Source organism: Nitrospirillum goiasense (assembly GCF_034427435.1).
GTDB lineage: Bacteria > Pseudomonadota > Alphaproteobacteria > Azospirillales > Azospirillaceae > Nitrospirillum.
In genome coordinates, this window is sequence record NZ_JAXQNP010000003.1 from 1142673 (window position 1) to 1199071 (window position 56399).

Annotated in this window: 51 protein-coding genes and 2 pseudogenes (2 of these 53 cut by a window edge); 19 read left to right on the plus strand and 34 right to left on the minus strand. The window is 68.4% G+C overall.

Going from position 1 to position 56399, the window contains the following annotated elements:
- A protein-coding gene (locus ULB03_RS19365; RefSeq protein ID WP_322484734.1) for a phytanoyl-CoA dioxygenase family protein crosses the window boundary here: on the plus strand, positions 1 to 178 show its final stretch. It extends 767 nt beyond the left edge of the window; only the last 178 of its 945 coding nucleotides appear in the window; the start codon falls outside the window, past its left edge; its stop codon occupies positions 176 to 178.
- 67 nt (positions 179 to 245) lie between these two features.
- Entirely contained in the window at positions 246 to 1286 is a 1041-nt protein-coding gene (locus ULB03_RS19370; RefSeq protein ID WP_322485234.1) for a DUF6624 domain-containing protein, read from the plus strand.
- A gap of 171 nt (positions 1287 to 1457) precedes the next feature.
- Here the strand turns inward: ULB03_RS19370 and ULB03_RS19375 are convergent, their stop codons facing one another.
- On the minus strand, positions 1458 to 1937 hold the full coding sequence (locus tag ULB03_RS19375; RefSeq protein WP_322484735.1) for a YchJ family protein: 480 nt from the start codon (positions 1935 to 1937) through the stop codon (positions 1458 to 1460).
- 280 nt (positions 1938 to 2217) lie between these two features.
- Between ULB03_RS19375 and ULB03_RS19380 the strand changes: the two genes are divergently transcribed.
- The 4 genes from ULB03_RS19380 to ULB03_RS19395 all read left to right on the plus strand — a co-directional run bounded on the left by ULB03_RS19380 (position 2218) and on the right by ULB03_RS19395 (position 6292).
- On the plus strand, positions 2218 to 2598 hold the full coding sequence (locus tag ULB03_RS19380; RefSeq protein ID WP_322484736.1) for a hypothetical protein: 381 nt from the start codon (positions 2218 to 2220) through the stop codon (positions 2596 to 2598).
- 242 nt (positions 2599 to 2840) lie between these two features.
- Positions 2841 to 2966 carry a hypothetical protein gene (locus tag ULB03_RS19385; RefSeq protein ID WP_276509109.1) on the plus strand — a complete coding sequence of 42 codons (126 nt, stop codon included), beginning with the start codon at positions 2841 to 2843 and terminating at the stop codon, positions 2964 to 2966.
- Between the two features lie 252 nt (positions 2967 to 3218).
- Positions 3219 to 4484 (plus strand): Bcr/CflA family multidrug efflux MFS transporter, encoded by a 1266-nt coding sequence (locus ULB03_RS19390; protein WP_322484737.1) that lies wholly within the window; start codon positions 3219 to 3221, stop codon positions 4482 to 4484.
- 260 nt (positions 4485 to 4744) lie between these two features.
- A complete protein-coding gene (locus tag ULB03_RS19395; RefSeq protein WP_322484738.1) occupies positions 4745 to 6292 on the plus strand; it encodes an efflux transporter outer membrane subunit in 1548 nt (515 codons plus the stop codon).
- A gap of 66 nt (positions 6293 to 6358) precedes the next feature.
- Here ULB03_RS19395 and ULB03_RS19400 read toward each other — a convergent pair whose 3' ends face one another.
- From ULB03_RS19400 to ULB03_RS19425, 6 genes are all read right to left on the minus strand, one after another.
- Positions 6359 to 7147, minus strand: a complete 789-nt coding sequence (locus ULB03_RS19400; protein ID WP_322484739.1) for a MerR family transcriptional regulator — start codon at positions 7145 to 7147, stop codon at positions 6359 to 6361.
- A 139-nt stretch (positions 7148 to 7286) separates the two neighbouring features.
- Positions 7287 to 8072 carry an exodeoxyribonuclease III gene (locus tag ULB03_RS19405; protein ID WP_322484740.1) on the minus strand — a complete coding sequence of 262 codons (786 nt, stop codon included), beginning with the start codon at positions 8070 to 8072 and terminating at the stop codon, positions 7287 to 7289.
- 69 nt (positions 8073 to 8141) lie between these two features.
- Positions 8142 to 8354, minus strand: a complete 213-nt coding sequence (locus ULB03_RS19410; protein WP_322484741.1) for a YbdD/YjiX family protein — start codon at positions 8352 to 8354, stop codon at positions 8142 to 8144.
- Positions 8354 to 10435, minus strand: a complete 2082-nt coding sequence (locus ULB03_RS19415) for a carbon starvation CstA family protein (protein WP_322484742.1) — start codon at positions 10433 to 10435, stop codon at positions 8354 to 8356. Before ULB03_RS19415 ends, ULB03_RS19410 begins: the two co-directional genes overlap by 1 nt.
- Before the next feature lie 440 nt (positions 10436 to 10875).
- On the minus strand, positions 10876 to 11337 hold the full coding sequence (locus tag ULB03_RS19420; RefSeq protein WP_322484743.1) for a spore coat protein U domain-containing protein: 462 nt from the start codon (positions 11335 to 11337) through the stop codon (positions 10876 to 10878).
- Positions 11338 to 11651: 314 nt separating this feature from the next.
- The gene (locus tag ULB03_RS19425; protein WP_322484744.1) at positions 11652 to 12110 is read right to left on the minus strand and encodes a Csu type fimbrial protein; all 459 of its coding nucleotides are present in this window, start codon (positions 12108 to 12110) and stop codon (positions 11652 to 11654) included.
- A gap of 400 nt (positions 12111 to 12510) precedes the next feature.
- On the opposite strand from ULB03_RS19425, the gene ULB03_RS19430 reads away from it, so the two are divergent.
- Positions 12511 to 12777 (plus strand): hypothetical protein, encoded by a 267-nt coding sequence (locus tag ULB03_RS19430; RefSeq protein WP_322484745.1) that lies wholly within the window; start codon positions 12511 to 12513, stop codon positions 12775 to 12777.
- A 312-nt stretch (positions 12778 to 13089) separates the two neighbouring features.
- Complete coding sequence (locus ULB03_RS19435; protein ID WP_322484746.1) at positions 13090 to 13323, plus strand: hypothetical protein; 234 nt, start codon at positions 13090 to 13092, stop codon at positions 13321 to 13323.
- Between the two features lie 87 nt (positions 13324 to 13410).
- Here ULB03_RS19435 and ULB03_RS19440 read toward each other — a convergent pair whose 3' ends face one another.
- The 6 genes from ULB03_RS19440 to ULB03_RS19465 form a co-directional block, all read right to left on the minus strand.
- Complete coding sequence (locus ULB03_RS19440) at positions 13411 to 13983, minus strand: nucleoside 2-deoxyribosyltransferase (protein WP_322484747.1); 573 nt, start codon at positions 13981 to 13983, stop codon at positions 13411 to 13413.
- Positions 13984 to 14009: 26 nt separating this feature from the next.
- Positions 14010 to 16007, minus strand: a complete 1998-nt coding sequence (locus ULB03_RS19445) for a bifunctional 2',3'-cyclic-nucleotide 2'-phosphodiesterase/3'-nucleotidase (RefSeq protein WP_322484748.1) — start codon at positions 16005 to 16007, stop codon at positions 14010 to 14012.
- 134 nt (positions 16008 to 16141) lie between these two features.
- Positions 16142 to 17116, minus strand: a complete 975-nt coding sequence (locus tag ULB03_RS19450; protein ID WP_322484749.1) for an ABC transporter permease — start codon at positions 17114 to 17116, stop codon at positions 16142 to 16144.
- Between the two features lie 18 nt (positions 17117 to 17134).
- Positions 17135 to 18259 (minus strand): ABC transporter permease, encoded by a 1125-nt coding sequence (locus ULB03_RS19455; RefSeq protein WP_322484750.1) that lies wholly within the window; start codon positions 18257 to 18259, stop codon positions 17135 to 17137.
- Positions 18256 to 19869 carry an ABC transporter ATP-binding protein gene (locus tag ULB03_RS19460; protein ID WP_322484751.1) on the minus strand — a complete coding sequence of 538 codons (1614 nt, stop codon included), beginning with the start codon at positions 19867 to 19869 and terminating at the stop codon, positions 18256 to 18258. Before ULB03_RS19460 ends, ULB03_RS19455 begins: the two co-directional genes overlap by 4 nt.
- A gap of 73 nt (positions 19870 to 19942) precedes the next feature.
- Entirely contained in the window at positions 19943 to 20950 is a 1008-nt protein-coding gene (locus ULB03_RS19465; RefSeq protein WP_322484752.1) for a BMP family lipoprotein, read from the minus strand.
- A 374-nt stretch (positions 20951 to 21324) separates the two neighbouring features.
- Between ULB03_RS19465 and ULB03_RS19470 the strand changes: the two genes are divergently transcribed.
- On the plus strand, positions 21325 to 22926 hold the full coding sequence (locus ULB03_RS19470; protein WP_322484753.1) for an alkaline phosphatase D family protein: 1602 nt from the start codon (positions 21325 to 21327) through the stop codon (positions 22924 to 22926).
- A 16-nt stretch (positions 22927 to 22942) separates the two neighbouring features.
- On the opposite strand, the gene ULB03_RS19475 is transcribed toward ULB03_RS19470, so the two are convergent.
- The 12 genes and pseudogenes from ULB03_RS19475 to ULB03_RS19525 form a co-directional block, all read right to left on the minus strand.
- Entirely contained in the window at positions 22943 to 23401 is a 459-nt protein-coding gene (locus ULB03_RS19475; RefSeq protein ID WP_322484754.1) for an NfeD family protein, read from the minus strand.
- Positions 23402 to 23411: 10 nt separating this feature from the next.
- The gene (locus ULB03_RS19480; protein ID WP_322484755.1) at positions 23412 to 24434 is read right to left on the minus strand and encodes an SPFH domain-containing protein; all 1023 of its coding nucleotides are present in this window, start codon (positions 24432 to 24434) and stop codon (positions 23412 to 23414) included.
- 127 nt (positions 24435 to 24561) lie between these two features.
- The gene (locus ULB03_RS19485) at positions 24562 to 25797 is read right to left on the minus strand and encodes a patatin-like phospholipase family protein (protein WP_322484756.1); all 1236 of its coding nucleotides are present in this window, start codon (positions 25795 to 25797) and stop codon (positions 24562 to 24564) included.
- A 56-nt stretch (positions 25798 to 25853) separates the two neighbouring features.
- Entirely contained in the window at positions 25854 to 26504 is a 651-nt protein-coding gene (gene rpe, locus ULB03_RS19490) for a ribulose-phosphate 3-epimerase (protein ID WP_322484757.1), read from the minus strand.
- Entirely contained in the window at positions 26501 to 27397 is an 897-nt protein-coding gene (gene cbbX / locus ULB03_RS19495) for a CbbX protein (protein WP_322484758.1), read from the minus strand. Before cbbX ends, rpe begins: the two co-directional genes overlap by 4 nt.
- Before the next feature lie 64 nt (positions 27398 to 27461).
- Complete coding sequence (locus ULB03_RS19500) at positions 27462 to 27881, minus strand: ribulose bisphosphate carboxylase small subunit (protein ID WP_322484759.1); 420 nt, start codon at positions 27879 to 27881, stop codon at positions 27462 to 27464.
- A gap of 129 nt (positions 27882 to 28010) precedes the next feature.
- Positions 28011 to 29468 carry a form I ribulose bisphosphate carboxylase large subunit gene (locus tag ULB03_RS19505; RefSeq protein WP_322484760.1) on the minus strand — a complete coding sequence of 486 codons (1458 nt, stop codon included), beginning with the start codon at positions 29466 to 29468 and terminating at the stop codon, positions 28011 to 28013.
- Between the two features lie 148 nt (positions 29469 to 29616).
- Positions 29617 to 30702: a class II fructose-bisphosphate aldolase gene (gene fba / locus ULB03_RS19510; RefSeq protein WP_322484761.1), complete on the minus strand. Its 1086-nt coding sequence runs from the start codon at positions 30700 to 30702 to the stop codon at positions 29617 to 29619.
- Positions 30703 to 30797: 95 nt separating this feature from the next.
- The gene (locus ULB03_RS27500) at positions 30798 to 31277 is read right to left on the minus strand and encodes a transketolase-like TK C-terminal-containing protein (protein ID WP_416211173.1); all 480 of its coding nucleotides are present in this window, start codon (positions 31275 to 31277) and stop codon (positions 30798 to 30800) included.
- Positions 31278 to 32818: pseudogene (locus tag ULB03_RS19515) on the minus strand (transketolase family protein); the annotation flags it as partial.
- A 12-nt stretch (positions 32819 to 32830) separates the two neighbouring features.
- Complete coding sequence (locus ULB03_RS19520; RefSeq protein ID WP_322484762.1) at positions 32831 to 33706, minus strand: phosphoribulokinase; 876 nt, start codon at positions 33704 to 33706, stop codon at positions 32831 to 32833.
- A gap of 42 nt (positions 33707 to 33748) precedes the next feature.
- Complete coding sequence (locus ULB03_RS19525) at positions 33749 to 34882, minus strand: class 1 fructose-bisphosphatase (protein WP_322484763.1); 1134 nt, start codon at positions 34880 to 34882, stop codon at positions 33749 to 33751.
- Positions 34883 to 35050: 168 nt separating this feature from the next.
- On the opposite strand from ULB03_RS19525, the gene ULB03_RS19530 reads away from it, so the two are divergent.
- The 5 genes from ULB03_RS19530 to ULB03_RS19550 all read left to right on the plus strand — a co-directional run bounded on the left by ULB03_RS19530 (position 35051) and on the right by ULB03_RS19550 (position 38327).
- Positions 35051 to 35971: a LysR family transcriptional regulator gene (locus ULB03_RS19530; RefSeq protein ID WP_322484764.1), complete on the plus strand. Its 921-nt coding sequence runs from the start codon at positions 35051 to 35053 to the stop codon at positions 35969 to 35971.
- Between the two features lie 86 nt (positions 35972 to 36057).
- Positions 36058 to 36474, plus strand: coding sequence for a hypothetical protein (locus ULB03_RS19535; protein WP_322484765.1), 417 nt, complete (start codon positions 36058 to 36060; stop codon positions 36472 to 36474).
- 549 nt (positions 36475 to 37023) lie between these two features.
- Positions 37024 to 37497: a hypothetical protein gene (locus tag ULB03_RS19540; protein WP_322484766.1), complete on the plus strand. Its 474-nt coding sequence runs from the start codon at positions 37024 to 37026 to the stop codon at positions 37495 to 37497.
- Positions 37498 to 37595: 98 nt separating this feature from the next.
- Positions 37596 to 37823: a hypothetical protein gene (locus ULB03_RS19545; protein ID WP_322484767.1), complete on the plus strand. Its 228-nt coding sequence runs from the start codon at positions 37596 to 37598 to the stop codon at positions 37821 to 37823.
- 36 nt (positions 37824 to 37859) lie between these two features.
- Entirely contained in the window at positions 37860 to 38327 is a 468-nt protein-coding gene (locus ULB03_RS19550) for a hypothetical protein (RefSeq protein ID WP_322484768.1), read from the plus strand.
- Between the two features lie 315 nt (positions 38328 to 38642).
- On the opposite strand, the gene ULB03_RS19555 is transcribed toward ULB03_RS19550, so the two are convergent.
- Positions 38643 to 42395 (minus strand): vitamin B12-dependent ribonucleotide reductase, encoded by a 3753-nt coding sequence (locus ULB03_RS19555; protein ID WP_322484769.1) that lies wholly within the window; start codon positions 42393 to 42395, stop codon positions 38643 to 38645.
- Positions 42396 to 42908: 513 nt separating this feature from the next.
- Between ULB03_RS19555 and ULB03_RS19560 the strand changes: the two genes are divergently transcribed.
- The gene (locus ULB03_RS19560; RefSeq protein WP_322484770.1) at positions 42909 to 44096 is read left to right on the plus strand and encodes a lysylphosphatidylglycerol synthase domain-containing protein; all 1188 of its coding nucleotides are present in this window, start codon (positions 42909 to 42911) and stop codon (positions 44094 to 44096) included.
- Between the two features lie 20 nt (positions 44097 to 44116).
- Here ULB03_RS19560 and ULB03_RS19565 read toward each other — a convergent pair whose 3' ends face one another.
- A complete protein-coding gene (locus ULB03_RS19565) occupies positions 44117 to 46249 on the minus strand; it encodes a putative bifunctional diguanylate cyclase/phosphodiesterase (RefSeq protein WP_322484771.1) in 2133 nt (710 codons plus the stop codon).
- A gap of 379 nt (positions 46250 to 46628) precedes the next feature.
- Here ULB03_RS19565 and ULB03_RS19570 point away from each other — a divergent pair, with 379 nt between their 5' ends.
- The 3 genes from ULB03_RS19570 (at position 46629) to ULB03_RS19580 (ending at position 48472) form a co-directional block, all read left to right on the plus strand.
- On the plus strand, positions 46629 to 47018 hold the full coding sequence (locus tag ULB03_RS19570) for an NADH:ubiquinone oxidoreductase subunit NDUFA12 (RefSeq protein WP_322484772.1): 390 nt from the start codon (positions 46629 to 46631) through the stop codon (positions 47016 to 47018).
- A gap of 228 nt (positions 47019 to 47246) precedes the next feature.
- Complete coding sequence (gene mlaD, locus ULB03_RS19575) at positions 47247 to 47816, plus strand: outer membrane lipid asymmetry maintenance protein MlaD (protein ID WP_322484773.1); 570 nt, start codon at positions 47247 to 47249, stop codon at positions 47814 to 47816.
- Complete coding sequence (locus tag ULB03_RS19580; RefSeq protein WP_322484774.1) at positions 47813 to 48472, plus strand: DUF2155 domain-containing protein; 660 nt, start codon at positions 47813 to 47815, stop codon at positions 48470 to 48472. The genes mlaD and ULB03_RS19580 overlap by 4 nt, the downstream gene beginning before the upstream one ends.
- Here the strand turns inward: ULB03_RS19580 and aat are convergent.
- The 7 genes and pseudogenes from aat to ULB03_RS19610 all read right to left on the minus strand — a co-directional run bounded on the left by aat (position 48397) and on the right by ULB03_RS19610 (position 55244).
- Positions 48397 to 49062 (minus strand): leucyl/phenylalanyl-tRNA--protein transferase, encoded by a 666-nt coding sequence (aat, locus tag ULB03_RS19585; protein WP_322484775.1) that lies wholly within the window; start codon positions 49060 to 49062, stop codon positions 48397 to 48399. The genes ULB03_RS19580 and aat overlap by 76 nt on opposite strands.
- Positions 49062 to 50534: a DUF2339 domain-containing protein gene (locus ULB03_RS19590; protein ID WP_416211174.1), complete on the minus strand. Its 1473-nt coding sequence runs from the start codon at positions 50532 to 50534 to the stop codon at positions 49062 to 49064. The genes aat and ULB03_RS19590 overlap by 1 nt, the downstream gene beginning before the upstream one ends.
- Positions 50508 to 51735, minus strand: a pseudogene (locus ULB03_RS27505) (DUF2339 domain-containing protein); the annotation flags it as partial. The pseudogene ULB03_RS27505 and the gene ULB03_RS19590, both read right to left, overlap by 27 nt.
- 162 nt (positions 51736 to 51897) lie before the next feature.
- Positions 51898 to 53256: an acetyl-CoA carboxylase biotin carboxylase subunit gene (accC, locus tag ULB03_RS19595; RefSeq protein ID WP_322484777.1), complete on the minus strand. Its 1359-nt coding sequence runs from the start codon at positions 53254 to 53256 to the stop codon at positions 51898 to 51900.
- A 10-nt stretch (positions 53257 to 53266) separates the two neighbouring features.
- Positions 53267 to 53719 carry an acetyl-CoA carboxylase biotin carboxyl carrier protein gene (gene accB / locus ULB03_RS19600; RefSeq protein ID WP_322484778.1) on the minus strand — a complete coding sequence of 151 codons (453 nt, stop codon included), beginning with the start codon at positions 53717 to 53719 and terminating at the stop codon, positions 53267 to 53269.
- Positions 53720 to 53819: 100 nt separating this feature from the next.
- Complete coding sequence (gene aroQ, locus ULB03_RS19605; RefSeq protein WP_322484779.1) at positions 53820 to 54278, minus strand: type II 3-dehydroquinate dehydratase; 459 nt, start codon at positions 54276 to 54278, stop codon at positions 53820 to 53822.
- A 198-nt stretch (positions 54279 to 54476) separates the two neighbouring features.
- Positions 54477 to 55244, minus strand: coding sequence for a DsbA family protein (locus tag ULB03_RS19610; RefSeq protein ID WP_322484780.1), 768 nt, complete (start codon positions 55242 to 55244; stop codon positions 54477 to 54479).
- 340 nt (positions 55245 to 55584) lie between these two features.
- Between ULB03_RS19610 and ULB03_RS19615 the strand changes: the two genes are divergently transcribed.
- Positions 55585 to 56399, plus strand: partial view of a DUF3369 domain-containing protein gene (locus ULB03_RS19615; RefSeq protein ID WP_322484781.1) — the 5' portion only. Its footprint extends 187 nt past the window's final position; the window shows 815 of its 1002 coding nt (coding positions 1-815); the start codon lies at positions 55585 to 55587; its stop codon lies beyond the right edge, outside the window.

Genomic DNA, 56399 nt, shown 5'->3' on the forward strand with positions numbered 1-56399 from the left:
CTTCCTGGCCGACACCTTCGGCGTCCATAAGGGCCAGTTGCCCCGCACCGGCCGCCGCCTGATCCTGACGGCCCAGTACAACGTCCACTCCTCCCCCCATACCCCGCGCCAACCCTGGCTGAACCGCGACAGCCATTTCGACCCGGACGTCAACCGGCGGGTGATGAAGCGGCGTTAGGACGCGCCGGGTTCCACAGGCTGCGATGGTATAAGCCCAGGCGGAAACCATGGATGGGGTGGTGGCGATGCGGCGTGCCTGGGGTGGTGTTGTCCTGGCCTTGGCGATGATGGCGGCGACCAGTCCGGCCGGGGCCATTTACATTCAATCCCCGACCACCGGGCCCCTGGCCGAGGCGGCGCCCCAGGCCGCGGCCTATATGGCGCGGGCCCAATCGACCCTGGACGAGCACGCGTGCGACCCGGCCGACCCCGTCTGCGCCCTGGGCATCGCCGCTTTTGCCAACACCGCCGCCTTCACGGTGGGCCACGCGGCGTGCGATGACCAGGCGTGCGAGGCGCAACGAGCGACCCTTGAGGCCGACTACCGCGCCAAGGCGGACGCCATCCGCGCCCGGGTCGCCCGCGACGACACGTTCGTCAGCCAGGAGGTCGTGGGCATGGTCGAGGGTCTGCGGGCCCGGGGCGATGCGCCCAGCAAGGCGCAGGTGGACGCCTTGCTGAATCGGGCGCAGACCGCCCTGAACATGGACGCCTGCCCCATTACCACGCCGGCCTGTGTGGAAGGGGAATTGACGCTGATCTGGGACATGGACCAGATGGTTCGCGCCTTCCCCAACTGCAACGCCCTGGCCGGGGCTGAGGTGCAGGCCTGCTGGCAGGCCTTGGGCCCGCGCATGCGCGCGACCGATGCGTATGATCGGCGGCGGCTGCGGCGGCTGATGGAGGCCATCGGCTGGCCGAGTGAGCGTGACTGGGGCCGCCGGGCGGCCACGGGAGCATGGCTGGTGGCGCAGCATTCGGGGCGCGCCGATCCCGACCTTCAGGCCGCGGTGCTGGTGGCGGTCAAGGCGGCGGTGGATGCCGGCAAAAGTCCGGCGGCCCAGTATGCCTATCTTTTCGATCGCCAAGCCGTGAGCACCGGCAAGGAGCAGATGTACGGCACCCAGGGGGGTTGCGATCCCGCCCGCAAGGCCTGGGTCATGAGCCCGGTCGCCGACCCCGATGGCTTGGCCGAGCGGCGGGCCGCCCTGGGCCTGGAACCGATGGCGCTGTACCAGCAGCAATCGGACCGTTTCTGCCGGGGCGGCAAAGGCAACGAGGACTGACGCCGCCAAAAGCAAAGCCCCGCCAGGACGGACCCGGCGGGGCTTTCGGATTTCAAACGCCCATGCGCCTTAGAGCGAGATGCGATCATGTCTGATCGCATCTCGCTCTTAACCTGTTCATGATAGAGCGGATTTACACGATCAGGTGACTACACCTGATCGCGTTCCGCTCTAGGCGCCGTGGCACTTCTTGTACTTCTTGCCGCTGCCGCAGGGGCAGGGATCGTTACGGCCAACCTTGTCCGCCGTGCGGGGGCGCGGGCCCATGGCGCCGTCGACATAGTACCAGCGGCCGTCGCGCTTCTCGAACCGGCTGGTCTCGTGGTGCAGGTAGTCCTTGCCCTCGAAGTTGAAGCGGGCGACGAACTCCACCTTGCCGGTGTCATCCTCAGGGCCGCCGGCTTCGGTCCAGCGCACCTCCAGGCCCTGCCACTTGCTGTCGCGGGCCCACTGCTCGGTCTCTTCGCGGTTGAAGTCCTCCGCCGTCTCCGGCAGCAGCGTGCTTTGCAGATAGTCGATGTTGTGGACGATGAAGGCGGAGTAGCGCGAGCGCATCAGCGCTTCGGCCGTGGGCGGCAGGGCGGTCCCCGCATGATAGGGGCCGCAGCAATCTTCATAGGCGCGGTCGCTGCCGCAATGGCACTGGCTCATCGTCGTGACGTCTCAAGGGCTGATAGAAGGAAGGATTGCGCAAGGCAGATACCGCAAACCGCCGCCGGGCGCCAGTGCGCAGGCGCCGGGGCTTGCCCGCGATGATGCGGCCGGGCGCCAAAACCCTGCGCGCAACGGTGACGCTCCAGCTCTGCGCCGCCGGGGACTTGCGCGGGGCGGTCTCTGGGCTCATGTCCTAGTCATAGCAGGATGCGTGCCCAGGGCGCATGCCGACCCCATCCTTGCCCGTGGCGCCATCCCTTCAGGGAGTGCACGAACCATGTCCTTGCCTGGCAACATCGCTTCGATGGCGGGCGCGGCCACCGCGACCCAGCCGAAACATGCCTGGTCCGCACCAGCCAAGCGCGTTCTCAGGGGCCTGGTGGCCGGCGCCGCGCTGCTCGGCCTGTCCGGCTGCGTGGCCGACGGCTACTACAGCGCGCCGGTCTATTCAGGCTCCTACGTTTATTCCAGCTACCCCTACTACGATTATTATGGGGGCTATCCCTATTACGTCGGCGTCGGTGGCTATTACCCCTATTACGGTTGGGGCCGTGGCTATTGGCATGGCGGGGGCTATTGGCGCGGCCATTATTGGGGGGGCGGCCACTGGGGCGGCGGTCATTACTGGGGCGGTCACGGCGGATTCGTCCACCATTAAGGCCATCCGGCCGCGCGGGGTTGCCACGGCGCCCGGTCCAGCGATGGGCCGGGCGTTTTTCCGTCCGGGGCCCCGTCGCGCCTTCCTCCCCATCCGCTGCGTCAGCCTGCCGCGCCTTCGGGCCCGATCATGCCCCGCCGCCGCCGTGTTGTCGTCGCAATTGGCCGCCACAGTCATCCCATGCCGCCACCCTGTTTCAGAAATCCGTTCCAGGTTGCGGCCCGATAGTCCGGAGAAAAATCATGTCTGATCGAACCCGTTCCATCGTGACCCGGCTGGTGCTGGCTGGGATGGTGCTGGCCGGACTGTCCGGCTGCGTCATCGAAGAGCGCCCCTATTACCACCATCACTACTGGTATCATTACTAAGCCCACCGCCTGCTGGGCCCCTGGGTGACACCCAGGGGCCCGGTGCCGGGTGACAGAGGCCGGAGGCGCCGGGAAACCGTGCCTCCGGCTTTGTTTTTATGGGCGTCGGCGTGTCCATCGCCGCACGCGGGGCTGATCCGCACAAAGGCCGGATTGGTTGGCGGGCGGGCTGTCGCCATCATTACCCCTCGCTGGGCCGCGATTTCCGGGGCGGCGTGTTTCGGGGCGGTGGGTCCGCCTCAGGGGGTTTACGTGGCGGTGGAACAGGTGGTCCAGGGCGCGGCGCTGGCCGGCGGGACGTCTGCGGTTTCTGATGCGGATACGGCCAAGCGCCGGGGCACCGGGTTGTTGACCCAGCGCGGCGTGGGTTTCGTCGCCATGCTGGCCTTGCTGATGTCCTTCGGGCCCATGTCGGTCGACATGTACCTGCCGGCCATGCCGCAGATCGCCCAAGATCTGGGCATCAGTCAGGCCAGTGTGGAATCCTCGCTCACCGCCTTCTTCCTGGCCTTTGGCCTGTGCCAGCTGTTCTGGGGGCCCCTGGGCGATCGTTTCGGCCGCCGTGGTCCCATCCTGGTGGGTATCCTGCTGTATCTGGCGGGCAGCGCCGGCTGCGCCGCGGCCCAGAACATCACGACCCTCAGCCTGTGTCGCGCGATGCAGGCGGCGGGCGCCTGCGCCGCTCCCGTCCTGGCACGCGCCATGGTGCGCGATGTCTTCGACCGAGACCGTGCCGCCAGCGTGTTCTCCATGATGATGCTGGTCATGGGCATTGCGCCCATGGCGGCGCCACTGCTGGGCGGGCAGGTCCTGGTTTATCTGGATTGGCGGGCCATCTTCTGGGTGCAGGCCGGCTTCGGCTTGGTCGCCATGGTGGGCCTGGTGTCGCAGCCGGAGACCCTGAATCCGGCGACGCGGGGGCATCTGCACTGGCTGACGCAGTTGCGCAACTACGGCCAGTTGATGGTCAGCGGCCGCTTCCTGGGCTACGCGCTGACCTCCAGCATGATCTACGGCGGCATGTTCGCCTACATCGCCGGCACGCCCTTCGTGTACATCGATTATTTCAAGGTCCCGGCCGGCCTGTACGGCCTGTTGTTCGGCCTTAACATCGTCGGCATGATCATCGTCAACATGATCAACAGCCGCCTGGTGCTGCGCCTGGGCACGGATCGGCTGCTGGCCCTCGGCTCCGCCTGCATCGCCCTGTTCGGCATCGGGCTCGCCATCGCGGGCTGGACCGGTGCCGGGGGGCTCTGGGGCATCGTGGCCGGCCTGTTCCTGTTCATGGCCTTCACCGGCCTGATCGGCGCCAACGCCACGGCCGGCGCCCTGGCCTCCTACCCCCACATGGCGGGCACGGCGTCGGCGCTGATGGGGTCCAGCCAGTTCGTCACTGGCGCGGTGGTGGGCACCCTGGTCGGTTGGCTGGCCGATGGCACGCCCTGGCCCATGGCCGCCATCATCGGCGGGCTGGGCGTCCTGGGCCTGGTCTTCAACCGCCTTCTGATCCGCTGAGCGTGGCGGCCATTCCCGTGGCGGCCGTCCCATGACATGTGCGCCGCGTCACTGAGACGCGGGTGGCCTTTGCCTTAAACCACTGCACGATTGCACTGGACCGGACGCGCCGGGCCGTGGCGGGGGCCAACCGGCCGAACCTGTCCGCGCGGCTGGTCTTTCTTGACATGCGTTTCCTATCGCCAGCCCCTGCACCCAGCCTTCGCGCTGTCGTCCGTGCGGGGGAACGAAACCGTTTTGCCGGATCGAAGGTTTCCACGATGTCCACGCCGCGCACCCCCGTCATCCCGTCCTCGCCCGCCCCCTTCCGGCTCCGCCGGCTGGCTGTCGCCTTCCTGCCGCTGATGCTGGCCGCTTGCGCGCTGGATGGGGAAACCCCCGACCCGGCAAAGACCCTGGTGATGCCGTCCAGGTGGGATGCCACGTCCACCCAGGGCGGCGTCGCCGATGGCACCACCAAGACGGCGGCCGTGACCACCACGGCCGCCGCCTGGCCCAGCACCGACTGGTGGTCGGGTTTCAACTCCCCGGAACTGACCCAGTTGCTGGCCCAGGCGCGGGCCGACAACCCCGACCTGGGGGCCGCCGCCGCCCGCATCGCCCAGGCCGAGGCCCAGGCGGAAATCGCTGGCGCCCCCTTGTGGCCCAGCGTCCAACTGGGGCTGGACAGCACCCGGTCCGGCAGCCGCAACATGAAGGGATCGGCCGCGCGGGCCTTGAGCACCGTGCCGGCCAGCGACTACGCTGGCAATGTGCACCAGGCGTCGCTTTCCGCCAGCTATGAGATCGACTTCTGGGGTAAGAACCGCGCCAGCCGTGACTCCGCGCAATTTAGCCTGGACGCCAGCCGTTTCGATAATGAAACGGTTGCCCTGTCGCTCAGCAGCAATGTGGCGTCGACCTATTTCCAGATCCTGGCCCTGCGGGACCGCCTGGCGGTGGCACGCGGCAACCTGGAAAATGCCGAGCATGTGCTGTCCCTGATCGAGGCCCGCGTCGCCGCCGGCGCCGACAGCCAGCTGGATCTGGTACAGCAGAAGTCCATCGTGGCCACCCAGCGCGCCGCCGTCCCGGCCCTGGAACAGCAGGAGCGCACGCAGGTGAACGCCCTGGCCATCCTGCTGGGCCGGGCGCCGGAAGGCTTCACCGTTCAGGCCACGGGCCTGGCCGACGTGCAGCCGCCGGCCCTGGGCACCGGCGTCCCGGCCGAACTGCTGACCCGCCGCCCCGACATCCGCTATGCTGAGGCGCAATTGGCCGCCGCCGGCGCCGACATCACGGTGGCGCGGACCCAGATGCTGCCGTCCGTCACCCTGAACGCCAGCACCGGCGTCGAGGCGGCGACCCTGGCCCATCTGGTGAACGCCCCCACCCTGTTGTTCAGCCTGGGCGGCAACCTGGCGCAGAGCCTGTTCTCCGGCGGCCGGCTGGAGGGCCAGGTGCGCCAGGCGGAAGGCCGGCACCGCGAATTGGCGGAGGATTACCGCAAGGCCGCCCTGTCCGCCCTATCCGACGTGGAAAGCGCCGTCTACTCCATCGACCGCTACCAGGACCAGTACAGCCTGCAAAAGGACGCCGTGGCCCAAAGCCAGCGCGCCTTCGAACTGGCGGAGGACCGGTACAAGGGCGGCCTGACCGATCTGCAAACCTTGCTGGATACCCAGCGCACGCTGCTGTCCACCCAGGACACCCTGGCCCAGGTGAAGCTGTCGCGGGTGCAGGCTAGCGTCAGCCTGTTCAAGGCGCTGGGCGGCGGCTGGCAGGACGACGGCAGCAGCTTCCTGTCCCAGGCCAAGGCCGCGCGCTGATCTCAGCCGCGTCGATCTCAAGCAAAACCCGCCCTGGCGCTGGCCCGGGCGGGTTTTCTTATGCGTTTACGCCTGGGCCGCCTTCATGGCCGCGGCGACATAGTCCCACAGGCCCTGGTCGAAGGGCAGGCCCTGGCCCTGCGGATCGCGGTCCAGGGCCTTCTGCCATAGGCCGGTGGTGCGGTGCGCCACCGCCCCGTCGCCCTGGGTGAAGGCCGCGACCAGGCTTTGCCAGCGCCGGGCGGCCTCTTGCGCGCGGACGTCGCTGGCGGGCACGTCGGCCTGGCGCAAGGCCTGGATGTCGGCGATCAGCCGGGTCCAGGCGCGGGCACCCTCCGCCGCGTCCTCCTCACTGCCCCGGGGTGTCATCAGGGTGGCGCGTTCCTCGGCCGTGTAGTCCTCGGCCAGGACGGTGCGCAGGGTTTCAGGCATCGTGTTCATGTCCAATCTCCGGATCAAAGTGCACAGGTCATCGACGGAGATCGGGGTGGTGCCGGGGCGGGATGGGTCCGTGCGGGCCAGGGCCTGTTCCACCAGATCCAGGCCCGCCTGGGCCGCCGCCAGCCGCCCGCGCCAGAGGGCGGCCTGCACCTCCAGCACGCGCCGCAGCGACGGGGTGTCGCCGGCCAGGACCCGGGCGATCTCGGCCAGCGACAGGCCCAGGGATTTCAGCGCCTGGATGATGCCCAGGCGCTGGAACTCCCGGGGCCCATACAGCCGCCAGCCTTTGTCAGTGCGCGGCGGATCCAACAGGCCCCTGGCCTCATAGACCCGCAGCGCCCGGACGGTCAGCCCGGTGCGCGCGGCGGCGTCCGCCGCCGTCAGCACCGGTTCCGCCGTCCGTTTCCTGGCCATGCCGTTCGCCCTTGTCTGCACCGTTCGTCCCCGATCATCGTCGATAAGGGACGGTGCGGGTATGACCCAGGGTCCGGCTCAAGCGCTTTTTTCGCTCAAAAGATTTAAGGCCGGCGACTGCCGGCGTTTGAGGAAATGCTTACGCGTAATCGACCGTCAGCGGCGCGTGGTCGCTGAAGCGCTGGTCCTTGTAGATGGCGGCCCGCTGGGCGGTGGCGGCGACGCCGGGGGTGGCGATCTGGTAATCGATGCGCCAGCCCACGTTCTTGGCCCAGGCCTGGCCTCGGTTGGACCACCACGTGTAGCCCTCCTCCCCCGCCTCGGGGTATAGGCGGCGATAGACGTCGACCCAGCCCTGTTCATCGAACAGGCGGGACAGCCAGGCGCGTTCCTCCGGCAGGAAGCCGGAGTTCTTCAGGTTGCCCTTCCAGTTCTTCAGATCGATTTCCTTATGGGCGATGTTCCAGTCGCCGCAGATGATGACCTGGCGACCCGCCTGGGCCAGGGCCGCCATATGGGGCAGGAAGCGGTCCATGAAGGCGAACTTGGCGGCCTGGCGATGCTCCCCGCTGGAGCCGGAGGGCAGGTAGACCGAGACGACGGACAGGTCGCCGAACACCGCCTCGACATAGCGGCCCTCGGCGTCGATGTCCTCATGCCCCAGGCCGATGATGACCTGGTCCGGCGCCTTGCGGCTGTAGACGCCGACGCCGCTGTAGCCCTTCTTCTCCGCGTATTGGAAATAGCCGTTGTAGGCGACGCCGGCGGCGTCGCTGGGCGCTAGCATCAGGGGCGTCATGTCCTCGGCCTGGGCCTTCAACTCCTGCACGCAGACGACGTCGGCGTCCTGGGCCGCCATCCACTCGAAAAAGCCCTTGGTGGTGGCGGAGCGGATGCCATTCAGGTTGGCGGAGATGATGCGCATGCTGCGGCTTTCGTCAGAAAGAAGAGGGGGGCCGACGGGCCCCCCTCTCGGTAAACAAATCCGGCCGTTTCAGCAACAGCGGCCGACCTTGCCGCTGTAGCGCGCCTCCTGCCGTTCGCGGAAGAATTCCTCCCGCGACATGACGGGCTGGTCCGGATGGTTGAGGCGCCGGTGCTCAACATAGCTGTCGTAGTCCGGCAACCCCACCATCAGGTTGGCCATGCGGGCCACCAGCTTGGCGAAGGGCAGTGGCGTACCGCCGTTTTGCGCCTGTGCCGCCATCAGTCGTCCCCGGCCGCGACGGCGGCCCCGCCCCCCAAGGACACGGCGCCGACCTCGTGCGTCGTGGCGCGCGGGTTGGCCAGGGCCTTGCGGATGTTCAACAGGCCGAACACCAGCATGGACACGACCACGGCCATGAACACGCCGCACAGGGTGGCGTCGACATAGTCGTTGGTGATGACCCGGGCCATGGCCTCCGTCGTCTTGGCCGGGGCCAGGACCTTGCCGTCGGCCAGGGCGGCCGAGAACTTCTTGGCGTGCGCCAGGAAGCCCACGGCCGGGTTGTCATCGAACAGCTTCTGCCAGCCGGCGGTCAGCGTGCAGATGGACAGCCAGGTGGTGGGCAGGATGGTGATCCAGGCGAACTTCTCCCGCTTCATCTTGAACAGGATGACGGTGCCCAGCATCAGGGCGATGGCCGCCAGCATCTGGTTGGAGATGCCGAACAAGGGCCACAGCGTGTTGATGCCGCCCAGCGGGTCGACCACGCCCTGGTACAGGAAATAGCCCCAGCCGGCGACGGCGATGGCCGTGGCCAGCAGGTTGGCGCCCCAGCTTTGGGTGACGCGCAGGGCCGGCACCGCTGTGCCCAGCAGATCCTGGATCATGAAGCGGGCGACGCGGGTGCCGGCGTCGACCGTGGTCAGGATGAACAGGGCCTCGAACAGGATGGCGAAGTGGTACCAGAAGGCGGTCATGGACTGGCCGCCGACCAGGCTGGACAGGATGGTCGACATGCCCACGGCCAGGGTGGGGGCGCCACCCGCGCGGCTGAGGATGGTCGACTCGCCCACGTTCTTGGCCACCTGGGCCAGCTCCTCGGGCGTGATGGCGAAGCCCCAGTTGCCCACCACCTGCGCCGCCTGGTCCACCGTGGTGCCGATGACGCCGGCGGGGGTGTTCATGGCGAAATAGACGCCGGGGTGCAGCACGCAGGCCGAGATCAGGGCCATGATGGCCACGAAGCTTTCGGCCAGCATGGCGCCGTAGCCGATCATGCGGGCCTGGGTTTCCGTCTCCAGCATCTTGGGCGTGGTGCCGGAGGAGATCAGGGCGTGGAAGCCCGAGACCGAGCCGCAGGCGATGGTGATGAACAGGAAGGGGAACAGCTGGCCGGAGAAGACCGGGCCGCTGCCGTCGACGAAGCGGCTGACCGCCGGCATGTGCAGCTCGGGCATGACGATCAGGATGCCCACGGCCAGCGCGATGATGGTGCCGATCTTCAGGAAGGTCGACAGATAGTCGCGCGGCGCCAGCAGCAGCCACACCGGCAGGACCGAGGCGATGAAGCCATAGCCGATCAGCAGCAGGGCCAGCGTCTCACCCTTGAAGGTGAAGGCCGCGGCCCAGGCGGGATCCTCCGCCACCCACTGGCCGCCCATGATGCCCAGCAGCAGCAGGACCAGGCCGATGGCCGACATCTCGCCCACGCGGCCGGGGCGGATGAAGCGGCCGTAGACGCCCATCAGCACGGCGATGGGCATGGTGGCGAAGACGGTGAAGGTGCCCCAGGGGCTGCCGGCCAGGGCCTTGACCACGATCAGCGCCAGCACGGCCAGCAGGATGATCATGATCAGCAGCACGCCGAACAGGGCGATGACGCCCGGCACCGTGCCCATCTCGGACTTGATCATGTCGCCCAGGGACCGGCCGTCGCGGCGGGTGGAGGCGAACAGGACGATGAAGTCCTGAACGGCGCCGGCGAAGACCACGCCGACCAGGATCCACAGCGTGCCGGGCAGGTAGCCCATCTGTGCTGCCAGGACCGGGCCCACCAGGGGGCCGGCGCCGGCGATGGCGGCGAAGTGATGGCCGAACAGCACCCATTTGTCCGTGGGCACGTAGTCCAGGCCATCGTTATGGCGGATGGCCGGGGTGGCGCGCCCGCCGTCCAGCTTCAGGGCGGCGTTGGCGATGTACAGGCTGTAGAAGCGATAGGCGATGGTGTAGGTGCACAGGGCGGCCACAACCACCCACAGCGCGTTGATGCTTTCGCCGCGCGACAGCGCGACCACGCCCAGCGATCCGGCGCCGACAAGCGCCACGATCAGCCAGACGAGCCGTCCGGCGGTTCCATTCATTCCGTTTCCTCCCAAGTATCCCACACCCCAGCCCAGGCGAAGGGGGTACCCCGAATTCTCTTAAACCGTGAACCCCTGTCCGGGCAGGCCGCGACGGGGGCCAGGCAGGACCTTACAGTGTCACGCCAGAGCTAACAGCCTTGATATTACAGGATCGTTTGCCGCTTGGACAGGGGCGGCCCTCAGGGTTTCGCCGCCGTTGGGCGGTCCGTTTTTGTGCGCTGCGGTAAAGGATTTGTTCATAGTTAGGAGCGATAACAGCAGGGCAACTTGGTTGCGTTTTCCTCCCTTTTAAACTCGACCCCGGCGCCTTTGAGGCTGCCGGGGTTTTTTGTTGCGCCGTGCGCTGGCGCCCTTTGCTGCGGTGGCGAGAAAACAAAACGGCCCCGCCTGGATGACCAGGCGGGGCCGTTTTGCTTTGGGCCGATATGGTTGGCGGCTCACTTGCCCTGGATGGTGATGGTCAGGGTGTCGGTGTAGCTGCCGGCGATGGCCTGGGCGTTGGCGGGGACGGTGACGGCGACGGTGGCGGTCTTGTTGAACTGGGCGGAGGAGCGGACGACGTTGACGCTGCTGCCGCTGGACTGGCCGTCGTAGATGGGGGTGTAGCTGACGGGCTGGGCGCCGGTGGCGTTGGACTTCAGGGTGCCGCCGTTGGCGGAGGTGACGCTGATCTGGTAGCCGGCGCCGTCGTTGCAGGTTTCGACCACGCTGCCGACGGTGACGGCGTTGGAGCCGGTCAGGATGTTCAGCTGGGCGCCGGCGTCGGTGACGGCCACGGTGCAGGTCTGGGCGACGGTGCTGTTCAACTGGATGGTGCCCGAGGCGCCGGCGGCGGCGAAGGCGGGGGCGGCGGCCAGGGAAGCGGCGGCGATCAGGGCGGCGGCGGCGAAGCGGATCATGACGGTGGTTCCTATCGGTTCGGCTGGGCTTGTTGCCCGTTTGCTTAATGGGAGGGGTATCAGCAAACGGGGTGCCAGAACCGGGGCCGCGCCGGGCTAATCTGTTAATACATTGATAAGGTTAATATATCGGATTTATGCCGGCCGAGCTTGTCAGGCGTGGCCCGGCAACCCTTGCGTTCCGCAGTGGGCGGAAGGCCAGGAATGCAAGGGAATCAATGCATTAGGATTTGCCGTTCGCCAGGGTCGGCCCGGACGCGCGAAAGGGCGCCCCGGCCTGGGGCGCCCTCTGGCACAGCGAAGAAGGGGTCGGCTTACTTGCCGGCGATGGTGATGGTCAGGGTGTCGGCGTAGCTGCCGGCGATGGCCTGGGCATTGGCCGGGACGGTCACGGACACGGCGGCGGTCTTGTTGAACTGGGCGCCGGAGCGGGTGACGGTGAAGCTGGAGCCCGAGCCGTTGGTGCCGTCGTAGGTCGTGGTGTAGCTGATGGGCTGGGCGCCGTTGGCGCTGGACTTCAGCGCGCCGTTGTTGGCCGAGGCGACGGTGATGGTGTAACCGGCGCCGTCGTTGCAGTTCTCAACCACGCTGCCGACCGCCACGTTGCTGGAGCCGGACAGGATGTTCAGCGTGGCGCCGGCATCGGTCACGGCCACGGTGCAGGTCTGCGCAACCGTGCCGCTGAGCCGGATGCTGCCCGACGTGTCAGCCAGGGCGGGGGCGGAGATCAGGGCGGCGAGGAGGGCGGTGGCGGCGGCGATGCGGCGGATCATGGCGTAGGTCCTAATCGGTTCGGGGTGGGCTTTGCCCATTTGGTTCATGTCCCGTTATAAGCACGTGCCGTGCCAATTTTCACCGAGTCGCCGTGAATGTATTAATTTCAATTAACTAACATGATCTGCCTCGCAGGTGGCGCGGCGTCATCCTACGATGCGATGCGGAATTTAACCTTTTGCACTGCGATACGCATCGCGCCTTTTGAATAGTTTGGTTACCAACGCATTGCATAATGCAAGCAATGCCGAACCCCAACCAGGCTCCCCGCTTATGCAGGGTCTTATAGAGTTGGTTGGTAAACCAGTTGGTCGACGATTGATCCATCTCAAGGACGTCACGGGTGGGGTTCGCTACCCCGATGGCACTGCCTGTCTTGACGGGCGCCAGGGGGAACACATGACCATCACCATCGCTGTCCTTGCCGCGCCGGCCTCTTCCTCTTCCTCAGGTCCGGACGGTTCGGGGCCCAGTGGTTCGAGTTTGGGCGGCGCTGACGGTGAACTGATGGGACATCTGCTTATCGCCTATGCCATGGGGTGTGCCGCACGGCGCGAGGGACATAGCCTTTTGTCTAATCCCTTCGAGGCAACCGATCCGCTTGGCTCTTTAGGTGATGTCGCTGATGCCGACGCCTGGCGCGAGGGCTGGTTAAGTGGGGGGTAGAAACGGGTTAATCCATTGGGAAAGAAGAGTTATTTTCCTGTGGGACCGGGCATGCCGCTTATGCTTTTCGCGCTGGCCTGCCCCTTTGGGCGCCTTTGGGTGACGCAAGGGGGGAAGATGGCGGATGACAAGGGCACCACGTACCCCTAAGCTATATCTCTTAGCATTTGATTTGGATTATGCTGACCGCGACAGCCCAAGGGTTCCACCCCGGGGCGGCCGGTCCGGCGAACGGCCCGGGTTTCAAGAGCCGACCCCGCGGGGGTGCCGCATGCGCGGGCACCGCCGAGGCTGTTAAGGAGTAGGGAAGCTATGGTGTTGTCTAGGCGCGGGGGCGAGCCGCCCAAACCCGGTGAATGGATGGAGGAGGTGAAGCTGCCCAAGCGTCGCCTCCTGGTCCACGCCATCCACCAGCGGGCGGGTCATCCGCCCCATGTCGAATTCCTGGTCGATGGCCGCTCCAGCGACCGCCTGAGCCTCGCGCTTGAGGTGGTGTTGGACAGCGACCGGTTCCGCCGCATGGGTGTGTCGCAGAACGCCGCCTGATGCGCGTGAAAACGGAAGACTGACGACAGCCGGGCCGGCGATGGCCCGGCTGTCGTGCTTTCAGCTGTCGTGTTTCAAAGTTGGGGATCAGCCGACCTGCGCGGCGATCCAGGCCGCCGCCGCCGCCACGGCCGCTTCCGCACCCTGGTACAGGCCATGGGCGCCGACCCCGCCCCAGGCGGTGATCGCGGGGTCCACCAGCATCAGATTGGCGCCCAGGCCGAAATCCTCCACCATCTGGCCCGCCGCGTCGCGCCAGGCGCCATCATGACCGCGCGTGACGGGACCGTGGGCCCTCGTGCGCTCCAGCAGGCTGTCGGCCGTTTCGGTATAGGCGAAGACCGGCCGCCCCAGGGCCGTGGCGTAGCCCATCTCATAGGCGGTGCCGTCGTCGGCGGAGGGCCCCCGGAAAGGGCTGGCGTTGGCCAGCACCAGGTCCGTCTCCCGGATCAGCGCCAGGTTGGCGGCGCGGATGCGGGCGGCGTGCGTCGGCGACGGCTCCCCCGGGGTGGCGGCGACCGCGCCATCCAGCGGGAAGACGCCAACGATGCCGTGCCGGGCGCACGCGGCGCGCAAGGCCTCGGCCGCCGCAGCCGGATCGGGAAGGAACACCTCCGGCCCCGCCAGGTAGGCCCGCCACACCTTCTTCTCGACCCGCACGCTCCCGTCCTCCATCCGCTCGGCCCTCACTTGCCCAGGGCCTGGCCGGCCAGCGCCGTGGGCGACAGATCGACGCGGAACAGCTCCAGCCCCGCCTCGCCCGGGCCGGCGTCGCTGAGGTTGGGGTAGTTGGTCAGCAGGGGGGCCGCCTTGGCGTTGGTGTCGTACAGCACCGTCACCGGCGCCGTGATCGGGGCGAAGCCCCAGCTTTGGTTGGTCTTGGGCATCAGCGTGCCGACGCCGCGCAGATGGTCGGCGATGATCTCCTGGATGGTCTCCGTTCCGGAGTAGACGATGTTCTTGCCATCCAGGCCGGGGAAGTTGCCCCCGCCGTTGGCGCGGTAGTTGTTGGTGACGACGATGAATTCCTCATCGTCCTTCACCGGCCGCCCCTCATAGCGCAGGTCGACGATGCGATGGTTGTCGCCGGGCAGCGGCTTGCCGTCGCCCCCGAAGCGCGGCGCCTGGGTCAGGTCGACGCGCCAGGTGACGCCATCGATGACGTCGAAGTCGAAGCTGGGAACCGCGCGGTTCACCAGCATCTGCGCCTCCTTCTTGGCCGGGTCGATGCGGTTGAACACGCGCGCCGCCATCTCCAGCCAGTCCCGGACCTGGGCGCCCGTCACCTTCACCGCCGCGACGATGTTGGGATAGAGATAGAGGTCAGCCACGTTGCGCAGGCTGATCTGCCCGGCGGCCACGTCGGTGAAATAGTCGGGGCCCGGCTTGCCGCCAGCCTTGAACGGGGCCGCCGCCGACAGCAGCGGCAGCCCGGCGTAGGGGCCGCCGGCCAGGGCCTTGGCCACGTAGGCGCGCTGGGCGTCGGACACGATGTCCAGCGCCGGCTGGTCGGCGATGAAGGCGAAATAGGTCTCGATGCGGCCGGTGCTCTTGCCCACGGGCTGGCGCACATAATCCAGCGTGGCCTGGTGTGCCGCCTGGGCCAGGGCCGCCACCGCCGCGTCCGGTTCCACCAGCGGGGTGGCCTTGCCGTTCACCCGGGCCAGCACCGGGCGGGTTTCGGCATGGCCGCCGGCCACGGTCCAGCCGCCCTTGCCGTCATGGGCCTTGGGATCGGGGGACAGGATCAGGTCGATCACGCCCAGATGGTCGCCGAAGAATCCGGCCATGACCACCGGCTTGCCATGGATCAGGCCGTGCGGGATGTCGGTATCGGGCAGGTTGGCATAATCGGCCCCGGGGAAGACGCGGTGGGAATGGCCGGTGACGACGGCGTCCACCTCGGGGATGGCGGCCACGGCGACGCCGGCGTTCTCCGCCATCTTCTGGTAGGGCGCGCCCGACAGGCCGCTGTGCGTCACCACCACCACCACGTCGGCCCCCTGGGCCTTCAGGTCGCGGGCGGTCTTGGCCGCCACCTCCACGATGTCGGCGGTGGTGACCTTGCCCTCCAGCTTATCCTTGTCCCACAGCACGATCTGGGGCGTCAGCACGCCGACCACGCCCACCCGCACCGTGTGCTTGGCGCCGGCGCCGTCGGTGAACTGCCGGTCCAGGATGACGCCGGCGGGGAACAGCGGCTGGCCATCCTCCACCCGGTTCACGTTGCCGGCCAGCACGGGGTACTTGGCCTCCTTCTCCGCCGCGACGGCGTAATCCAGGCCGAAGTTGAATTCATGGTTGCCCATGACGGCGGCGTCATAGCCCAGCGCGTTCATGGCGGCGATAATGGGCTGGAACTTGCCCGGCCCCAAGCCCTGGACACGGGCCACATAGTCGCCCATGGGCGTGCCCTGGATCAGGTCGCCGGCGTCCACCAGCAGGGTGTTGGGCTTTTCCGCCCGCGCCTTGCGGATCAGGCTGGCCACCCGCACCAGGCCGACGCCGGGGTCCGGCTTGTCGGCGTAGTAATCGTAATCCATGAGGTTCATGTGCAGGTCGGTCGTCGACAGGATCTGCACGTCGATCTGGTCGGGCAGCACTTCCTGCGCCGTCGCGGTCACGGCCCCGAACAGCATGCTACCGGTCAACAGCAGGGCGGCCAGGCGGCGGCAGGCGGGCATGGCGGGACGTCCTTCATGGGCGACGGGAAAGGGCGGCGTCGGGAAAATGGCGGGGGCCGGCGTCCGGCCCCGCCCTGGCTTTACAGGCGCGCTGTTACATCAAGACGATCAGCGCCCGCCTTGATGTAGGTCGCTCAGCGGTCTTTGACATAGGCCTGGCCGGCCGCCTTGGGCGGTATGGACTTGCCGACGAAGCCGGCCAGCAGCAGCACGGTCAGGATGTAGGGCAGCACCTCGATGATCTGCACCGGCACCGCGCCGACCACCGGCAGGGCCACCCCCTGCAGGCGGGCCTGCAAGGCGTCGGTGGCGGCGAACAGCAGGCAGCCCGCCAGGGTGGGATAGGGCCGCCACTTGCCCAGGATCAGGGCGGCCAGCGCCAGGTAACCCTTGCCGGCGGTCATGTTTTCCTGAAAGCCGGCGCCCTGCGCGATGGAGAGATAGGCGCCGGCCACGCCGCACAAGGCGCCGGTGATCAGCACGGCGCGATAGCGCAGCCAGGGCACGGAAATGCCGGCCGTGTCCACGGCGGCCGGGTTTTCCCCCACCGCCCGCAGGCGCAGGCCGAAGCGGGTGCGGTAGGCGACCCATGAGGTGAGGGGCACGGCCAGGACGGCCAGGTAGACCAACAGGTTCTGCCCGCCCACCACCTCGCCATAAAGGCGGCCCAGCAAGGGCACGCCGCGCAGGGCGTCGGTCAGGGGGAAGTGCAGGCCCAGGAAACGCTGCGTGCCGTCCAGCGACGGGGTGCGGCCGCCCAGGTCGAACCAGGCGTTGGCCAGGACCGCGGTCAGCCCGGCGGCGATGGTGTTGATGGCGACGCCGGCCACGACCTGGTCGCCGCGGTGGGTGATGCAGGCGAAGCCGTGCACCAGGGCCAGCACCAGCGATGCCGCGATGGCGGCCGCCAGGCCCAGCCAGGGGGACCCGGTGGCGGTGGCGGTGGCGGCGGCGGCGAAGGCGCCGGTCAGCATCTTGCCCTCCAGGCCGATGTCGACCACGCCGGCGCGCTCGGAATAAAAGCCGGCCAGGGCCGCCAGCACCAGCGGTGTCGCCAGGCGCACGGTGCTGGCCAGCAACGACACGATCCACAGGGTGGTATCGTCCATGATCTCTTCCCCGGATCTTTAAGCGCGCTGGCCGGCGGCGGCCGGGGCCTTGGGCTTCAACAGGCGCAGCAGCGCCGGGCGGAACATGTGCTCCAGCGCGCCGGAGAACAGGATCACCACGCCCTGGATGACCACCACCAGGCGCGGGCTGATCTCATTGTATTCGAACGACAGTTCCGCCCCGCCCTGGTACAGGGCGCCGAACAGCAGCGACGACAGGACGATGCCCACCGGGTGCCCCCGGCCCATCAGGGCCACGGCGATGCCGGTGAAGCCCATGCCGGCCTGGAAGTTCAGGGTGATGCGGTGCTGCACGCCCTGCAACTCGTTGATGCCGACCAGGCCGGCCAGGGCACCGGAAATGGCCATGGCGACGACGATGGTGGTGCGGGCGTTCATGCCGGCGTAGCGGGCCGCCGCCTCGTTGGCGCCCACCGTGCGCATCTGGAAGCCCCAGCGGGTGTGCCAGATCAGGAACCAGACCCCGCCGGCGCACAGCAGCGCCAGGATCAGCGACAGGTTCAGGGGCAGGGTGGGGGTGCGGTATCCCAGGGCGGCGGCGATCTCCTTCACCGCCGGCAGGAAGGTGCTCTCGGCGAACTCGCGGCTTTCCGGCGCCATCTGGCCATGCTCGATCAGCGGCCCGCCCAGCAGGTAGACCATCAGGGCGCTGGCCAGGAAGTTGAACATGATGGTGGTGATGACGATGTGGCTGCCGCGATAGGCTTGCAGATATCCCGGGACCAGGCCCCAAACCGCGCCGAACAGGGCGCCCGCCAGCACCGACACCGGCAGCACCGCGTACCAGGGCCAGCCGCTCAAGGCCAGGCACACCAGGCCGGTGCCCAGGCCGCCGACATAGGCCTGGCCTTCGCCGCCGATATTGAACAGGCCGGCATGGTTGGCGATGGCCACGGCCAGGCCGGTGAAGATCAGGCTGGTGGCGTAATAGAGGGTGTAGCTGAGGCCCGTGCCGCTGCCCACCGCCCCCTTGACCATGAAGGCCAGGGCGGAAACGGGGTCCTGGCCGATGGCCAGGATCACCAGGGACGACACCACCAGGGCGGCGCCCAGGTTGATGGCCGGCAGCAGGGCCAGCGTGGCCCAGCGCGGCAGGCCGTCGGAATTGGTAGACGCGCTCATGCCGCCCCTCCGGCCGCGTCGGCGCGCGGACCCGTCTCGGTTTCCATATCGTCGGTGATGCCGGCCATCAGGCGGCCGATCAGCCCCTCGTTCGCGTCATCGGCCGCCAGCTCGCCGGTGATGGCGCCGTCGCACATCACCAGGATGCGGTCGGACAGGGCCATGATCTCCTCCAACTCGGCGGAGACCAGCAGGATGGCCTTGCCGGCGTCGCGCATGGCCAGCAGGCGGCGGTGGATGAACTCGATGGCGCCGATGTCCACGCCGCGGGTGGGCTGGCCCACCAGCAGCACGTTGGGGTCGCGCTCCATCTCCCGGCCCAGCACCAGCTTCTGCTGGTTGCCGCCGGAGAACAGCGAGGTGCGCAAGGACGGCTGACGGGGGCGGACGTCCCAGTCCTCCATCAGGCGGGCGGTGGCGGCGGCCACCCGCTTCCAGTTCAGGCGCGGGCCATCGGCCATGGCCGGGTCGTCCTGATAGCCCAGCAGGGCGTTCTGGAAGGCGGGGAAGGGCTTCACCACCGCGCGGCGCAGGCGGTCCTCCGGCACATGGGCGATGCCCTGGCGCCGGGCCTGGGCCGGGTCCATGGGGGCCTCCGGCGTCACGTCGCGGCCATTGATGTGGAAGCGGCCGCGCTGGAAGGGCGTCATGCCCGACAGCGCCTCCAGCAATTCCGACTGGCCATTGCCGGCCACGCCGGCCACGCCCACGATTTCCCCGGCCCGCACGCGGAAGGTGGCGCCCTTCAGGCGCTCCACCCCGCGCTCGTCCACCACGCTCAGGTCCTCCACCGTCAGCAGCGGCGCGCCCGCGGGCGTCCCCGGCCGGCGGACGACGGGGTTGGCGCGGCGGCCCACCATCGCTTCCGCCAGCGCGGCCTCGCTGGTGTCCCGGGTGTCGAAGCTGGCCACCACCGCCCCCTGGCGCAGCACCGACACGGCGTCGGTGATGGCCATGATCTCCTTCAGCTTGTGGGTGATCATCAGGATGGTGCGGCCCTGGGCGCGCAACGCGTCCAGGATGCGGAACAGATCCTGCACCTCCGGCGGCGACAGCACGGCCGTCGGCTCGTCCAGGATCAGCACCTGGGCGCCGCGATAGAGCGCCTTCAGGATCTCCACCCGCTGCTGCACGCCCACGTTCAGGTCGGCGACCTTGGCGTCCAGCGGCACGTCCAGGCGGTAGGTCTTCTCCAGGCGCTCCACCTCCGCCCGGGCCTTGCGGATGCCGTCCTTCAGCAGGGCGCCGCCCTCGGCCCCCAGCATCAGGTTTTCCAGAACGGTGAACTCCTCCACCAGCATGAAGTGCTGGTGGACCATGCCGATGCCCAGGGTGATGGCGTCCTTGGGCTCGCGGATGCGCGCCTCGGCGCCGTTCACCAGGATCTGCCCCTCATCGGCCTGGTAAAAGCCGTAGAGGATGCTCATCAGCGTGGATTTGCCGGCGCCGTTCTCGCCCACCAGGCCATGGATGGACCCGGCGCGGATGCGCAGGCTCACGGCCTTGTTGGCGTGGACGGGGCCGAAGCGCTTGTCGATGCCCACCAGTTCCACGGCCCAGGGGCCCGGCTGCTGCGGCGGGGAAGTCGAGGGGGGAACGGTCTGCGACACGGGGCGGCTGGTCTCTGGGTCGGGGGCCGGCGGGCCCCTGGAGGGGGAGGGGGAAGCGGCGTGGCGGGCGGCGTCAGTACTTGCAGCCGTTGGTTTCGTCGTAATTGGCGACCTTGCGGGTTCCAGCCTGGATTTCCGCCGAGGCCGCGTCCAGTGCCGCCTTCATCTCCGGCGTCACCAGCTTGGCGTTGTTCTCATCCAGCGCCCAGCCCACGCCGTCCTCCTTCAGGCCCAGCGTGCGCACGCCGGGTTGCCAGGTGCCGTCCTGCGCCGCCTTGATGGCGTTGTAGGCGGCCACGTCCACCCGCTTGACCATGGAGGTCAGGACGGAGCCCGGGAACAGATGGTTTTGGTTGCTGTCGACGCCGATGGACAGCTTGCCGGCGTCCTTTGCCGCCTGCAGCACGCCGATGCCGCTTTGCCCGGCGGCGGCGAACACCACGTCCACGCCCCGGTCGAACTGGCTCTTGGCCAATTCGCCGCCGCGCGTGGGATCCGACCAGGCGGCGGGCGTGGTGCCCACCATGTTGGTGATGACGTGGTCGTCCGGGGCCACGGCCTTCACCCCCTGCTCATACCCACAGGCGAATCGGCGGATCAGGGGGATGTCCATGCCGCCGACGAAGCCGACCGTGTGGGTCTTGCTGCTCAAGGCCGCCAGCATGCCCACCAGGTACGACCCCTCCTGCTCGGAAAACAGGATGGACTGAACGTTGGGCAGCTTCACCACGCCGTCGATCAGGGTGAACTTGATCTCCGGGAATTCCTTGGCGACCTTGGCCACGGCCGGCGCCTGGCTGAAGCCCACGGCCAGGATGATGTCGGCGCCATGCTCCGCCAGGCGGCGCAGGTACTGCTCGCGCTGGACGTCGTTGCTGATCTCCAACGCCTTGTAGGTGATGCCCGTCTCACGGCGGAAATGCTCGATTCCCGTCAGGACGCCTTCGTTGAAGGACTTGTCGTACTTGCCGCCATAATCGAAGACCACGCCGGGAAAGAAGGCGGCATCCGCTTTGGGGGCGGACAAGGCGCAGCTCAACAGGGCGGCCGCCGCCAACGCCGCGCGGATCGCTCTACTCATGAAGGGTCCCTGCCTCCCTTGGGGCATACTCGATTGACGGCGGCGAACGGGAAGGCCGCACCGCTTGCTCGACCTGAAACCTAGTCCATTTCCCAAGCTCCCGGCAAGCCGGGGGCGCAAGGGGGCACGGCACGGGACGGCACCCTGGCTGATCCTGACCAAATGGTCAAGATAGGGCGGCGCGGCCATGTCCGCCATTTGCGGTTGCGGCAGGTGCTGACGCCAGGGTTGCGGCCGCTTGCGACACTTTCATGACGGGCCGGGCGGGTGGGGTTTTCCGGGTTGACAGGCCCCGGAGGGCAGGCACTCTGCCGCCCGTTCGCGCCATTCCCTTTGGCGTTCCTTTGCCCTACCAGCCGTCGAGATTCCGCCCCATGACCCGGTTCAGCCCTGTTCCCGAGGCCACCCGCCGCGCCCTGCTGAAGACCTTCGGCGCGACTGCGGCCACGGCCTTCCTGCTGCCGTCGTCCATCGGCTCGGCCCTGGCGCAGGCGGCGTTCAGCAACGACCCGTTCTCGCTGGGCGTGGCCTCGGGCGATCCACTGCCGGATGGCTTCGTGCTGTGGACCCGGCTGGCGCCCGATCCGCTGGCGTTCGGCTATGGCATGCCCAAGCGGCCGGTGGAGGTGGACTGGCAGGTGGCGACGGACGACCGCATGCGCACCATCGTGCAGAGCGGGACCGAGGTGGCGCGGCCGGAACTGGGCCATGCCGTCCATGTCGAGGTCGGCGGCCTGGAACCGGGCCGCGATTATTACTACCGCTTCACCGTAGGGGCGGAGCGCAGCATGGTGGCCCGTGCCCGCACCGCCCCGGCCCTGGGCGCCAAGGTGGACCGCGTGCGCCTGGGCATGGTCGGCTGCCAGAATTACGAGGACGGCTATTACACCGCCTTCCGCCATCTGGCGGAGGAGCGGCCGGACTTCGTCTTCCACTATGGCGACTACATCTACGAAAACCGGGTGCGGACGCATGAGAGCAGCCGCTACGGCGGCCTGGCCATCCCCACCCCCCGGCAGCATCTGGGCGACGAGCCCTATTCGTTGGATGAATACCGCCGCCGCTACGCCCAGTACACCCTGGACCTGGACCTGCAGCTGGCCCGCGCCGCCTGCCCGTGGATGGTGACCTGGGATGACCATGAGGTTGACAACAACTGGACGGGCGCCATCGACGGCGCCGGCATCGCGCCGCCTGAATTTTTCCTGCTGCGCCGCGCGGCGGCCGCCCAGGCGTATTACGAGCACATGCCCCTGCGTCGCGCCTCCTGGCCCAAGGGCCCGGACATGCAGATTTACCGCCGCCTGGCCTTCGGCAACCTGATCGACCTGCACTTGCTGGACACGCGGCAGTTTCGCACCGACCAGCCCTGCGGCGACGGCTTCAAGCCCGCCTGCGAGGGCCAGGACGATGACGACGCTCAGGTGATGGGGGAGGAGCAGGAGCGCTGGCTGTTCGAGGGGCTGGACCGCGGCCGCGCCCGCTGGAACATCATCGGCCAGCAGGTGATGATGATGACCATGAACCGCGAGCCCTGGCACGGCCCCATCTACAACATGGACAGCTGGGAAGGGTATCACCAGCCGCGCCAACGCCTGCTGCGCCACATCGCCGACCGCCGCCTGAACAACGTGGTGGTGCTGACGGGGGATGAGCACCAGAACTTCGTCGGCGACCTCAAGACCGACTACCGCAGCGACAAGGCCCCCATCGTCGCCACCGAATTCGTCGGCACCTCCATCAGCTCCGGCGGCGACGGCGCCGACAAGCGCCCCCGGCAGGAGGAGATCCAGCGCGGTAACCCGCACATCCGCTTCATGAACGACCAGCGCGGCTATCTGATGTGCGACATCGGCCATGACAAGCTGACGGCCAACTTCCGCGTCATGGACCGCGTCAGCACCCCCGGCGGCGCCATCAGCACCCGCGCCAGCTTCGTGGTGGAACCGGGCAAGCCGGGGGCGAAGCAGGCGTAGTTCTGAATCGGCGGCCTTACGCCGCCTCCACCCTCAGTGCCGTGCCATCCAGCCCCACCACCCGCACGGCCGCGCCCGCCGGCAGGCCGTCGGGGCCGTGGACCAGCCAGGCGCCGTCGTCCAGGCGGGCGCGGCCCTGGCCGTTGACGATGGCGGTTTCCAGGGTGACCACGCGGCCCAGGTAGAGGGCCCCGCGCTCATTCAGCCGCTCGGGCGGGGCCTGCGTGGCGGTGCCGTTGCGGCCCAGCCACCGACGGGTGATGACCAGCAAGGCGGCCGCGAGAACGGCGAACAGCACCACCTGGGCCACCAGGGGCAGGGCGGGGACCAGGAACAGCACGCACCCCACCAGTACCGCCGCCACCCCCAGCCACAGCAGGCCGACGCCGGGGGTGATCATTTCCACCAGCGCCAGGGCGACGCCCGCCGCCCACCAGTGCCAGGCATGGGCCGTCCATGCGGTGAAGTCGGGCATGGCCTTCTCCTCAGCTCTCGGGCGTCGACCAGGGGCCGCCGGCCGGCGGTGCCGGGGGTGGGGCGGGCGGCGGATCGGTCCGGCGGGGCGGGGCGCTGGGGCGGGCCTGGTTGGCGGGCGCGCCGGCGAAGCTGTCCTTGGCCAGTTCGGCGATGCCGCCCAGGGCGCCCAGGATGCCGGTCGACTCCATGGGCATGAACAGGATTTTCTGGTTGGGGCTGGCGGCGAAGCCCTTCAGCGCGTCGACATAGCGCTGGGCGATGAAGTAGTTCACGGCCTGCACGCTGCCGCCGGCGATGGCCTCCGACACCACGCGGGTGGCGGTGGCCTCCGCTTCCGCCAGGCGCACGCGGGCCTCCGCCTCGCGGAAGGCCGCTTCCCTCTTGCCTTCCGCTTGCAGGATGGCGGACTGCTTTTCGCCCTCCGCCCGCAGGATGGCGGATTGGCGCAGGCCTTCCGCCTCCAGGATCAGGGCGCGGCGTTCCCGCTCCGCCTTCATCTGGCGGGCCATGCTGTCCACCAGGTCGCGCGGCGGTTGGATGTCGCGGATTTCCACGCGGGTGATCTTGACGCCCCAGGGATGGGTGGCGGCGTCCACCACGGTCAGCAGGCGGGCGTTGATGGCGTCGCGCTGCGACAGCAGTTCGTCCAAATCCATGGACCCCATGACCGTGCGCAGGTTGGTCATGGTCAGGTTCAGCACGGCGCTGTCCAGGTTGCGCACCTCATAGCTGGCCTTGGCGGCGTCCAGCACCTGGAAGAACAGCACGCCGTCCACCGTCACCATGGCGTTGTCCTTGGTGATGATCTCCTGCGACGGCACGTCCAGCACCACCTCCTGCATGGTCTGGCGGGCGCCGATGCGGTCGAAGAAGGGGACGATGATGGCCAGGCCGGGCTTCAGGGTGCGGGTGTACCGCCCGAACCGCTCCACCGTGTATTCCATGCCCTGGGGCACGGTCTTGATGCCGCTGTAGACAAGAACGATGGCGAAGGCCAGGACGGCCAAGGCGAACACGCCGAAAGGCGACAAGGCGTCTCTCCCCATTTGGTGGCGCGGGGAACCGACGCGCTGGCCCCCCTTTGCCGGGCATCATGCCATAAGGCGGGTGCCGCCGCCCGGGATTTGTCCCGAGGGTTGTGCCCCTATGCCCGCACCCCTATGCCTGCACCAACCCCATCCAGCGCGCCTTGGCGGTGGCGTAGGTGGCGTCGCCCAGCACGCAGTCCAGTTGCGGCAGGCGGGTGATCAGGGGTTGGTTGGGCACCTCGCCGGCCATCCAATCCCGGCCCAACTGCCGGATCAGGGCGATCTGCCCCGGTTCCACCGCGTCCGCCGGCAGGGCGGCCACCTGGGCGAACCGGCCATTAGCCAGGCCTGGCGGCGCCGTCCAGGCCCCATTCCGCAACACCGGCTGGATGGAAACATTCAGGCGCACCAATCCGCCCAGGGTGGCCGGGTCCGCGCCCGCCAGGCGCTGGGCCAAGATGTGGGCCTCCAGGCTGGCGGTATCGGGCGGGTCGTCCAGGGTGGTCTGGGCCAACAGCGACAGGTCGCCCAGGGCGCCCCGCATCCCCACCGGTTCCGCCAGGTGGGCGGGCGGCTGGCTGGTGTTGGTCACCGGCGCGTGACGGGTGGTGCCGCTGCCCAGGCTCAGTATCTGTAGGCCGGTGGCGCCGCCCGGTTGGGCCAGCGCCTCCATCACCGCCAGCATCACCGGGTTGTTGCAGCCGGTCAGCCCACCATCCCAGTACAGGCGTCCCTCGCACCGGGCGGGTTCGTCGAAAAAGGTCACGGGCGCGGTGCTGCTGGCGTTGATGACCTCCGCCAGCGGGGCGGTGGCGGCCTGCGGCTCCGTCACCGCCGTGGCCAGGCCGGCATAGCTGCGGAAGGTCATGGCCCGGCGCTGGGCGTAATCGAACGCGGGGATGAACACCTTGACCGGTGTCCCGCCGCGCCGTGCCAGGGGCAGGGGCAGGCGGGCCATGGGGCAGGCGGACAGGGCCAGCGGACGGATCTGGCCATTCACGGTGGCGGGGGTGGGCGGCACCAGGCCGGGGTCGTCCAGCAGGGCGGCGAGGCCGGCTAGTTTGCCCTGGGTGCTGTATTGGGCCCCCAAGCCCAGGCCGGCGATGACCTGGTCCAGCCCCGCCACCTTCACGAACAGGCTGCCCCGCCGTGTGTCGTCCACGAACAGGTCCAGGATCTGCGCCGGCGTCAGGTTCTTGACCAGCCCGCCCAGCACGATGGCCCCGGCGGAGGTGCCGGCCACCAGGTCGAATTCCGCCAGGATGTCGTGGCCAGGCGTGTCGGCGCCGTACAGGTCGCCCAGCACCATGGCTTCCAGCAGGGCCCAGGGGCCGCCGCCGTCCAGCGTCAGGATGCGATAGCTCATGTGCCCCTCCTTAACCGTCTGCGTATTCGGCTGGAGGGGTGATAGACTATTACTACTTAACCGCGCAACGCCCCGATGTTGGCGTGGTAGCGGCTGGGCCCGCCCTGGAACACGGCGGAGCCGGCGACCAGCACCTCCGCCCCCGCCTGGGCGCACAGGCGCGCCGTCTCATGGTTCACCCCGCCGTCAACCTCGATCTGGATGGGCCGGCGGCCGATCAGGGCGCGCAGGGCCTGGATCTTGGGGATCATGGCGGGGATGAAGGATTGGCCGCCGAAGCCGGGGTTCACCGTCATGACCAGCACCAGGTCCAGCCGGTCCAGGACATAGGCGACGGCGCTTTCCGGCGTGGACGGGTTCAGCGCCACCCCGGCCTTCTTGCCCAGGGCGCGGATGCGCTCCAGCGTGCGGTCCAGGTGGGTGGTGGCCTCCGCCTGCACGGTGATGATGTCGGCCCCGGCCTGGGCGAAGGCCTCCAGATAGGGATCGACCGGGCTGATCATCAGATGCACGTCGAAGGGGCGGTCGGTATGGGGGCGCAGCGCCTTCACCACGGCGGGGCCGATGGTGATGTTGGGCACGAAATGGCCGTCCATGACATCGACATGGATGTAGTCCGCCCCCGCCGCGGTGATGGCCCGCACCTCGGCGCCCAGGCTGGCGAAGTCGGCGGACAGGATGCTGGGGGCGATCAGTGGTTGGGTCATGGCGCGGTCCCCTTCTCTTCCATTGGGCCGTCCGGACTGCCCGCGAAGACCCGGCTGGCCAGGATGTCCTCCGCCTCGATCAGGGTCAGGTCGTCGACGGACAGCGGGCCGTCGTCGCGCTGGAACAGGCGGCTGGCCTGGCGCAGCCGGGCGCGGTCCAGGGCGTTGCGGATGGAGCGGCCATTGGCGAAATGCGGTTGGCCCCGGCGCAGGGCGATATATTGGGCGAACACCGCCTTGGCCCGGGGGCTGAAGCGATAGTTCATGCTGTCCAACTGCCGCTCCCCGATCTCCAGCAGCTCCTCCTCGCCATAGTCGGGGAAGTCAATATGGTGGGCCACGCGGGACCGGAAGCCGGGGTTGGCCTGGAAGAAGCGGTCCATGCGGTCGGCATAGCCGGCCAGGATGACCACCAGGTCGTCGCGCTGGTTCTCCATGACCTGCAGCAGGATCTCGATGGCCTCCTGGCCATAGTCGCGCTCGTTCTCCGGCCGGTAGAGGTAATAGGCCTCGTCGATGAACAGCACGCCGCCGGCGGCGCGCTTCAGCACCTCCTTCGTCTTGGGCGCGGTGTGGCCGATGTATTGGCCCACCAGGTCATCGCGGGTGACGGTCACCAGGTGCCCGCGCCGGACATAGCCCAGCCGGTGCAGGATGGCGGCCATCTTCAGCGCCAGGGTGGTCTTGCCCGTGCCGGGATTGCCGGTGAAGCTCATGTGCAGGGTGGGGGCGCCCACCGCCAGGCCGAAGCGCTGGCGCGCCCTGTCCACCAGCAGCAAGGCCGCGATCTCGCGCAGCCGCCCCTTGATGGGCGCCAGGCCCACCATCTCCCGGTCCAACTGGTCGAAGATTTCCGGCAGGCCGGAGGCTTCGAAGTCGGCGCGCAAGTCCATGGCGCCGGATGCCGCCGGCGCCGCGTCGGCGGCGTCCGGCGGGACCGCTTTCAGGGGGCGGCCATCACGAATACCGCTCCCCTTCCGGCAACTGGGCGGCATAGGCGCGGGTGCTGTAGCGCACGCGCCGCCCGTCATGTTCCTGCCGGTCCAGGCCGAAGCCGGGCTCGTTGGCTGGCCGGTTGGCGATGAAGGACAGGCGCACGCTCTCCCACCCATGGCTGGCGTCGAAGCCGGAGATGCGGATGTAGCGGTCGCCATAGACCTTGCGGCAGGACGCCAGCTCCCCCATCACCCCGGCGGCGTCGCGGATGTCGAACATGGGCATGCCCCACATGTCCCAGTAGGTGTTGCGGGGGTGGGGGTCGTCCGTGAACTCGATGTTCACCGCCCAGCCGTTGTCGATGCAGTACTGCACCTGGGCCGTGATCTGCTCGTCCGTCAGGTCGGGCAGGAAGGAGAAGGTTCCTTGGGTGACGCGCATGACGATTTCCTCGGTCGAAGGTGAGATGCACCGGCGGCATTCGTGCCGCCGGAGGCTGGCGACCGCCAGCCCGGACCGGTCAGGTCCGTAAGGCCAGGCCGCGAATGCGGCCGCCCGCTGTTGAGGGCATCAGCCGGAGACGCTGGCGGTGGGCACGAAATCCGGTGAGTCGGTTGAGGTGTAGTTGAAGGTCACGTCCTTCCAGACGTCCAAGGCCTGGCGCAGGGGCGTGCAGTGGCGGCTGGCGGCGGCCAGGATGTCCGGCCCCTCGGCCAATATGTCGCGGCCCTCGTTGCGGGCCAGCACCATGGCCTCCAGCGCGACGCGGTTGGCGGTGGCGCCGGCCTGGATGCCCATGGGGTGGCCGATGGTGCCGCCGCCGAACTGCAGCACCACGTCGTCGCCGAACAAATCCAGCAACTGGTGCATCTGCCCGGCATGAATGCCGCCCGACGCCACCGGCATGGTCTTGCGCAGCGAGGCGAAGGACTGGTCGAAGAAGATGCCGTTCTCCAGCCGCTGGGGCAGGAAGTCCTCACGGCAGATGTCGTAATAGCCCTTGGTGGTGGCGGGGTCGCCCTCCAGCTTGCCCACCACGGTGCCGGCGTGGATGTGGTCCACGCCCGCCAGCCGCATCCATTTGGCGATGACGCGGAAGGACACGCCGTGGCTCTTTTGCCGGGTGTAGGTGGAATGGCCGGCGCGGTGCAGGTGCAGGATCATGTCGTTGCGCCGCGCCCATTTCGACATGGACTGGATGGCGGTGTAGCCGATGACCAGGTCGATCATGACGATGGTCGACCCGATGGACTTGGCGAACTCCGCCCGCTCGTACATGTCCTCCATGGTGGCGGCGGTCACGTTGAGATAGGTGCCCTTGATCTCGCCCGTCGCCGCCTGGGCGCGGTTCACCGCCTCCATGCAATAGAGGAAGCGGTCGCGCCAGTGCATGAAGGGTTGGGAATTGATGTTCTCGTCATCCTTGGTGAAGTCCAGGCCGCCCTTCAGCGCCTCATAGACCACGCGGCCGTAGTTGCGGCCCGACAGGCCCAGCTTGGGCTTCACCGTGGCGCCCAGCAGGGGGCGGCCGAACTTGTCCAACCGTTCCCGCTCCACAACGATGCCGGTGGGCGGGCCGTCGAAGGTCTTCACATAGGCCACCGGCAGGCGCATGTCCTCCAGCCGCAGGGCCTTCAGCGGCTTGAAGCCGAACACATTGCCGATGATGGACGCCGTCAGGTTGGCGATCGATCCGGGTTCGAAAAGATCGATGTCATAGGCGATGTAGGCGAACCAGCTGTCGGGCGATCCCGGCACGGGGTCCACCCGGTGGGCCTTGGCGCGGTACTTGTCACAGGCGGTCAGCCGGTCGGTCCACACCACCGTCCAGGTGGCGGTGGAGGATTCGCCCGCCACGGCGGCGGCGGCCTCGATGGGGTCCACCCCGTCCTGTGGCGTGATGCGGAACACGGCGATGACGTCGGTGTCCTTGGGCTCGTAATCCGGCTGCCAGTAGCCCATGTCCCGGTACTTCATGACGCCGGCGGCATAGCGGTCGCGGCGGTCCCTGTTGTCGATGGCGTTCATGGTGTCCTCCTCAAGCGCCGACGGGGCATCCGCCCCTTGGCTTTCCTCGATTTCCAGTCCGCTGACGCTCCCCGGAAATCTCCGGCGGCCCCTTTACGCAAACAGCGGTCGCGTCCTAGGGTTTAGGTGCGTGGCGGGATGGTGGCGGTTACTCAGCCGCTACCGGCGTCCGGCCCAACTGGGGGTCCAGGGCGCCGGTGGCGTAGCGCTTGGCCATGGTGGCCATGGGCAGGGGCGTGATGCGGCTGGCGTTGCCGGCGGCGCCGAACTGCTCGAACCGGTCGCGGCACAGCGCCCGCATGGCGTCCATGGCCGGCTTCAGGAACTTGCGCGGGTCGAACTCCGCCGGGTTCTGCGTCGCCGTTTTGCGGAACTGCACCGCCATGGCCAGGCGGCAGTCGGTGTCGATGTTGATCTTGCGCACGCCGAAGCGGATGCCGCGCACGATCTCCTCCACCGGCACGCCCCAGGTGCGGGGCATCTGGCCGCCATAGGCGTTGAACAGGTCCTGCAATTCCTGGGGCACGGATGAGCTGCCGTGCATCACCAGGTGGGTGTTGGGCAGCCGCGCATGGATGGCCTCCACCACGTCCATGGCCAGGATGTCGCCATCCGGCTGGCGCGAGAATTTGTAGGCGCCGTGCGAGGTGCCCATGGCGATGGCCAGCGCGTCCACGCGGGTGGCGGCGACGAAGTCCAGCGCCTGGTCGGGGTCGGTGCACAGCTGGTCCAGCGACAGCACGCCCTCGGCGCCGTGGCCGTCCTCCGCCTCGCCCTGGCCCGTCTCCAGGCTGCCCAGCACGCCCAGTTCCCCCTCCACCGAGGCGCCCACCCAGTGGGCCGCCTCCGCCACGCGGCGGGTGATGTCGACGTTGTACTCATAGGATGCCGGCGTCTTGGCGTCGGCCATCAACGACCCGTCCATCATGACGGAGGTGAAGCCGTGTTGCAGGGCGGTCAGGCAGGTGGCCTCGCTGTTGCCGTGGTCCTGGTGCAGGCACAGCGGGATGGTGGGGTAGAGGGCCTCCAGCGCGTCGATCATATGGGCCAGCATGAGGTCGCCGGCATAGGACCGGGCGCCCCGGCTGGCCTGCAGGATGACGGGCGCGTCCACCTGGGCGGCGGCCTCCATGACCGCCAGGCCCTGTTCCATGTTGTTGATGTTGAAAGCGGGAACGCCGTAGTCGCGCTCCGCCGCGTGATCCAGCAACTGACGCAAGGTGATGCGGGCCATTGTGGGGTGCTCCCTTTCGTGTTCCTCAAGCGCCGGCGGGGCATCGCCCCTTGGCTTGTCCTCGCTTTCCAGTTCGCTGACGTTCCCCGGAAATCTCAGGCGGTGGCGACGCGGGCGCGGACGGCGGCCATGATGGCGTCGACGGTGATGCCGAAATGGCGGTAGAGGTCTGGCGCGGGGGCGGAGGCGCCGAAGCCCTCCATCCCGATGAAGGCGCCCTGGTCGCCCAGCCAGCGGTCCCAACCGAAGCGCACCGCCGCCTCCACCCCGATGCGGGGCGCGCTGCCCAGCACCAGGGCGCGGTTGGCGGGCGGCTGCCGCTCGAACAGGTCCCAGCAGGGCATGGACACCACGGCGGTGGCGATGCCCTCCTTGGCCAGACGCTCGGCCGCCTCCACCGCCAGGGCCACCTCCGACCCGGTGGCCAGCAGGGTGGCGTCGCGCGGCCCCGGCGTCTCGCGCAGGATGTAGGCGCCGGTGGCGCTGCGGTTCCAGGTGGCGTCGCGGCGCAGGGTGGGCAGGTCCTGGCGCGACAGGCACAGGGCCGACGGCGTGCCGGGACTGGCCAGGGCCAATTCCCAGCACTCTGCCGTCTCTACCGCGTCGGCGGGGCGGAAGACGTGCAGGTTGGGTGTGGCGCGCAGCATGGCCAGGTGCTCCACCGGCTGGTGGGTGGGCCCGTCCTCCCCAGGCCGATGCTGTCATGGGTCAGCACATGGATGACGCGCACGCCCATCAGGGCGGACAGGCGGATGGCGCCTCGGGCATAGTCGGAGAACACCAGGAAGGTGCCGCCATAGGGGATGAGGCCACCATGCAGGGCCAGGCCGTTCATGACGGCGGCCATGGCATGCTCGCGGATGCCGTAGTGGATGTAGCGTCCGGCGTAGGCGTCCGCCGTCATCGCCTCCATCCCCTTGGTCTGCGTCAGGTTGGAATGCGTCAGGTCGGCGGAGCCGCCCACCGTCAGGTCGGTGGCGGCGTTCACCACCCCCAGGACCAGTTGCGAGGCCTTGCGCGTCGCCATCGTCGGCCGGCTCTGTGCCAACTCCTGCCGATAGGCGGCCAGGGCGTCGGCCAGCTCCGGCCCCGCGTCGGTCGCCATGACCCGTTGGAAATCCAGGCGGGATGGATGGGCGGCCAGCCGCCGCTCCCACGCCTCCCGCGCTTGGCCGCCCGCCTGGGCCACGGCGCGCCAGGCGGCCAGGATGTCGTCGGGCACGGTGAAGGGCGGGCTGTTCCAGCCCAGGGCCCGGGCCGCGCCCTGCGCCTCCTCCGCCCCCAGGGGGGCACCGTGCACGCCGCAGGTGCCCGCCTTGGTGGGCGCGCCATAGCCGATGACGCTGCGGCAGGCGATCAGGGTGGGGCGGTCGCTGGCCTGGGCCCGGACCAGGGCGGCCTCGATGGCCGCATGGTCGTAGGCGTCCACCCGGTCCACCGCCCAGCCGGAGGCGGTGAACCGGGCCAGCTGGTCGGTGCGGGTGGACAGGCGGGTGGTGCCGTCGATGGTGATGCCGTTGTCGTCCCACAGCACGATCAGGCGGGACAGCCGCAACTGGCCGGCCAGGTCGATGGCCTCCTGGCTGATGCCCTCCATCAGGCAGCCGTCACCGGCGATGACATAGGTGCGGTGGTCGACCAGGGCGTCGCCGAAGCGCGCGTTCAGGTGCCGCTCCGCCAGGGCCATGCCCACGGCGGTGGTGAGGCCCTGGCCCAGGGGGCCGGTGGTGGTCTCAATGCCCTGGGCATGGCCGTATTCCGGGTGCCCCGCCGCGCGGGAGCCCCACTGGCGGAAGCGTTTCAGCTCCTCCAGCCCCATGTCGGCGTAGCCCAGCAGGTGGTGCAGGGCGTATTGCAGCATGCTGCCGTGGCCGGCCGACAGCACGAAGCGGTCGCGGTCGGGCCAGTCGGGCCGCGCCGGGTCCAGGCGCAGGACCCGGGTGAACAGCACGGTGGCGACGTCGGCCATGCCCATGGGCATGCCGGGGTGGCCGGACTTCGCCGCCTCCACCCCCGCCACCGCCAGCATACGGACGGCGTTGGCCATGTCGGCCAGATCGGGGAGGGCCTCGGGCTCGGCGGTTTCAACTTGGCGCAGCGATAGGGTGGGCGTCATTTCCTGGCCTCCTCAACCGGCGCGGCGCTTGCGATCAACCAACTGCAGGATCAGCGGCGTCAGGATCAGCTGCATGGCGAGGTCGAGCTTGCCGCCCGGGATGACGATGGAATTGGCCCGCGACATGAAGCTGCCGGCGATCATGGACAGCAGGTAGGCGAAGTCGATGCCGCGCGGGTTGCGGAAGCGGATGACGACGATGGATTCGTCCGGGGTCGGTATCCACCGCGCGATGAAGGGGTTGGAGGTGTCGACCGTGGGCACCCGCTGGAAATTGATGTCCGTCTGGGTGAACTGCGGGCAGATGTAGCGGACATAGTCCGGCATGCGCCGCAGGATGGTGGTCATCACATCCTCGGTGCTGTAGCCGCGCAGGGTGCGGTCGCGGTGGATCTTCTGGATCCACTCCAGATTGATCACCGGCACCACGCCGATCTTCAGGTCCGCATGGCCGGCGATGTCATAGCCATCGGCCACCACCGCGCCGTGCAGGCCCTCGTAGAACAGCAGGTCGCTGGGGCCCGGCAGGTCCTCCCACGGGGTGAAGGTGCCCGGCGGGCAGCCGTAATGCTCGGCCTCCGCCGTGTCATGGACATAGTGGCGGGTGCGGCCGGTGCCGTCGTCGCCATAGCGGCGGAACAGCTCCTGCAACTCGCCCAGCAGGTTGGCCTGGGGGCCGAAGTGGCTGAAATGGTGGTCGCCGTCCTTGTCGGCCTGGGCGATGGCCTGTTTCATCTGCGCCCGGTCATAGCGGTGGTAGGCGTCACCGTCGACGCAGGCGGCGTTCACCCCCTCGCGGCGGAAGACCTGCTCGAATATCTGGCGGACGCTGGTGGTGCCGGCGCCCGATGACCCGGTGACGGAAATGATGGGGTGGCGGATGGACATGGCAGGGGACCTCCCGGTCTAGCGGCTCAAGGGGCAGGCCGGTCAGGCGCGCAGCAGGCCGCGTTGCCCGAACAGGGGCGCGCGGTCGGCCATGATGGCCGGGGCGGTATGGTGCTCGGCCACGCGCCGCACCTCCGTTTGCGACCCGAAGACCAGGGCCGTGCGCTCATGCAGGTGGCGGGGCGTCAGGTCCAGGATGCGGTTCTGCCCATCGGTGGCGGCCCCGCCCGCCTGCTCGATGACCAGGGCGATGGGGTTGGCCTCATAGACCAGGCGCAGGCGGCCGCTGCGATAGCCCGGACGCTCGTCGGTGGGGTAGAGGTAGACGCCGCCCCGGCGCAGGATGCGGAAGGCGTCGGCCACCAGAGAGGCGATCCACCGCATGTTGTAGTTCTTGGCCCGTGGCCCGTCCGACCCCGCCAGGCAGTCGTCGACATAGGTGCGGATGCTGGGCGCCCAATGCCGCTGGTTCGAGGCGTTGATGGCGAATTCCTTGGTTTCCGCCATCACCGTCACCGGGCTGGTCATGCGCACGAATTCCGCCTTGGGCGTGCGCGGCGCCGGGGACGCCCAGCCGGCGCCGCCATGGACCGCTGGCAGCGGCTCCACCGGCCGCTTGTCCAGGAAGAAGATCTCGGTGCCCTCGCCCACGGTCAGCACCAGGGCCGTCTGTGGCCCATAGACCAGGAAGCCGGCCGCCAGTTGCCGGTGCCCCGGCTGCAGCAGCGAGGCGGCCGGGTCCGTCGCGTCCTCCACCCCCAGGATGGAGAAGATGGTGCCGACCGACACGTTGGTCTCGATGTTGCTGGACCCGTCCAGGGGATCGATGGCCACCACCAGCGTGCCCGCCGGGTCCAGCAGGACCGGGGCGTCGCTTTCCTCCGACCCCACCACCGCCACCGGCGCGCCGGCCAGGCGGTCGACGACGATGTCATGGGCGCGCAGATCCAGTTCCTTCTGGGTGTCGCCGTTGCTTTCGCCGCGCACCGCGGCCATCTCCCCCGCCAAGGGGCCCATGGCCACCAGGTCGGCGATGGCCAGGCCGGCGTCGGCCAGGGCCAGGATGGTGCGCACGATATCCGCCCGCAGGCGGGTCCCACCGTTTTGGGCCTCACCGTTGTGGGTGGCCCCGCTCCAGGCAACCAGATGCCGCGCCAATGTCGTGGTGTTCGCCATGATGTCCTCCCGCTTATGGGCGGGGTTCCCGTCCCCGCGTCGTTCCCGGCCCGTCTTGTTGTTGGCCGGCGTCGTTCTTGAGAGGCAGTGTGCGGACGATTGCCTTGTAAGAAAATTCGAATAAACTTAGCTTTCTATTCAGAATTTCTGAAAGCGGGAGGCGGGCCCATGCGCAATGTGACGCTGAAACAGCTGCGCGCCCTGGCGGCGGTGGCGGAAACCGGGTCGGTGACGGCGGCGGCCAAGCGTCTGCACGTCACGCCGCCGGCCGTCACCATGCAGGTGCAGGCGCTGGAGGATCTGCTGGGCGTCCCCCTGTTGGACCGGCTGGGCGAGCGGTTCAAGCCCACCGACGCGGGGCGGGAGGTGATCGAGACGGTTATCCGTATCGAGGCGGAACTGAACAATTGCGCCGCCACCATGGAGGCGCTGCGCAACCTGTCCGGCGGCCGAGTGGCGGTGGGGGTGGTCAGCACCGCCAAGTATTTCGCGCCCTACGCCCTGGGCGCCTTCCACGGCGAATACCCGCAGATCGAATTGTCGCTCATGGTGGGCAACCGGGAGGAGATCATCGCGGCGCTGAAGGCGGACAGCATCGACATCGCCATCATGGGCCGCCCGCCCCGCGACCTCGCCGTCGACATGCACGCCCTCGGCGACCATCCCCACATCATGATCGCCCCGCCCCATCACCCGCTGGTGGGCCGCCGCCAACTGAGGCTGGAGGAGTTCGCGCACGAAACCTTCCTGGTGCGCGAGGTCGGGTCCGGCACCCGCATGCTGATGGAATGGTTCTTCGCCCAGGCCGACCTGCACCCGCCCATCAGCATGGAGGTGGGCAGCAATGAGACGGTGAAGCAGGCGGTGATGGCCGGCCTCGGCCTCTCCTTCATCTCCGCCCACACCATCGCCGCCGAACTGGAAAGCGGCCGCCTGGCGCCGCTGGACGTGGAGGGCCTGCCCATCGTGCGCCAGTGGTTCGTGGCCAAGCGGTCCGACAAGCGCCTGGCCCCGGCGGCGGCGGCGGTCAAGGCCTTCCTGGTGGACCGGGGACGGGAATTCCTGCCCAACGTGCGGCCCATCGCCTAGGAAATAACCATTCAGGGCAGTTGCGGCAGCAAAAGGCTGCTCCACTTCCCTGGGAAATGGAAACGTCGACTGAAACGAGGCGAACCATGCCCACGTCATCCGTCATATCGGTCTGTGAGCAAAATTGGGATAAATGGAAAAGTGATTGCAGCGGCTTTCTTAAAGCGGTGGCGGCCGATCTGGGTATTACCCTGTATGGGCAAGCGAACGACATCATCGACGCGATGGGGCGTGCGCCTTGGATTCAGTTGGGAAGCGACAGCGAGAAGGCCGTTACCTATGCCGGCCAGAGCTACCTAGTGGTCGCGGGCCTGAAGGCCCCGCACCATGGGCATGTGGTGGTGATCGTGCCGGGCGCAGCAAAACCTTACCCTTCAGGGTATTGGGGGCGCTTTGGCGGAACGGGACGCAAGAACACGTCCATCAGCTGGTCCTGGAAGCATTCTGAATTGCCGGAGGTCAGGTATTTCGCCATTCAGCTCAGCTCGGCCGCCCAGTCATGAAAGCACTCCCTATCCTGACCCTCGCCCTCGTCATCCCCACGGTGATGGCGACATCCACGGCGCTGGCCCAGGCCTGTGCTTATAAGACGCTTGAGCCCGGCGTGGCCAAAATCCCGGTGGGATCCGCCACCATGGATTTGGGGGAGGGGGATGACCCCATCAAACCACAAGCCTGGCAAGGGCCTATCGTATTCGCCCACGCTGATGGGACATCCTGCACGGCCGACCCCGACATCAGTTTGGTGGAGCGCCCCCTATTCAGTGATGGCCGGCGCGTCGTTGTCTCCACCTATTCGGGCAGCGAGCGGAAGGTTTACTTTTTGGACATCAACGATTGCCGGACACTATGGAAAAGCCCTCCATTCTCTGGGGAGGTTAGCCTGACGGCAAGGACCCTGCGCCTGGGCAAAAGAACGCATAAACTGGGGCCGCTGTGCGTCCCGCCGGATAGCGCTCCCTAAAAGAGTTACCACAACAGGAGGAGTGTTATCGCGCGGCGCGGAAAATGATCTTTACCGAGGACAGGCTCATCCAAGGATTGCTTCGCCCATGACGATCTTTTCCAAAGGCTTGGCCTTTGCCGGTGCCGCGGCGCTTCTACTGCCCGCCGTCACCCAGGCCGCCCCCCAGCGCCACCTGCCGGTCGTCTGCCCCTACCAGCCGGTGGAACCGGCGTCCGGCAAGGTCCGCGCCGATGTCCTGACCCTGGACCTGGGGCCCGCCGCCGATGGGGCGGGCACGTCCTGGAAAGGCCCCCTGACCATCACCGGGCAGGACGGCACCACCTGCACCGCTGACTCCGCCGTGGCACCCATCGAGGGCACGCTGTACAGCGACGGCCAGCATCTGCTGGTCACCACCTCCGCCGGCGGCGCCCGCAAGTTGTTCATCCTCAGCACCACCAGCTGCCAGCCCCTGTGGAAAAGCGGCAGCTTCACCGGCGCCGTCTCGTTCAAGGGCGGTCAGCTTTACACCGGCAAGACGGCCAACAAGCTGAACCCGGATTGCCTGCCCCTGCCCTGAGGGCGGGCGGCAGGAGGGGGCGGCCCCGAAATGGCGCTGGCGGCGCGGGCTTTCTTCGGGCGATGATCCAGAATGCTTTTGGGGAGCCCGTACCGCCGATGATCGACCAGAATGGCCAACCCGTCCGCAAGGCGGCGCTTAAGACCCACCTCGACACCTATAACGCCGGCGTGCGCGGCTCCAAGGAGTTCGGCGCCCTGCCGCGCGCCCTGGTGATCATCTGCGACGGCCTGACGCCGGGCAAGACGACCTACGTGAAATGCGTGGACGGCCAGGTGCAGCTATCCCGCCGCAAGGACGGCTCGGTGGTGGGCGGCGGGTTGTGAATAAAATCATAGGTTTGCATTTAGGCTTGTCTGCATATGAATGACCTATCTAAACATTTCCCTTTGTTGGATTTGGGGGATGGGGATTTAGCCGTGCCAGGTCATTTGTTTTGTCATGTTTCTATTTTTGACCATTGGCTAGATGAGCAGGAGGCGGATCATCCGCTGATGTGTTACTCGACAGCGCTGGCTGCTGGAGCACTTGACGAGTATATGCTAGGGGAACAGAAATTCCTGAAATTCTATTCATTGCTATCCAAGGGCGGTGTGATCTGTAATCGTCCCGGTCCGCTACGCATATTTGAGGCGATGACCCCAGAACTTGAGCATATCTTTGTTGATAGCTTGAGGGAAAAGCGATTCATGGACGTGTACTTTAAAGGAACTGGGGTGCGGGTCATCGGTCGATATGATCGAACCGACCTGGTGATCGCTGATTCCCAAGAAGAATTGAGGTCGTTTCAGCTTAAAAGCCACGATTTCGGGCTTTTTGAATTGAATTAGAGCGAGATGCGATCATGTCTGATCGCATCTCGCTCTTAACCTGTTCATGATAGAGCGGATTTACACGATCAGGTGACTACACCTGATCGCGTTCCGCTCTAATCAGTCACGGTCTGTTGCCACGATGATGGGGCCTCTTTGCATACTTTGGGCACATCCCCAAGGTGGCGTGGCCCCGTTTACGTGAGGTTGTGAGAAAACAACAGAACGTTAAAATTCAAACAAATAAGCCCGCCGCAAATCTTCATGCGGCGGGCTTCGTTATATTTAAGTCAAGATAGGCAATGTTTCGCAGAAAATCTCAATAGAAACCCCTCAGCTGCACCCCGTCGTGCTGCCGCAGGTGTCGCACTTCAGGCACGTACCGTTCCTGACCAGGGTCATGTTCTGGCACTCGGGGCAGGGGTCGCCTTCGTAGCCTTTGGCGCGGGCTTCCTTGACCTTTTCCCAGCGGGCGTCGCTGCCGCCGGAGACGGCGCCGCCGTAGCTGGTGCTGGTCACCACCTTTTCCGCGCGGGTCATGGTGGAGTAGGCCTGGGGGGCGCCGTGGGTGCCGGTGGCGACGTGGGTTTCCACGCTGGCGGTCGCGGTGGCCGTCTGGAAGGCGGCGACGGCGCGGCCGGCCTGGCCGCCGGGCAGGACCCGCAGGTTGGGCAGGTTGTTGCGGACATAGCCGGTGGAGGTGATGCGCGCCACAGCGTTCAGCGTCTCCTCCGCCACTTCGGCTGCGTGCGGCGGCAGGTCACTCTGCTTCACGCCGCCGCCCATGGTGTCGGGCAGGATGTCCTCCGGCGTGGCGTGGGCCAGGTCGGTGCGCGACAGATAGCTGATGGCCAGTTCCCGGAACACATAGTCCAGGATGGACGTCGCCATCTTGATGGCGTCGTTGCCCTGCACCATGCCGGCGGGCTCGAAGCGGGTGAAGGTGAAGGCCTCCACATACTCCTCCAGCGGCACGCCGTACTGCAGGCCCAGGCTGATGGCGATGGCGAAGTTGTTCATCAGCGAGCGGAAGGCGGCGCCCTCCTTGTGCATGTCGATGAAGATTTCGCCCAGCTTGCCGTCTTCATATTCGCCGGTGCGCAGATAGACCTTGTGGCCGCCCACCATGGCCTTCTGGGTGTAGCCCTTACGGCGGTGGGGCAGGCGCTCGCGCTGGGCGCGCACCACCTTCTCCACCACCTTTTCCACGATGCGCTCGGTCACCACCTCGACGCGGGTGGCGGCCGGGGCCTCCAGCACGCGCTCCAGCGTGGTTTCCGCGACGTCTTCCTCCTCATCCTCCTCCAGCACCTGGGCGTTCAGCGGCTGGGACAGCTTGCTGCCGTCGCGGTAGAGCGCATTGGCCTTCAGGCCCAGGCTCCACGACAGCATGTAGGCGTCCTTGCACGCCTCCACCGTGGCATGGTTGGGCATGTTGATGGTCTTGGAGATGGCGCCGGAGATGAAGGGCTGCGAGGCCGCCATCATGCGGATGTGGCTCTCCGCCGACAGGTAGCGCGTGCCGATCTTGCCGCAGGGGCTGGCGCAGTCGAACACCGGCAGATGCTCGGCCTTCAGGCCCGGCGCGCCCTCCAGGGTCATGGCGCCACAGCAGTAGACGTTGGCCGCCTCGATCTCCGCCTTGGCAAAGCCCAGGTGGGCCAGCAGGTCGAAGCCGAACTCCTCCAGCTTGTGCGCCGGCACGCCCAAGGCCCCGGTCAGGAAGTCGGCGCCCAGCGTCCACTTGTTGAAGGCGAACTTGATGTCGAAGGCGTTGGCCAGGCCGGATTCCAGCTTCTCAAGCTGCTCGGGCCCGAAGCCCTTGGCCGCCAGCGTCTCATGGTTCACGCCCGGCGCGCCCTTCAGCGTGCCGTGGCCCACGGCGTAACGCTCGATGCGGGCCACGTCCGTGGCGGAATAGCCCAGGCGCGACAGCGCCTCGGGCACCACGCGGTTGATGATCTTGAAATAGCCGCCGCCGGCCAGCTTCTTGAACTTCACCAGGGCGAAGTCCGGCTCGATGCCGGTGGTGTCGCAGTCCATGACCAGGCCGATGGTGCCGGTGGGGGCGACCACGGTGGCTTGGGCGTTGCGGTAGCCGTGCTTCTGGCCCAGCTCCAGCGCCTCATCCCAGGCGCGGCGGGCGGCCACGATCAGCCGCTGGTCGGGGCAATCCTCGGCATCCAGCGGCACCGGGGTGACCGACAGGCCCTCATAGCCCTCGCCAGCGCCATAGGCGGCGCGGCGGTGGTTGCGGATGACGCGCAGCATGGCCGTGGCGTTGGGGGCGTAGCCGGGGAAGGGCCCCAGCTCGCCCGCCATCTCGGCGGAGGTGGCGTAGGCGACGCCGGTCATGGTGGCGCTGATGGCGCCGCAGATGGCCCGGCCCTCGGCGCTGTCATAGGGGATGCCCGCCGCCATCAGCAGGCCGCCGAGGTTGGCGAAGCCCAGGCCCAGGGTGCGGTACTCGTACGACAGGCGCGCGATCTCCTTGGAGGGGAACTGCGCCATGAGCACGGAAATTTCCAGCGCCACCGTCCACAGCCGGCAGGCATGGCTGAAGGCGTCGGTGTCGAACGAGCCGTCGGCGCGGCGGAACTCCATGAGGTTCAGGGACGCCAGGTTGCAGGCCGTGTCGTCCAGGAACATGTATTCCGAGCAGGGGTTGGACGCGTTGATGCGGCCGGACTCGGGGCAGGTGTGCCAGTCGTTGATGGTGGTGTCGTACTGCACGCCGGGGTCGGCCGACTGCCAGGCGGCGTGGGCGATCTTGTCCCACAGGTCGCGGGCCTTCAGCGTCTTGGCCACCTTGCCGTCGGTGCGGCGGATCAGGTTCCAGTCGCCGTCGTCCTGCACCGCGCGGATGAAGGCGTCGGGCACGCGGACGGAGTTGTTGGAGTTCTGGCCGGAGACGGTCAGGTAGGCGCTGGAATCCCAGTCCGTGTCATAGGTCTGGAACTCCATCTCCGTATAGCCCTGGCCGGCGAACTGGATGACCCGCTGGATGTAGTTTTCCGGGATCATGGACTTGCGGGCCTCGATGATGGCCCGCTTCAGCGCCTTGTTCTTCGTGGGGTCCAGGCGCTCGGCATCCGGGCCCATGCCCTCCGTCGCCGCCGCCATGATGGCGTTCAGGTGCTTGTTGGCCAGCTTGGACCCGGCGACCAGGGCGCAGACCTTCTGCTCCTCCACCACCTTCCAGTCGATGTAGGCCTCGATGTCCGGGTGGTCCAGGTCCACCGTCACCATCTTGGCGGCGCGGCGGGTGGTGCCGCCGGACTTGATGGCGCCGGCGGCGCGGTCGCCGATCTTCAGGAAGCTCATAAGGCCGGAGGACTTGCCGCCGCCGGCTAGCCGCTCGCCATCGCCGCGCAGGCGGGAGAAGTTGGAACCGGTGCCGGAGCCGTACTTGAACAGGCGGGCCTCGCGCACCCACAGGTCCATGATGCCGCCCTCGTTCACCAGATCGTCGGCGACGGACTGGATGAAGCAGGCGTGGGGCTGCGGATGCTCGTAGGCCGACTTGCTGGCCACCAGTTCCCCGGTCTTGAAGTCGACGTAGTGGTGGCCCTGGGCGGGGCCGTCGATGCCATAGGCCCAGTGCAGGCCGGTGTTGAACCACTGCGGGCTGTTGGGCGCCGCCATCTGGCGGGCCAGCATGTGGCGCATCTCATCGAAATAGGCGCTGGCGTCGGATTCGCTGTCGAAATAGCCACCCTTCCAGCCCCAATAGGCCCAGGTGCCGGCCAAGCGGTCGAACACCTGGCGGGCGGAGGTCTCGCCGCCCACCCGTTCCTTTTCCGGCAGGGCGGCCAGCGCGTCCTGGTCGGCCACGTGGCGCCACAGGAAGGACGGGACGTCGTTCTCCTCCACCGTCTTCAGGCGGGCGGGCACACCGGCGCGGCGGAAATACTTCTGGGCCAGGATGTCACAGGCCACCTGGCTCCAGTCCGCCGGCACCTGGATGTCCTTGGCCTGGAAAACCACCGAGCCGTCGGGGTTGCGGATCTCGCTGGTCGCCGTGCGGAAGGCGATCCCCTCGTAAGCGTTCCGACCGTCGACCGTGAACCGTCTTTCGATGCGCATGGTGCCCCGACCCCTGAATGAAATGGTGCGATGACGGGGTGGGTGTCGCGGGGGCGCCGATTCCGGAGATCGTTGTCCGGACCTGGGGTCCTGGAAACAGGCAAAACCACCCCAAAACCTGGGCTGGTCCCCGGTGCTCTACGCCGCGACAGCACCCCTAGATGCTGTATGTCGGGGAAGCGTATGCCACCATGTTTCGACCATCAACGACATTTTGTGGTGCCAAATGGGCAGGTGCATACGGGTTGTGGTTGACTCTTCGGGTAGGGGGCGATTCTCCAGCGAACCCGCGCCTCTCACCGTTCCGGCGGGTCCCTTTTCATCGGCTGAAAAATGCGGTTGGGCGACCACCGGGCTGGGGCTGGGCGAGGGAGCGGCGCCCTGGCCGGAAGCGCCTGGCCCTTCCTGCGCTTTTGGGTTTCCAACCCGGGAGGAAGATGGCAGGGTGCCCCCTCGCCCGCGCCGGGGTATTCCGGCGTCCCTATTCTTCAGGCCCGAGAATCCCCGTCCCGAATGTCCCCTGAGCGCAGCCCAGACCAGCGCCCCAATCGCCCGTCCTATCATCATCCGGTGGTCATCGACCCGGCGGCGCGCGCGCCGGTGGGTGGAACGGGGGCGGACGGCAGGGGCGGCGGTGAGAGGGGAGGCGGCGACAGGGGTGGGGGCGACACGGGGCCCAGCGGAAAGGCGGGGGACGCGGCGGCGGGCGGTGGCCAACCCGCGACACCCCGGACCAACTGGGTCAAGCGCCTGACCACCCTGGTCACCGCGCTGGTGCTGCTGGGCTTGGTCGTGCTGGCCGTGCGCCATGTGGCGCGGGACTTCCGCCCGGCGGAGGTCTGGGCCTATGTCCAGCTTCTGCCCTGGGCGCGGGTGGCGCAGGCGGCGGGCCTGGTGGCCGGCGCCTACATGGTGATGACGCTCTATGACGTCTCCGCCCTGAAATACCTGGGCATCAAGCTGCCCTACCGCACCGTGGGCCTGGGCAGCTTCGCGGGCTACGCCATTTCCAACAATGTGGGCTTCGCCGTCATCAGCGGCGGGTCGGTGCGCTATCGCGTCTATTCGGTGGCGGGCCTGTCGGCGGCGGACATCGCCAAGATCGTCGTGTTCTCCACCACCACCTTCACGCTGGGCATCACCTTCACCGGCGCGCTGGGCGTTGCCATCGGGCCGGAGGTGGGGGCCGGCCTGTTGAACGTGCCCGCCTGGCTGTTGCAGGGGGTGGCCGGCCTGGTGCTGGCGGGCCTGGGCGCCATGACGGTGGCGGCGGCCGTGACGCACAAGCCCATGCGGCTGTGGCGGTGGTCCGTCGCCCTGCCGTCCTCCGGGGTGATGCTCTCGCAGATCGTCATCGCGTCGCTGGAGATCCTGCTGTCGGCGGCGGCGCTGTGGACCTTGCTGCCGGCGGAGTCCGGCGTGGGCTTCATGGAGTTCACCGCCCTGTTCTGCGCCGGCCTGGCCATCGCCATCGTCAGCCATGTGCCGGGCGGCCTGGGCGTGTTCGAGACCATCCTGCTGCTGGGCCTGCGCGACCACGGCCCCGCGGGCGGCGCCATCGGCGCCCTGCTGGCCTACCGCTTCCTGTATTACGTGCTGCCGCTGGTCCTGGCCGGCCTGCTGCTGCTGGTCTGGGAAATCCGCGCCGACCATGGCCCGGTGGCCGCCTGGCGCCGCTGGCGGGCGCGGCGCGGGCGGTAGCGCCCCAGCCGCTTGCCCGGTCAGGCCGACCGGCCCCGCAAGCTCGCCTCGAACGACGACACCGGAATGGGGCGGCCGAACAGGTAGCCCTGGTAGAAGCGGCAGCCGTTGGCTTGCAGGAAAGCGTGCTGCCCCACGGTCTCCACCCCTTCGGCGATCACCGACAGGCCCAGATTGTGGGCCAGCGACAGGATGATGCGGGCGATGTTGGCGTCGTTGGGGTTGGACAGCACGTCGCGGACGAACATGCGGTCGATCTTCAGCTCGTTCAGCGGCAGGCGTTGCAGATACCCCAGCGACGAATAGCCGGTGCCGAAATCGTCCAGGGACAGCCTGACGCCCCGTTCCTTCAGGCGGGCCATCTTGGCGATGATGTCCCCGATGTCATGGGCCAGCAGGCTTTCCGTCAACTCCAGCTTCAGCCGGCAGGGGTTGGCGCCGGTGGCGGCCAGGATCTCCAGGACCTGGCTGTCGAAGTCCGACTCGTGGAACTGGCGGGCGCTGACATTGACCGACAGGGACAGCCGCGACAGGACCGGGTCGTCGGCCCAGCGGCGCAAGGTGGCGCACGCCTCCCTCAACACCCATTTGCCCAGCGGCAGGATCAGGCCCGTGGACTCGGCCAGGGGGATGAAGTCCGCCGGGGAGACCAGCCCGCGCTCCGGATGCTCCCAGCGCAGCAGCACCTCCGCGCCCACGACCGTGCCGGCCTGGTCCACCTGGGCCTGAAGGCGGATGGCCATCTGCCCGCGCTCCAGCCCCTCGCGCAGGTCCTTCTCCAGGGCCAGGCGGCCGTCCACGGCCAGTTGCATGCCGGCATCGAAAAAGCGCAGGGCGTTGCCGCCGCCGGCCTTGGCCGCACCCATGGCCAGGTCCGCCTGCTTGATCACGCAGTCCGCGCTCTTGGTTTCGGCGCCGAACAGGGCCACACCCACGCTGGCGGTGGCCCGGTGGCTGTCCGCGCCCAGCGCGAAGGGGGTATCGAAGGCGGCCAGGATTTTGCCACCCACCGCCTTGGCCGCCAGGGCGGCGTCATCGGCCGTGCGGCCCAACCCTTCCAGCATCACGACGAACTCATCCCCGCCCAGGCGCGCCACCATGTCGGTGTCCCGCACGCAGGCGCGCAGCCGGGCGGCCACCTGGCGCAGCAGCTCGTCGCCCTGGTCGTGGCCCAGGGCGTCGTTCACCACCTTGAAATGGTCCAGGTCGATGAACAGCAACGCGCCCTGGCATGCCCGGCGCCTTCCCGACAGCAGGGAGCGGCGGAGGTGTTCCAGCAGCAGGCTGCGGTTGGGCACCTCGGTCAGGGAATCATAATAGGCCAGGTGGTGGATGCGCTGCTCCGCCTGCCGGCGCTCCGTCAGGTTGGTGTTGGTGCCGGAGACGCGCACGGCCTGGCCGTCGGCATCGCGCAGGATGAAGCCGCGCGACAGCACGGGGACGTAGTGTCCGTCCTTGTGGCGCAGGCGGAATTCCATCTCATAGCTTTCCTGCCCGCTTTTCAGCGCGGCGTGGAAAATCGCCCGGGCGGGTTCCCAATCATCGGGGTGGGTCAGGTCCTTCCACGGGCTGGTGTCGCGGCAAAACTCGCCCACCTCATAGCCGATCATCTCCCACCAGCGGGGGGAGTAATACAGCAGGTTGCTGGTCAGGTCCCAGTCCCAGGGCGCGTCCTGCGACCCCCTCAACACCAGGCGCAACCGTTCCTCCGACTTTTCCAGCGACTGCTGCACCTTCTTCAGGTCGGTCACGTCGGTGAAGCTGATGACCGCTTCTACCGGCTGGCCGTTGTCGTCCAGCACGGGGTAGGCGTTGCACATCAGCCAGGTGGTGGTGGAATCGCCGCGCCGCTTCAGGCCCAGCAGCATGTTGTCGGCATCCATGCGGCCGCGCAGGGCCAGGCTGCCCGGCAATTCGTCGGCGGGCACCGGGCTGCCATCCTCGCGCACGAAGCTCCAGCGCGGGTCGGGCTCATAGCTGCCCAGGATGGCATCCTCACTCAGGCCCAGCATACGGCAGGCGGCGGCGTTGGCGTAGCACAGCCGCGTGTCGGCGGCGCGGACCATGACGCCGGCCAGCACATGGTCCAGCAGGAAGCGGTATCGCTGGGCGGTTTCGCGCTGGGCGGCTTCCGCCGAGGGGGGCTGCGGCATCGCCGGTGGTCGCGAAAGCGACGGCGCCGCCGTCCCCACCGCATGCCGTGCGGTTATGCCAAGCCTTTCCACCACGTCCATACCTTTTTCACGTCGTCCGATCACATCGCCATGGGGCCCGTTGGGGCCTCTGGCTGCCATCAAGACGGTCAAGTCTTTCGAAAGGGTTACCGCCCCGGGCGGCTATCCTTCCGCATAGATGGTCCGCCCGGACGCGTTCGGAGGCAGCCATGCCGCGTCCGGCGTTGGCGGCCCCCCTCTGCGTATGGACGCGGGGGGCTGAAACTGCCATAGTCCGGCCGGTTCGTTTCGGGGGCCCGCTGCCAGGCGCTTGGCCCCCATCCATACCCTCCCTGGCACACATTCCTGGTTTCGGCTCATGACCCAACGCATCTCCATCCTGACCTGGCTGTCCCAACTGTCGATCCGCCTGCTGATTTCGCGGCGGGGGGAACTGGTGGGCACCGATCGGTTCGGCAACCGTTATTTCCGGGAAAAGAAGGCGCGGCCGGGCATGAAGGTGCGCCGCTGGGTGCTGTTCGCGGGTGAGCCCGAGGCGTCGGCCGTGCCGCCGGAATGGCATGGCTGGCTGCACTACTCCATGGAACAGCCGCTGCCGGAAAACAGCGCCTACCACAAGCCGTGGGTGAAGGCGCATGAGCCGAACGCCACCGGCACCACCACCGCCTATCGCCCGCCGGGGCACACCTTCGAAGGCGGCCGCCGCGCCGCCGCCACCGGCGACTACGAGCCCTGGACCCCCGCGTAAGGGCTCTCCAACCGGGGTGCCTGGCCCGTGGCCGGTTGCCGTTGCCACGTCAGGGCGACGGTATGGCCGCGCGGCCCGCGTGACAGGCTGAACGACAGGGCTGGGTCGGGGCGGCATCGTCCCCCATGGCCGGTTCGTCGTTGCCGTTGACCGGCGCCGTCGAATTGACGCGGGGGCCTTGCGCCAAGCCGGGCTTGTTCTATTTCTAGGGTTTTCCAGAGGAAGCGAATGCGCAGCAATGTGATCGAGACCGTGCTGGGGGCCGTCGTCCTGGTGGTGGCGGCGTTCTTCCTCTATTTCGCCTACACCACGGCCAATGTGCGTGCCGTTTCCGGTTATGCGCTGCAGGCCCGGTTCGCCAGCACCGGCGGCCTCAACGCCGGCAGCGACGTGCGCATCAGCGGCGTGAAGGTCGGGTCGGTCACCAAGGCCTATCTGGATCCCAAGACCTACCAGGCCGTCATCGAGATGCAGATCGACAGCCAGGTGAAGCTGCCCGAAGACACCAGCGCCGGCATCGCCTCCGAAAGCCTGCTGGGCGGCAAGTTCCTGAACCTGCAGCCGGGTGGCGAGGAAGAGATGCTGAAGCCCGGCGGCCGCATCCAGTACACCCAGTCCGCCGTGAACCTGGAAGATCTCCTTGGCCGCTTCATCTTCAGCGCCGGCGGCAGCAATGCCAACAAGGGCGGCGACGCCAGCCAGGGCCAGCCCGCGGCCCCTGCTCCCGCCCAGCAGCCCCCTGCCCAGCAACCGAAGGCCGACCCGTCCAAGGGTCTGCTGAACGGCGGCGGCAAATGAGCCTGCGGCGTCTGCTGCTGGCGGCTTCTTGCCTGGCGGTGGCCGCCACCGCCGGCGCCTGGGCGCAGAACGCCCCGACCATCCCCGCCGCGGCACCGCCGGTGCCGCCAACCGCGTCGCCCGCCGGTGCCGCGCCCGAGGAGCAGCCGCCCACCAGCCAGCCGGTGAGCGGCCCCAACGCGGCCGGACAGCCACAGGAACAGCCGCCGGCGGAGGGCGCACCGGGTGCCGCCGCCAGCGGGGGTGCCGAAGGGGCCTCGCCCGTCACGCCCCTCCCTCCGCTGCCGCCGCAGCCGGCCGCGCCGCGCACGTTCGAGGATATGAAGGTCGCCGTCCTGGGGGGCCTGGACAAGGTCACTGGCCGGGTCTCCACCGTCGAGATTCCGGTGGGGCAGACCGGCCGCTTCGGCCAGTTGACGGTGGCGGCCCGCGCCTGCCGCAAGACCACCCCCATCGAGGAACCGGAATCGGCCGCCTTCCTGGATATCGTGGAGGCCAAGCCCGACGATCCGGCGGCCAAGGTCTTCACCGGCTGGATGTTCGCGTCCAGCCCCGCCCTGTCGGCGATGGAGGACCCGGTCTACGACGTCTGGGTGGTGGATTGCAGGAACCCGGCGACCAAGGCGCCGTCGTCCAAGCTGCCCTCCGGCAATTGACAGTGGAACCGGCCCGGCTGGGATAAGGCCCCGGCCAGCAGCGCCCGATAGCGGGCGCGGGGTATCTCCACCGCGCCGAATTGGGCCAGGTGGGTGGTGACGAACTGGGTGTCCAGCAGGCGATAGCCGCCGGCGCGCAGGCGGGCCACCAAATGGACCAGCGCCACCTTGCTGGCATCCGTCTCGCGCGAGAACATGCTTTCGCCGAAGAACGCGCCGCCGATGGAAACACCATACAGGCCGCCCACCAGCCGGCCCTCGCGCCGGCATTCCACGGAATGGGCGTGGCCTTGGCGGTGCAGCGCGACATAGGCCTCCAGGATCTGGGCGTTGATCCAGGTGTCCGGCCGGTCGGTGGTGGATTCGCCGCAGGCGCGCATCACCCCGGCGAAATCGGTATCGACGGTGACCTGGAAACGCCCCTGGCGCACGGTGCGCATCAGGCGGCGCGGGGCATGGAACCCGTCCAGCGGCAGGATTCCCCGCTCCGGCGGGTCGAACCAGAAGATCTCGTCGTCATCCGCCGATTCCGCCATGGGGAAGACCCCCATGGTATAGGCGCGAATCAGCAGGTCCGGTGTCAGGCGCATCAGGCCGTCCCCTCGGGCGGGCGGGCGGTCGTGAACACCACCCGCTGATAGACGTAGCCGATGCCCATGAGGCACAGGCCCAGGCCCAGGAAGGACAGGATGCGCAGCAGGCCGGTCAGGTCCGCCATGTCGGACAGGAAGACCTTCAACACCGTCACCAGCAGCACCGCCAGCGAGGCGTAGCGCACATCCGCCCGGCGGGTTTTCACCCCTGCCGCCAGCAAGGCCAGCGCGAAGCCCAGCCAGGCGGCGGAATAGCTGTACCACTCGGCATCCGACCATCCGCCGCCGTGGGCCCACAGGGTCAACAGGCTGCCATGGAAGGCCTGGCGCACCTCCAGCGAAAGGCAGGTGAAGGCCAGGACCAGCACCAGGATCACCAGGACGCGCCGGCCCGGCCCGGTCTTCCGGCCCCAGGCCGCCAGGCCGAACAGCAGGGCCGGCAGGGCATAGATCAGCAGCAACAGGTTGACCACGGGCCAGGACCCCACCGGTTCCTCCGCCCACAGCGGGTTCAGGATGCCCAACTGCACCACCACCACCTGGGCCGCCGCCAGCCGCACCAGGACACGGGCGCCCCACCGCGCCACGGGATGGGCGGGATCGGGACTCCCGGGACGGCCCGCCAGCACCAGGGCCGTCACCAGGAACAGCGCCGTGCGCAGGCTGGTCGGCAGCAAGGCGAAGGGGTCGCTGTCCAGGCGGCCGCCCTGCATCACCTGGATTTCCAGGCAGGCGAACAGCAGCCCCAGGACCAGGGTGGCGATGGCCAGGCCGCGCGCCGGACGGTCGTCGCGGCGCCGGCGCAGCAGCCAGGCGCCACCCGCGCACGCCAGGGCCGGGACGCCGCAGCCCCACACCAGCCAGTTGAGGGGGGAGGTGCCGTTCAGCGGATAGTCCAGCACCCAGGGATTCAGCATCAAGCGGGCGGCGACCACGAGGGCCAGCAGAGCCGCCGCCTGACGCAGCGCGGTGGCCAGGGGGGCCACCACGGTGCGGCTCTCGATCAGCGCCACCGCCGGGATCAGCAGCGACAGCGCCGCCGTCAGCCAGGAGGTGCGCAGCAGGGCGGCCAGCGCCAGGCTGACCAACGCCAGGGCGGCGATGACGAAGGCTTGCGGCGCGCCCTCGGTTCGCGCCGTCCAGCGCCCGGCCCAGGCCGCGCCGGCCGCCAGCACGGCGCCGGCCAATGCCCAGGCGATGCCGGGCAGCGTGGTCGACAGGTCGAAGGCCCAGCCGGCCCAGGCCAGGACCGTCACCGGCAGGGCCGCGCTCCAGGCCCAGGCCCGCGCCAGCGGGCTGGTGAAGGAGGGCATGGCCAGCGCGCGCAGGCCGGCCGCCGCCAGCGCCAGGCCAAAGCCCAGGGCCATGGCCAACTCCGCCCCATAGGGCAGGCCGGCCGCGCGCACGGTGAAGCCCTGCGACAGGGCCAGGGTGGCGATGGCGGCGGCGATGGGCGCCAGCGCCACCATCACGCGGGGGTGTGGGGAGGGCGACCGCGCGGCCGTCACCGCCAGCAGGGTCAGGACGGCCAGTGCCGCCACGCCGGCGGCGGCATAGTCGCTGCCCACCAGCAACAGCCAATCCAACAGCAAGGGAAAGCCGCCCAGGGCTATGGCGATCCAGGCGTCGGTGACCTCCGACCGGCGGTGGCGCAGGCCCGTCAAGGCGAAACCCAACCCCGCGCCCGACAGGACCACCAGGAACAGGGCGATGGGGAGGGCGTCCGATCCATGGGCCGTGGCCGTCACCACCCACAGGGCGGCCCCCGCCAGCACTGGCAACCCCAGCCAGGGGGCTGGCAGTCGCCATCCCACCGCCAGGGTGGCGGTGTTCAGCAGCGCCAGATAGCCGAACAGGAGCCAGGCCGAGGGGTGGTCGCTGGGAACCAGGGCCGGCACGGCCAGGCCTCCGCCCAGGCCCAACAGGGCGATGAACGCGCCAGCGGACAGGCCCTCGCCGCCCCCGTGGCGGAGGGCGAGCAGGAACGCCGCCCCGCTCAGAACGGCCAGGCCGGCGAAGGTGGCGCCAGGCCCGGTCAGGCCATGCAGGGCGTGGGCGGCATAGACGCAGGCGAAGGCGGTGGCCAAGCCGGCCGCCGTCAAGGCGGCGGGAATGGAGGCGGCGTGGAACGGCGGCGCCCCCCCTTCCGCCCGTGTCGTGGGCGCCGGTGGCGCGGCGGCGCAGGATGTCGCCCGCCACCACCAGTCCACCACCGAACAGGCCGCCCAGGCTCAGGCGCACGGCGGGCCCCAACAGGCCCAGGTCCACGGCGTACTTGGCCAGGAACACGCCCGCCAGGGCCACGGCAACGGCGCCCAGCCAGACCAGCCAGCGCGTGCCCAGCGCCTGCTCCAGGGACGGCGACGGGAGGGAGGGCGATGTGAGGGAGGGCGGCGGGGTGCGGACGGGTTTGGGGATGGGGCGGGGGGCGGGGGTCTCCGCCACGGGCGGGGGCGGACGCACCGGCGCCGGCGGGGGGGCTTCGAGGCTCGTCGGCGGGGCCGCCGCCGGGGTGTCGCCGCCCTTGGGGGCCTCGCCTTGCAGGTCTGCCAACCGCCGGGTCAACACGTCCAGCCGGGCGTTCAGGGCCGACACCCGGCGGTTCGCTTTGTCGGCATGGATCAGGGCCCACAGGGCCACCATCAGGGCGATGAAGACAAGTAAGGCCATGCCGGTCCCAGGATCACGCGGAGCGACAGGAAAGGTAGTGCATTTCCCGCGGTCGTGCAGTGGCTATCGCTCCCGCCCGGTGAGGAGCCCAAAAACGACAGGCCCGGGGGCGACCATCAGTCGATCCCGGGCCTGGGTGACGCGTACCTGGATCAGGAAGGATCAGCCGGCGGGCTGGTTCTTCATCCATTCCTCCAGCCAGCGGATGTCATAGTCGCCGTTGATGAAGTCCGGCTGGGCGATGATGCGCTGGTGCAGGGGCAGGGTGGTGTCGATGCCACCGATGACGAATTCCTCGATGGCGCGGCGCAGGCGCATCAGGCACTCGTTGCGGCTGTTCCCGTGGACGATCAGCTTGGCGATCATGCTGTCGTAGTGGGGCGGCACGCGATAGCCGTCGTACAGCGCGCTGTCCACACGGACGCCCAAGCCGCCCGGGGCGTGGTAGCCGTCGATCTTGCCGGGGCTGGGGGTGAAGGTCACCGGATTCTCGGCGTTCACGCGGCATTCGATGGAATGGCCGTTGAACTTGATGTCGTTCTGGCCATAGCCCAGCGGCGCGCCGGTGGCGACGCGGATCTGCTCGCGCACCAGGTCGATGCCCGTGACCATCTCGGTGATGGTGTGCTCGATCTGCAGGCGGGTGTTCATCTCGATGAAGTAGAACTGCCCGTTCTCGTACAGGAACTCCATCGTGCCGACGCCGCGGTAGCCGAAGGCCGCCGCCGTCTTGGCCGCCAGGCTGCCGATGAAGGCCCGCTCCTCGGCGTTCAGCGCCGGCGACGGCGCCTCTTCCACCACCTTCTGGTGGCGGCGCTGGATGGAGCAGTCGCGCTCGCCGAAATGCACCACGGTGCCGTGGTGGTCGCCCAGCAACTGGATCTCGATGTGGCGCGGCTTGGCCAGGTACTTTTCCATGTAGACCTGGTCGTTGCCGAAGGCGGCGCGCGCCTCGCCCCGGGCCAGCTGGTACGCCTCGGCCAGCTCACCCTCGCTCCAGGCCACCTTCATGCCCTTGCCGCCACCGCCGGCGGCGGCCTTGATCAGCACGGGGTAGCCGATGCGGGCGGCGTTGACCAGGGCGGCCTCGACCGTTTCCACCGGGCCGTCCGACCCGGGAACGACCGGCAGGCCCAGGTCCATCACGGTGCGCTTTGCCGTGACCTTGTCGCCCATGATCCGGATGTGTTCCGGCGACGGGCCGATCCAGGCGAAGCCGTGTTCCTCCACCATCTGGGCGAACTGGGCGTTTTCCGCCATGAAGCCGATGCCGGGGTGGATGGCGTCCGCCCCGGTGATCGCCGCCGCCGACAGGATGGCCGGGATGTTCAGATAGCTTTCCTTGGCCGAGGGCGGGCCGATGCACACGCTCTCATCCGCCAGGCGGACATGCATGGCGTCGGCGTCGGCGGTGGAATGCACCGCCACGGTGTGGATGCCCATCTCGCGACAGGCGCGGTGGATGCGAAGCGCGATCTCGCCGCGATTGGCGATCAGGACCTTCTCGAATAGGCCGCCCATGGTCAAATCCTCACTCGATGATCAGCAGGACTTCGCCGTATTCGACGGGTTGGGCGTCGCCGACCTGAATCTGGGTCACGGTGCCGGCCTTGGTCGCCTTGATGGGGTTCATGACCTTCATGGCCTCGATGATCAGCAGGGTCTGGCCCACCTTCACCGCGTCGCCCACCTTCACGAAGGTGCCGGCACCCGGCTCCGGCGCCAGATAGGCGGTGCCGACCATGGGGGACTTCACCGCGCCCGGATGCTGCGCCGGGGGCACGGCGGCCACTGGGGCGGCGACGGGGGCGGCGGCCACCGGGGCGGCGGCCACGGCGACCGGGGCCACGGCGGCGGCCGGGGCGGCGCGGGACAGGCGGATGCGCTTTTCGCCCTCCGCGTACTCGATCTCGGTGAGACCGGTTTCGCCGAGAAGCTCGGCCAACTTGCGCACGAATTCGTTGTCGAGTTCGAAGGTCGCCATTGTCATGATCCTGGGTACTGGGCTGCGGTTAGGCCGCCGATGGTTTGGGTAGGCCGGTTGCCTGTGGTGGGGTGCCGGTGCCGGCGTTACGGTTTCTCGTTTACGCGGGTGAGGGGCTGTCGATCAGGCGGGCTGCCGCCTGTAGCGCCAGCAGATAACCCTGCGAGCCGAAGCCGCAGATGACGCCGCGTGCCACCGGCGACACGTAGGAGTGATGCCGGAACGGCTCGCGCCGGAAGATGTTGCTCAAGTGCACCTCGACCACCGGCAGGCCCACGGCGCTGAGCGCGTCGTGGATGGCGATGGATGTATGTGTGTACGCACCGGCGTTCAGGATGATGGCGTCATGTTCGCCACGCGCGTCCTGTATCCAGGTGACCAGTTCGCCCTCATGGTTGGACTGGCGGAAATCGATCTCCAGGCCCAGGCGCGCGGCCGTTTCCTGGCAGGCGTTCTCGATATCCTCCAGCGTCTCCGCGCCATAGATGTGCGGCTCGCGAATCCCCAGCATGTTGAGGTTCGGACCATTCAAAACCAGGACGGAGGGCGCGATGGCCAAGGGTGTGTCGCCTTTGCGTACGTACGTCTCGGAACCCGGACGCCCCGGGGGTATGTGTCCCCGATCCGCGTCCGTCGAAGGGCGCTTTATAACACGGGTGGCGCCCGGGGCAAGAATCCACGCGCGTTGTCGCCGGGGTCCGCCCATGCGTCCCCGGTGTCGCAAACCGGCCCGGCGCCTACTGCGCCGGCCCTGACGTCAGCTCTTGGCGCTACGGGCCTTCGCGAACAGGTCCTTGAAGGCGTCGGCGCCGATGGCGCCCGGCACCACCGTGTTACCGATGACGAAGCCCGGCGTGCCATGGATGTTGAGGGTGTCGGCCAGCGCCAGGTTGGCGTCGATTTCCTTCTGCACGGCCGGGGAGTCCATGTCCTTGGCCAGGCGCTCGGTGTCGGCGCCCGCGTCCTTGGCGATGGACAGGATGCGGTCCTTGTCCAGCTTGCCCGTGGCGGCCATCAGCGCGGCGTGCACGGACTCGTACTTGCCTTGCATGTTGGCGGCCAGTGCGGCCTTGGCGGCGATGACCGACGCCGGGCCCAGGATGGGGAATTCCTTGTAGACGATGCGGACCTTGCCGTCCTTCTTGATGGCGCTGTCCATCTCCGGCTGGGTGTGCTTGCAGTAGCCGCACTGATAGTCGAAGAACTCCACCATCGTGACGTCGCCCTTCAGGTTGCCGCCCACGGGGGACGCCTTGGAGGCGAACAGCTCATCCTTGTGCTTCACCAGCGCGTCGGCGGCGGCCTTGGCCTCCTCCGCCTCGGCCTTGTCCTGCAGGGCCTGCACCGCCTCGGTGATCACCTCGGGGTGGGCCAGGATGTAGTCGTGGACGATCTGTTCCACCTGGGCCTTGTCGTAGGGCCCCTTGTCCGCCACCGGCTTGTCGGCGGCGAAGACCGGGCTGACGATGGCCAGGCCGGCGAGCGCCACGGTGGCGCAAAGGGTGGCGTTAATGGTACGCGACATCGGGACAAACTCCGGTTTGCTGCCTATTCCCCAAAGCCACGGGTGCCTCGTGCCCCCGGGGTGGCGGTGACGGCGCGCAGCATGGACCAGCCGGCGGCAGGGCGCAATCCCGCAAGGGCGCGCGGGGGTGCGGCGTCGTGCGCCGCCGGCCGTGCGGCCGCTCCGCCGGTGGGCCATCCCCGGTGGGCAGTCTCCGGTGGGCCATCCATCGTCGCGCTTGCCAGGCTGGCGGCGCTGTGCGGTCATGGGCGGGGCCTGGGGTTTGCATAGGATGGCGTTTGCATAGGACGACGCTGGCGGGAATGCGTTTCCATGCCCAGGCATGAAGGTGGGGTTGGCCATGACCATGGCGGATGATGACGACGATTTCCTGTTCCAGGACGACGAGGATGAGGATGCCGGTGAGGAGTCGGACCTGATTCCGGGCATGCCGCCCTGGCAGGTATTGATCGTCGACGATGACCCCGAGGTCCACGCCATGACCCGCCTGGTCATGCGCAAGTTCGCCTTCCAGGGCCGCGGCCTGGCCTTCATCTCCGCCTATTCCGCCGCCGAGGCGCTGGAGATCCTGCGGGGGGAGCACGACATCGCCATGATCCTGCTGGACGTGGTGATGGAGAGCGACGACGCCGGCCTGAAACTGGTGCCCCGCATCCGCGATGAGCTGGGCAACCGGGCGGTGCGCATCATCCTGCGGACCGGCCAGCCCGGCCAGGCGCCGGAGGATGCGGTCATCGCCGGCTATGACGTCAACGACTACAAGGCCAAGACCGAGCTGACGGCCCGCAAGCTGGTGACGGCCACCATCACGGCACTGCGTGCCTACCATCACATTCGAACGCTGGAACGATCCTGCCTGGGGCTGGAGCGGGTGGCGGGCTTGGGGTTGTGCCAGATGGCGCTGTCCGGCCCCTCCTCGGCCGCCGGGGCGGCCCTGGATCAGATCGCCCAGGTGCTGGAACAGCCGGCCGACGGGCTATTCTGTGTGATGTACGGCGCCGACCGCCTGTCGGCCCGCATCCTGGCCGGGCGTGGCCGTTATCAGGACGCCGCCGGCCATCCGCTGGCCACCGTGGCCGACACCGGCGCCCTGGCCACCGCCCTGCGCAGCCCGGGCGATTTGCGGCATGACTTCGCCGACGACGCCATGACCCT

Bases quoted from the DNA above. Each gene is read 5' to 3' on its own strand.
- ULB03_RS19370 (WP_322485234.1), top strand. From the start codon at position 246: ATGCGGCGTGCCTGGGGTGGTGTTGTCCTGGCCTTGGCGATGATGGCG.
- ULB03_RS19375 (WP_322484735.1), bottom strand. From the start codon at position 1,937: ATGAGCCAGTGCCATTGCGGCAGCGACCGCGCCTATGAAGATTGCTGC.
- ULB03_RS19380 (WP_322484736.1), top strand. From the start codon at position 2,218: ATGTCCTTGCCTGGCAACATCGCTTCGATGGCGGGCGCGGCCACCGCG.
- ULB03_RS19385 (WP_276509109.1), top strand. From the start codon at position 2,841: ATGTCTGATCGAACCCGTTCCATCGTGACCCGGCTGGTGCTGGCTGGG.
- ULB03_RS19395 (WP_322484738.1), top strand. From the start codon at position 4,745: ATGTCCACGCCGCGCACCCCCGTCATCCCGTCCTCGCCCGCCCCCTTC.
- ULB03_RS19400 (WP_322484739.1), bottom strand. From the start codon at position 7,147: ATGGCCAGGAAACGGACGGCGGAACCGGTGCTGACGGCGGCGGACGCC.
- ULB03_RS19405 (WP_322484740.1), bottom strand. From the start codon at position 8,072: ATGCGCATCATCTCCGCCAACCTGAATGGCATCCGCTCCGCCACCACC.
- ULB03_RS19410 (WP_322484741.1), bottom strand. From the start codon at position 8,354: ATGGCGGCACAGGCGCAAAACGGCGGTACGCCACTGCCCTTCGCCAAG.
- ULB03_RS19415 (WP_322484742.1), bottom strand. From the start codon at position 10,435: ATGAATGGAACCGCCGGACGGCTCGTCTGGCTGATCGTGGCGCTTGTC.
- ULB03_RS19420 (WP_322484743.1), bottom strand. From the start codon at position 11,337: ATGATCCGCTTCGCCGCCGCCGCCCTGATCGCCGCCGCTTCCCTGGCC.
- ULB03_RS19425 (WP_322484744.1), bottom strand. From the start codon at position 12,110: ATGATCCGCCGCATCGCCGCCGCCACCGCCCTCCTCGCCGCCCTGATC.
- ULB03_RS19430 (WP_322484745.1), top strand. From the start codon at position 12,511: ATGACCATCACCATCGCTGTCCTTGCCGCGCCGGCCTCTTCCTCTTCC.
- ULB03_RS19435 (WP_322484746.1), top strand. From the start codon at position 13,090: ATGGTGTTGTCTAGGCGCGGGGGCGAGCCGCCCAAACCCGGTGAATGG.
- ULB03_RS19445 (WP_322484748.1), bottom strand. From the start codon at position 16,007: ATGCCCGCCTGCCGCCGCCTGGCCGCCCTGCTGTTGACCGGTAGCATG.
- ULB03_RS19450 (WP_322484749.1), bottom strand. From the start codon at position 17,116: ATGGACGATACCACCCTGTGGATCGTGTCGTTGCTGGCCAGCACCGTG.
- ULB03_RS19455 (WP_322484750.1), bottom strand. From the start codon at position 18,259: ATGAGCGCGTCTACCAATTCCGACGGCCTGCCGCGCTGGGCCACGCTG.
- ULB03_RS19465 (WP_322484752.1), bottom strand. From the start codon at position 20,950: ATGAGTAGAGCGATCCGCGCGGCGTTGGCGGCGGCCGCCCTGTTGAGC.
- ULB03_RS19470 (WP_322484753.1), top strand. From the start codon at position 21,325: ATGACCCGGTTCAGCCCTGTTCCCGAGGCCACCCGCCGCGCCCTGCTG.
- ULB03_RS19475 (WP_322484754.1), bottom strand. From the start codon at position 23,401: ATGCCCGACTTCACCGCATGGACGGCCCATGCCTGGCACTGGTGGGCG.
- ULB03_RS19485 (WP_322484756.1), bottom strand. From the start codon at position 25,797: ATGAGCTATCGCATCCTGACGCTGGACGGCGGCGGCCCCTGGGCCCTG.
- rpe (WP_322484757.1), bottom strand. From the start codon at position 26,504: ATGACCCAACCACTGATCGCCCCCAGCATCCTGTCCGCCGACTTCGCC.
- cbbX (WP_322484758.1), bottom strand. From the start codon at position 27,397: ATGGACTTGCGCGCCGACTTCGAAGCCTCCGGCCTGCCGGAAATCTTC.
- ULB03_RS19500 (WP_322484759.1), bottom strand. From the start codon at position 27,881: ATGCGCGTCACCCAAGGAACCTTCTCCTTCCTGCCCGACCTGACGGAC.
- ULB03_RS19505 (WP_322484760.1), bottom strand. From the start codon at position 29,468: ATGAACGCCATCGACAACAGGGACCGCCGCGACCGCTATGCCGCCGGC.
- fba (WP_322484761.1), bottom strand. From the start codon at position 30,702: ATGGCCCGCATCACCTTGCGTCAGTTGCTGGATCACGCGGCGGAGCGC.
- ULB03_RS19520 (WP_322484762.1), bottom strand. From the start codon at position 33,706: ATGTCCATCCGCCACCCCATCATTTCCGTCACCGGGTCATCGGGCGCC.
- ULB03_RS19525 (WP_322484763.1), bottom strand. From the start codon at position 34,882: ATGGCGAACACCACGACATTGGCGCGGCATCTGGTTGCCTGGAGCGGG.
- ULB03_RS19530 (WP_322484764.1), top strand. From the start codon at position 35,051: ATGCGCAATGTGACGCTGAAACAGCTGCGCGCCCTGGCGGCGGTGGCG.
- ULB03_RS19535 (WP_322484765.1), top strand. From the start codon at position 36,058: ATGCCCACGTCATCCGTCATATCGGTCTGTGAGCAAAATTGGGATAAA.
- ULB03_RS19540 (WP_322484766.1), top strand. From the start codon at position 37,024: ATGACGATCTTTTCCAAAGGCTTGGCCTTTGCCGGTGCCGCGGCGCTT.
- ULB03_RS19545 (WP_322484767.1), top strand. From the start codon at position 37,596: ATGATCGACCAGAATGGCCAACCCGTCCGCAAGGCGGCGCTTAAGACC.
- ULB03_RS19550 (WP_322484768.1), top strand. From the start codon at position 37,860: ATGAATGACCTATCTAAACATTTCCCTTTGTTGGATTTGGGGGATGGG.
- ULB03_RS19555 (WP_322484769.1), bottom strand. From the start codon at position 42,395: ATGCGCATCGAAAGACGGTTCACGGTCGACGGTCGGAACGCTTACGAG.
- ULB03_RS19560 (WP_322484770.1), top strand. From the start codon at position 42,909: ATGTCCCCTGAGCGCAGCCCAGACCAGCGCCCCAATCGCCCGTCCTAT.
- ULB03_RS19565 (WP_322484771.1), bottom strand. From the start codon at position 46,249: ATGCCGCAGCCCCCCTCGGCGGAAGCCGCCCAGCGCGAAACCGCCCAG.
- ULB03_RS19570 (WP_322484772.1), top strand. From the start codon at position 46,629: ATGACCCAACGCATCTCCATCCTGACCTGGCTGTCCCAACTGTCGATC.
- mlaD (WP_322484773.1), top strand. From the start codon at position 47,247: ATGCGCAGCAATGTGATCGAGACCGTGCTGGGGGCCGTCGTCCTGGTG.
- ULB03_RS19580 (WP_322484774.1), top strand. From the start codon at position 47,813: ATGAGCCTGCGGCGTCTGCTGCTGGCGGCTTCTTGCCTGGCGGTGGCC.
- aat (WP_322484775.1), bottom strand. From the start codon at position 49,062: ATGCGCCTGACACCGGACCTGCTGATTCGCGCCTATACCATGGGGGTC.
- ULB03_RS19590 (WP_416211174.1), bottom strand. From the start codon at position 50,534: ATGGTGGCGCTGGCGCCCATCGCCGCCGCCATCGCCACCCTGGCCCTG.
- accC (WP_322484777.1), bottom strand. From the start codon at position 53,256: ATGGGCGGCCTATTCGAGAAGGTCCTGATCGCCAATCGCGGCGAGATC.
- accB (WP_322484778.1), bottom strand. From the start codon at position 53,719: ATGGCGACCTTCGAACTCGACAACGAATTCGTGCGCAAGTTGGCCGAG.
- ULB03_RS19610 (WP_322484780.1), bottom strand. From the start codon at position 55,244: ATGTCGCGTACCATTAACGCCACCCTTTGCGCCACCGTGGCGCTCGCC.